Here is a 55,655-nt window from a genome sequence, read left to right as displayed (position 1 = left end):
TAGTATCGTTTGTTCCACGAGAGCGTGTAGGCGAAATCCATTGTGAGACGAGCCCCCCGGTAGTGGGCGTCGAACTCGGTCCCGTAGAAGCGTCCCCGACCGTCCATCACATGTCGGTCCCACTCTTCGGCCGGTGGTTCGATGCCCGTCCAACTGCTGTATTGCAGCAAATGCCGCGACTCCTTGTAGTAACCTTCCAGCGAGAACGTCCAGCGGCGGACCGGTTGCGCATAGATGCCGGCAGCCAACTGCCACGAGCGCATGGGCCTGAGCCGCTCCGTGGTGGGCACCCAGTAGTCGGTGGGCAAGTCGAGTATCGAATTGCTTATCTTGTGTACGTTTTGCGTCATCATCGTGAACGACCCTTTCACCGACCATTGCCGCCCGACCTGATACTTCACAGCCATGCGCGGATCTGCACTCCGGAAGGCCTTGCGCCCGATGCCGAAGAGATTGGCGTTGACCCCGATGTTCACCGACAGGCGGTCGGTCGCGGTCATTTCGTCTTCCACGTAGAGGTTGATTTCGTGCGAGGTGTGGCGGTTGCTGCCTTTCGAGGAGAGGGTGTCGAGCGACGAGCCCACCCCGAAGGAGTTGAACATGCTCGAAGTCTGTGGGCGAAAGCGGTGCAGCGTATAGTCGTGTCCGAAGCTGATATGGTGGCGGGGGGTGGGACGGAAGTCGAAAGTGGCCCGATAGCCCACATCGCTGATGGTCGACCGGTAGCTGTGTTGCAGATGGTGGGAGTAGCCTTTGTTGCCGTCGTTGTGGTGGTAAGCCGACTCTTCCTGTGACTCATAGCGGGCGCGGTTGTGGGTGTAGACAGCTGTAAAGTTGGCAAACAACCGTGGCGAAAAGAGGTAGTTCCAGTTGAGGGCGGCATTGAAGTTGCCCCATTTGAAGCGTGTGAGATCGTTGTCCTCGGTGGAGATGCCGGCAGTCTCGTTGCTCCACTTGAAGTTCTCGGTCACCTTCAGCTTGTCTTCTCCCGAATAGAGACTCAGGTAGATGCGCGAACGGTCATTGAAAATGTGCGTCACCTTGGCGTTGAGGTCGTGGAAGAAGTAGTTCAGCGTGTATCGCTCGTCATCCTTGCCGTGGTTGACGAGCGCAAAGATAGGGCGGGTGAGCAGGTCTATCCACGACCGCCGCAGTCCGATGTTGTAGCTGGTGGTGCCCCGCTTGATGGGGCCTTCGAGATGCAGGCTGCCGTCGAGCAGCCCGATGCGGTAGCTGCCATGCGAGCGTTGCATGTCACCGTCGTTGGTTCGCACGTCCACCACACTCGACAGCCGGCCGCTGTAGCGGGCGGGAAAACCGCTCTTGTAGAAGTCGATGTTCTTCACCATGTCGGTGTTGAACGCCGAGAACAGTCCCATCGTGTGGTTGATCTGATAGAGCGGACTGCCGTCCATGAGAAAGAGGTTTTCATCGTTGTCGCCTCCGTGTACATACATGCCGCTCATCAGTTCCATGCCCTCGCATACGCCCGATGTGCGTTGCAGCGTCTTCACCACGTCGGGCGACGAGAGCAGGGCATAGCCCGTGTTAAGCTCCCGGGCCGTGAGCGAGTGCTTGCCCGTCTGTGTGGTGAGCAGGGGCGAGTTGAGGTCGCCCGTCACCACCACCTCCGCCAGCCGGGCGTTGGGCGTGAGTCTCACGTCGCGGTGGATGTTGCCCTCCAGCGTGAGTTCCTCCTCGTGGTCTTCAAAACCGATGTAGGAGAAGCGCAGACGGTGGGGACCTTCAGGCAGGGTGAGCGAGAAGAAGCCATATTCGTTGGTCGTGGTGCCTGCGCCGTCGGTGCGGTCGTAGACAGTGGCGTTGATGAGCGTTTCGCCTGCGCTGTCTCTCACGTAGCCGCTCACCGTGTGTCGCCGTCTTGTGACGGCTTTCGGTTCGGGAGGGGCGGCTTTCTCTTTCAGCATCACGTAGTTTCCCTCGCGCCTGTATTCGATGCCGGTGCCGTCAAAAAGGGTCTGCAAGGCCTGCTCCACCGTCATCCGGTCGATGCGTGGCCCACGGTAGGGGCGGTTCACGTTGAGCCGGGCATCGTAGACGAAGTTCAGCCCCCGTTCCCGGTGCAGCCACTCCATTTGCTGCTTCACCGTGGGGGCCGACTTGCCCGTTGCCGCCGTGGCCCACAGTGCCGGGAGCAGCATGAGGAGCGCAAGGAGGATATATCGCAGTGCGGCTTTCATGTCTCGATGCGATTAGAAGGCCCAACCGAAGCTGACATAGGGAGCCACCCACCAGTTGACTTTCTTGCTGTCGTTGTTTTTCCACGACGGGGCGGCAGCGTCTACATAGTACCTTTGCGTGATGTTGAAGCCGGGCGTGAGGCCTGCTCTGAACATGAATCCTCGTTTGGAGATGTGACGGTAGCCGATGTTGGCAAACACGAAGTTGCCCACTTTGTTGATGGTCTTCTGCCCCAGATAGTCTATGGTGTATCCGTTGAGGTTGTACCCGCTCTCGGTGGATAGTTCGGTGTAGTGGAAGGCATACTGCGGTTCGTGCATGTTGACCCAAAAGATGTTCACGCCCAAGCCCAGTTCCAGTTTGGAGCGGTTGCGCCCCACGAGATATTTGGCTTCGAGCGGGATGCCGTAAAAGCGTGTCGACGAACCGGAGTAGATGTCCGATGCCCGCTGATAGCCGAAACCGAGTCCGGCACGGAAGGCGATGGGCAGGTCTTTCAGCTTCAGGTCGTAGCTCATGCCCACACCGTTCGAGGCCCCTCCTATTTCGAGGTAGACACTGTTTCGGCGTTCCTGTCCGCCCGTCTGTTCCTGTGCTTGTAGACTCTGAAAAGCCGGCAGTCCTGCCAGCAAAAGCCATAGAAGATGTTTTCTCATTGTTTACTCTTTTTATTTTGGTATTTATCTCTATGACGGGAAAAAGCAAAATCCCCCTATTCCGATGCAGATGTTTTTTCATTGGCAATCAAAATAGGGGCGAAAACTCCATAGCCATGCCCCTATATAATTAAGGTGAAAGAGCCTCCCACCGTGTGCTCTTTCACGCAGAGGCGTAGAGGTGGGGAGGTTTACAGATACTCTCCAAATCAGCGTGACCAAAGACGCGGAGGGCATATACTCACAAGCAAGCATAAAGCGCTGCCCCTACAAGCAGAACAAGTGCGCCCATGCCACGACAGGCAATCCATTAACACCTAACACCTATCACCTAACACCCATTCCCCCGCCCCTCCTCAAAAAGTCAACACTTTTCACATCCCATTTGCATTTCCCCCTTTTCCGTAGTATCTTTGCACCAGCAAAGGGAACGCCATCGCGTTCCCTTTTTTTGATTACCAGTCCACCAATGGCTTTTCACCCTTGCTATGGCGAGGTCATTCGGCCCAAATGGCTTTGCAAAAGAGCCCGAACGAGCTTCCAACTGTGCTTCTTTTGCATCGTCGTTTGGGCTTAGTGAGAATATTGATGGGTCGAAAGAGGCAAATAAGACAAGTGAAATCGGCCGACATGATAGGCGCGAGAAAGATCCATGTAAGCCTTTTTCTAAAGTTTTAATAGTTCGTGCTATAGTCTTTTTCTGACCCTTCTACAGGATGGTGGTAGCCAAAGAGGCAAAAACAAAAAGTAGTCATGAACATCTCTATAAATGGTGTAGTCGAATTTTTAAAAACAAGTATTCCTGTCTTAAAAAAGATAGGGGATAATCTTTGCCGTCTTATATATTTTAACTATCTTTGCATTGTTTTTCTTGAGGAACACAAAACTGTATGGAGAACAGAAGAAGCGTTATGTTTATTTGTGTGTTTGAGAACCCGAGAAGCTTTTAAAATAGCACAAAGATCGATTGGATAGCTCACGCATAGAGAGCCATTGCAGTATTGGTGCTAAATAGTTTTTTGATCCTTTAATTCAGAAGTGGACATAGTCAGTTCCACGCTTCCGTATAATAAACTTTTTTAAAGCCGAGAGGAATTGGATAGGCAAATGGATAAAATTATGAAGATAAGAGAATTTAAGACATTTATGTTTGCTGGCTTGGTAGCTGCAATGCTTTCTTCTTGCTACAGTGCGACAACTTGTGTGGGGACAATGAGAGCTGATGCTCCTGCTGTAAAGGTGAATTCGGTAAAGAATCATCATTTTATTTATGGCCTTGTCAATGCTGGAAATACAAAGATTGAAGACACCAAGTACATTGGAGAACACAAAAATTATAAGGTGAAGAAAAGTACGACTTTTGTGGATGGACTTCTTGAAGCCATAACTTTCGGTATCTATTCTCCTACCACAACTACGTATTATTTACCTGTGGACGAGATTTCCAGATAGGCCAAAGTGACAATGTTATAATGGGCGAATGCTGTAAAGCTTATTCTTGCAGCATTCGTTTATTCCCTTCACGCCATCCACGACAGGCAGTAGAAGATGTCTTTTTCCTTTCCCCGAAGGGTTTTCAAAGCCTTTGAGATATGATGTTCCACGGTCTTTTCGGAAATGCCGAGGCCCTGAGCTATCTCCTGATACTTCATGTTGTCGCGCTTGCTCATGAGAAAGACTTGCCGGCATTTGTCGGGCAGGCTGTCGATGGCAGCCCAGAGCTTGGCCTCGTGGAACGAACGGTCGGCGGCCTCCTCGTCGCTGATGTGCCCTTCAAGGTCGGTGGGAGAGAGGTCGGTAATGAAAGGATTCTCCTTGCGCAGGCGGTCCAGACAGGCGTTACGCACCATGGTGTAAAGATAGGATTTCGGGTTGTCGAGTTGCTTTCCGGCCTTCGTGTGTTCCAACAGACCGACAAAACAGTCGCCCACGATGTCTTCAGCCGCGTCGATGTCTTGCAGATAGTGGACGGCATAGAGGCACAAGGGACGGTAAAAACCTTTGAAAAGCAAATCGATGTTGAGCATCGTTTGAGGATTGAAAGAAAAAGGGGGCAGGCGAGAAAAGCCTGCCCCCAAATGTTATTTGGGTAATCAGTGGATTACAAGTTGGGATTCATTTCCTTCCACTGGTTCACGGGAGGAACAATGCCGAGACCGACAATCTCGTCGCGCATTTTGCAGAGGTGCTCGTAGGAGGCCTTCAGGGAAGCGAGTTCGTCGGCTGTGCCCTTCGGTTCAACGAAATGAACACCGGTGGCATCAATGGTGGTAGGCATGGCCATCATCACGTTCTTGAAGCCGAGTTTGTCATCGTTGACATAGCAGCCTGCGGGAAGGGTGAACTTCTCACCGCCCATAGCGGCCTCGATCATCTTCACGGCATTGTAGGCAGGGCTCTGGAAAGAGCTGCGGCCACGGAGCTTGATGATGTTGGAGCCGCCCTGCACGGTGTGGTGCTTGATTTCTTCCCAACGCTCGTTGGAGAGCCCCATCTCGGAGAGGGGCTTGCCGTCGACTTTCACCTGAGAAGCGAATACGGCCATCTGCTCACCATGTCCACCGTAGGTGTGGGCACCGGTCACCTTGTCTTGCTGCACGCCGAACTCGAGTGCGAGTGCCTGCTGCAGGCGGGTGGAGTCGAGAGCGGCAAGAGAAGTCAGCTGATTGGGCTTCAGGCCGGAGTGGATGAGGGCTGTGAGGGCCGTCACATCGGCGGGATTGAAGATCACCACCACATGCTCCACTTCGGGGCAGTACTTCTTGATGTTGTCACCAAACTCGGCGGCAATCTTACAGTTGCCTTTCAGCAGGTCTTCACGGGTCATGCCTTCCTTGCGGGGAGCGCCACCGGAAGAAATGATATACTTGGCACCGGTGAAAGCCTCTTTGGCATCAACGGTGTAGGTGACATTGGCACCGGGGAAGGCGCACTGCTGAATCTCGTCGAAGACACCGTGTACTCCCGGCTCGAAAATGTCGTAAAGGCAAATGTTGGGAGTGAGACCGAGCATGAGGGCGCTCTGCACCATGTTGGAACCAATCATACCGCCGGCACCGACGATGACCAGTTTTTCATTAGTTAAAAATTCCATAACTACAATATCTGTTTAAATGTTCTAAAAAGTCCCTTTACTTATTGGTTATGAGGAAGAAACTATTGTCTTTCCATTTCGGGGTGAGCGGGGGGAGACTTCCTTCCCCTCGCGCTTGCAAATTTAATAAAAAAGCATGTAAGTCTTGCATTTTATTCGTTTTTAATTTGTGATTAAATCTTAAAACAATTATCTTTGTAATGTCGATTTTACAAAACGGTTTATGAAAGAGGATATTGAAAAAAGATTGACTTCGTTGCGCGACGTGATGCGCCGTGAACGGCTGGCCGCTTTTATCTTTCCGAGCACGGATGCGCACCAAAGCGAATATGTGCCCGACCATTGGAAAGGGCGCGAGTGGATATCGGGTTTCAACGGCTCGGCCGGTACGGCTGTGGTGACGATGGAGGCTGCCGCACTGTGGACGGATTCGCGCTACTTTCTGGCTGCCGAAAAGCAGTTGGAAGGGACAGAGTTCCAACTGATGAAGTTGCGCGTGGCCGGGACACCGACCATTGCACAGTGGTTGGGCGGACAGCTGGCCGACTCCGACTCAAAGGAAGTGGGCATCGATGGCAAAGTGGTCTCGGTGGCTTATGCGCGACAGCTTGTTGATGAATTGCGGGGAGAGGGGGGACTTACGCTCCGTACCAATTTCGATCCGTTGGCTGCGGTGTGGACGGACCGGCCGTCACTTCCCTATAATAATAAGGTGGAGATACAGCCCGTAGAATTGGCCGGTGAGTCTGCCGAAAAGAAACTCGCGCTCATCCGCAAGGCTTTGCGCGGTCTCCATACCGACGGTATGCTCATGTCGGCACTTGATGATGTCGCATGGACACTCAACCTGCGTGGAAGGGATGTGCATTGCAATCCCGTTTTTCTGAGTTATCTGCTCATAGCTCCCGAACGGGCTACGCTTTTCATAGACCGACGTAAACTTACCCCGGAAGTAGAGCGTTATCTCTCGTCGGTGGGAGTTGGAGTGGAAGAATATGCCGCTGTGGGCAAGGGGTTGAAAGATTATTTCTCCTATAATATCCTCATGGATCCCAAGGAGACGGGAGAGGTGATGCCCGGATATGTTGACAAGCACGTGAAAGTGGTTTATGCCGACTCGCCCGTTCCGGCCATGAAGGCTGTCAAAACCGATGCAGAGATAAAAGGTTTCAAGGCTGCCATGTTGCGCGACGGAGTGGCTATGGTGAAATTTCTGCGTTGGTTGCAGCCTGCCGTTGAGGCCGGCGGACAAACGGAGATGAGCGTGGACCGCAAGTTGACGGAATTGCGGGCTGAACAGAAACGTTTTCGCGACATTTCCTTTGATACTATAGCCGGCTATGGGCCGCATGGGGCCATCGTCCACTATGAGGCTTCGCCCGAGACCGATGTGGAGCTCCGGCCGGAAGGCTTTTTGTTGCTTGACTCGGGAGCGCAGTACCAAGATGGCACGACCGACATCACACGCACCATCCCGCTTGGTCCGCTCACAGATGAACAGTGTCGTATCTACACCCTCGTACTGAAAGGGCATATCAGACTGGCTATGGCTAAGTTCCCCGACGGGGCTTGTGGTACACAGCTCGACGCACTGGCTCGCGAGCCGATGTGGCGTGAGGGGCTGAACTATCTTCACGGTACAGGACACGGTGTAGGCTCTTATCTCAATGTGCATGAAGGCCCCCATCAAATACGTATGGAGTATATGCCCGCCCCGCTCAGAGCCGGTATGACAGTCACCGACGAACCGGGTCTCTATCTGCAAGGAAAGTTTGGTGTGCGCATAGAAAATACCATGCTTGTCACACACTACACGAAAGGCGAATTTGGAGATTTCTTGCAGTTGGCCCCCCTTACACTTTGTCCCATTGCCACGACACCGATCGTGCTTTCCATGATGACGCAGGAGGAGTTGGACTGGCTGAATGACTATCATCGCATGGTGTACGACCGTCTGTCCCCCCTTCTTGATGAGAACGAGCGGCAATGGCTGGCAGATGCGACGGCAGCGGTGTGAAGGAAGTGGAAGTTTGTTGGGCGGAAATCATCCTAAAATCATCCTGAAAGGCTCTGGCGGAATAAAAAAGATGGTGGAAATCTTGGCCGTTTGCCAAATAAAATGTAACTTTGCAGCCGCAAATTGTGGTGTCATACCGCGAACGCTATGTGTAACATTTAATATTTAAAATCAAAAAGCATGATTATTGTACCAGTTAAGGACGGTGAGAACATCGAGAGAGCTCTCAAAAAGTTCAAGAGAAAATTCGAAAAGACAGGTGTTGTTAAGGAGCTTCGTGCCCGTCAGCAGTATGACAAGCCTTCTGTTTTGAAAAGACTCAAGATGGAACACGCCGTTTACGTACAGAAACTCCGTGCAAGCGAGGAGTAAAAAAGTCTTTGAAAATTTGGTAGTTTGAATTAAATTCCGTATATTCGTTGCCGATAAGATACACAATTGTTGGCAGTGTTTATGATGATAGAGAAGTTTTTGAACTACTTGAAGTTTGAGCTCAATCGCTCTGAACGGACAGTAAAAAGCTATGGAGAAGACTTGAGAGCCTTCGAAGAGTTTTTCAAAAATTTGGACGGTCATCCCTCTTGGGAGTCGGTAGACTCTGATATTATCCGTGACTGGATGGAGAGTATGATGGATAAAGGAAACAATGCTACATCAATCAATAGGAGATTGAGCGCGTTGCGTTCCTTTTATCGTTTTGCCCTTGCCAGAGAACTGGTCGTGAAGGATCCGGCCCATGATGTGGTCGGCCCGAAGAAAAAGAAGCCGTTGCCGCAATTCTTGAAGGAAAATGAAATCAATGCGCTTCTTGATTCCGATATGTGGGAAGACACCTATGATGATATGCGTGCGCGTACCATTGTAATGACTTTCTATGAGACGGGAATGCGGTTATCGGAATTGACCGGCCTGCGAGACGCAGATGTCGATTTCGTGAATCACGAACTGAAGGTTACGGGAAAGAGAAACAAACAGCGGATTATTCCTTTTGGTGCAGAATTGGCACAGACTCTCGCCGACTATAAGAGTCTTCGTGACGCTACGGAGAGGGGAAACTGCGGGAAGTTTTTTCTGACAGATAAAGGCTTGGCCATGCAAAATGCACAGGTAAGGGAAATCGTGAAGAAACATCTGTCAAGGGTTTGCACGCTCAAAAAGCGTACGCCGCATGTACTGAGACATACCTTTGCCACAGCAATGCTCAACCATGAGGCTGGATTGGAAAGTTTGAAACGGCTGTTGGGGCATGCGCGGCTCTCTACAACGGAGATTTACACGCACACCACTTTCGAACAGCTGAAGCGAGTATATACCAATGCCCATCCAAGGGCTTAACCCTTAAAAACAGGAGGTTACTATGGAAGTTAAAATTCAGTCGATTCATTTCGACGCTACCGAAAAGTTGTTGGCATTCATCGAAAAGAAGGTTGCCAAGTTGGAGAAGTCTTACGAAGATATTCAGAAAGTAGAGGTGCAATTAAAGGTTGTCAAGCCTGCCACCGCATTAAATAAAGAGACCAGTATCACGGTTACAGCCCCGGGGAATACCCTGTTCGTGGAGAAGACTTGCGACACGTTTGAAGAAGGGGTTGACCAGTGTGTGGACTCGATGAAGGTGCAGCTGACCAAGTTCAAGGAAAAAATAAGAAACCGCTAAAAAAAACTAAGGAAAAGTTTTGGCGATTCGGAAAATAGTCGTATCTTTGCAGCCGTTTTACAACACGTCCGGAATGCGATGCCTAACGGCTGCAAGGATTTGCCTCTTTAGCTCAGTTGGCCAGAGCACGTGATTTGTAATCTCGGGGTCGTTGGTTCGAATCCGACAAGAGGCTCAAGGATTTTTTTAGACCTTGGGACTTTCTACAAAGTAAGGATGATGTTGGTTCAGGGGTGGTTTCCAGAGCGGCCAAATGGGGCAGACTGTAAATCTGCTGTCTTTCGACTTCGGTGGTTCGAATCCATCACCACCCACCTCTAATAGTTCAACGCGGAAATAGCTCAGTTGATAGAGCACTAGCCTTCCAAGCTGGGGGTCGCGGGTTTGAGCCCCGTTTTCCGCTCTAAGTTTTGCTGTAATAGCTCAGTGGTAGAGCACTTCCTTGGTAAGGAAGAGGTCCTGAGTTCAACTCTCAGTTACAGCTCTGCCGTCGTCCGGTTTTGTTAAGATGGACTGATAGGAAAAACAAGATTTAATTAGAAATTCATTTATATAAATAAACAAAGTAAAGCTATGGCTAAAGAGACATTCCAGCGTACCAAGCCGCATGTTAACATTGGTACTATTGGTCACGTAGACCACGGTAAGACAACTTTGACTGCTGCCATTTCTAAGGTTCTCTCTGAGAAGGGTTATGGTAATCAGGAAATCAAGTCTTTCGATCAGATCGACAACGCTCCTGAGGAGAAAGAGCGTGGTATTACCATCAACTCCGCTCACATTGAATATGAAACTGCCAACCGTCACTACGCTCACGTAGACTGCCCGGGACACGCTGACTATGTGAAGAACATGGTTACCGGTGCTGCTCAGATGGACGGTGCTATTCTCGTTGTAGCTGCTACCGATGGTCCGATGCCTCAGACACGTGAGCACGTTTTGCTCGCTCGTCAGGTGAATGTTCCTCGCTTGGTGGTGTTCTTGAACAAGTGCGATATGGTTGAGGATGAAGAAATGCTCGAACTCGTTGAAATGGAAGTTCGTGAAATCCTCGAACAGTACGACTTTGAAGAAGATACTCCTATCATCCGTGGTTCTGCCCTTGGTGCTTTGAATGGCGTTGATAAGTGGGTGGAGAAAGTTGTTGAGCTGATGGATACGGTTGACAACTGGATTCAGGAGCCTGAGCGTGAAATCGACAAGCCTTTCTTGATGCCTGTTGAGGATGTGTTCTCTATCACTGGTCGTGGTACTGTTGCTACCGGTCGTATTGAGACTGGTCGTGTTAAGGTAGGCGATGAAGTTGAACTCCTCGGTCTTGGTGAAGACAAGAAGTCGGTTGTTACCGGTGTTGAGATGTTCCGTAAGATTCTTGACGAAGGTGAGGCTGGCGATAACGTAGGTCTGCTCCTCCGTGGTATTGACAAGAATGAGATTAAGCGTGGTATGGTGCTCTGCCATCCGGGCCAGGTTAAGCCTCACAAGAAGTTCAAGGCTTCTATCTATGTACTGAAGAAAGAGGAGGGCGGTCGTCATACTCCGTTCGGTAACAAGTATCGTCCTCAGTTCTATCTCCGCACTATGGACTGCACCGGTGAAATCACTCTTCCCGAAGGTGTTGAGATGGTGATGCCTGGTGATAACGTAGAGATCACTGTAGATTTGATCTACGCTGTAGCTCTGAACGTTGGTCTGCGTTTCGCTATCCGCGAAGGTGGCCGTACGGTGGGTTCTGGTCAGATCACTGAGATTCTTGACGATTAATTCAAAGGTGTCGGTTATCCGATAAACCTTAAGAAAATACATAGAAGTTCCCGCTACTGCGGTTGCGGGAACTTTCCTACGGGTTTAGCTCAGTCGGTAGAGCACTGGTCTCCAAAACCAGGTGTCGGGGGTTCGAGCCCTCCAACCCGTGCAAAATAAAGATAGTATGAATAAGATAGTAAATTATTGCAAGGCTTGTTATGACGAGCTTGCTCATAAGACTACTTGGCCGACACTACCCGAACTTACTCACAGTGCAGTGGTTGTATTATCTGCTTCCCTGATCATTGCCGTTGTGGTGTTCTTGATGGATTCTGTGTTTGGCTGGATAATGGGTAATGTTTATCCAGGTTAATTCGTAATACGGAAATGGCAGAAACTACAAATCAATGGTATGTGCTGAAGGCCGTTAGCGGAAAAGAAGCTAAGGTGAAAGAATACATCGAGGCTGAGATGAAGCACAATGAATTACTTGCATCACATGTTTCCCAGATATTGATTCCTATGGAGAAGCATGCGTCTTTGCGTAATGGTAAGCGTGTTATCAAGGAGAAAGTTTCCCTTCCTGGCTATCTTTTTGTGGAAGCAAATCTTAAGGGAGGTGATATTGCCTCTATGCTGAGATTCGTACCCAATGTGTTGGGGTTTCTTGGCGGTTTGGACAATCCGTCGCCCGTCCCCCAGTCGGAAATCAACCGTATGCTTGGGACAGCCGAAGATACGGAGCTTGAGGAAAATCTGGATATTCCATTTGTTGTGGATGAGACAGTAAAAGTGACCGATGGTCCGTTTAGTGGCTTCAGTGGCGTGATTGAAGAGGTCAATGCAGAAAAGCATAAATTGAAAGTGATGGTCAAGATATTCGGGCGTAAGACGCCTTTGGAACTTGGCTATATGCAAGTGGAAAAAGAAGGATAAGTTCATATTGTTACGGTGGGCTTATCCGATGGCTTTGGAGAAGCTTCCATTCTTCAAGCTGATATATTAAATCAATAAATTATTAACAAAGAAATGGCTAAAGAAGTTGCTGGATTAATCAAATTACAGATTAAAGGTGGCGCTGCGAATCCTTCTCCTCCAGTAGGACCTGCACTTGGTTCTAAGGGTATCAATATCATGGGATTCTGCAAGGAATTCAATGCCCGCACCCAGGATAAGGCAGGTAAAGTTTTACCGGTCGTTATCACATACTACACCGACAAGTCATTCGATTTCGTTATCAAGACTCCTCCTGCAGCAGTACAGTTGAAAGAGGCAGCCAAGGTAAAGAGTGGTTCAGGTCAGCCTAATCGTCAGAAAGTGGGTAGCGTAACTTGGGAACAGGTTCGCGCCATAGCTGAAGACAAGATGAACGACCTCAACTGCTTTACTGTGGAATCAGCCATGAGACTTGTTGCCGGTACAGCTCGAAGCATGGGTATCACTGTAAAGGGGGACTTCCCTGATAAATAAACAATAAACTTCAATTTAAAAAATGAGTAAACTGACAAAAAATCAAAAATCAGTAGCTGAGAAGGTTGAAGCAGGGAAGGCCTATACATTGAAAGAAGCCGCAGAGCTGGTAAAGGAGATTACGACTACTAAGTTCGATGCTTCGGTAGATATCGATGTACGTCTCGGTGTTGACCCGCGTAAAGCTAATCAGATGGTGCGTGGTGTTGTATCACTTCCTAACGGAACCGGTAAGGTGACACGCGTGCTCGCTCTCTGTACACCCGATCAGGAAGAAGCTGCCAAGGCAGCCGGTGCTGATTATGTTGGTCTTGATGAGTATATTGAGAAGATCAAGGGTGGATGGACTGATATTGATGTTATCATCACCATGCCTTCTTGTATGGGTAAGGTGGGCCCCCTCGGCCGTGTTCTCGGCCCCCGTGGCTTGATGCCTAACCCCAAGAGTGGTACGGTTACCATGGACGTTGCTAAGGCTGTTCAGGAGGTAAAGCAGGGTAAGATTGACTTTAAGGTTGACAAGGCAGGTATTATCCATACATCAATCGGTAAGATCAATATGTCTGCCGATCAAATTTATGGTAATGCAAAGGAATTCATTGCAACTGTCATTAAGCTGAAGCCTGCTGCTGCTAAAGGTACATATCTGAAGAGTATCTTTATTTCAAGCACTATGAGTAAGGGTATCAAGATTGATCCGAAATCAGTTGAATAACTCTAAAAGTTTTGTAAAATGAAAAAAGAAGTAAAAGATACGATCATTTCAGAACTTGGCCGGAAGATATCCGAATATCCTCATTTCTATCTGGTTGACATTACCGGATTGAATGCGGAGGCTACGAGTAATCTTCGTCGCAAGTGCTTCAAGAAGGAAATCAAGATGGTTGTTGTGAAGAATACGCTTCTTCACAAGGCTTTCGAGGCTTCTGACGTAGATTTCGAACCTTTGTACGATTGTCTGGTGGGGAGTACGGCAGTGATGTTTTCCAACATTGCCAACGACCCTGCAAAGTTGCTGAATGAATACAAAAAGGAAGGTATTCCTTCACTCAAGGCTGCATACGCTGAGGAAAGCTTCTATGTGGGAGCCGACAAACTCGATGAGCTTGCAGCACTCAAGAGCAAGAACGAAGTTATTGCAGAGATTGTTGCTTTGCTGCAGTCTCCGACCAAGAACGTTGTTTCTGCTCTCCAGTCAGGCGCGAACACTATCCATGGTGTGCTGAAGACATTAGGCGAGCGTGCTGAATAAACCTATAATGTCACATCAAACAAAAGTATAAATAAAATTAAATTTAGAATAAAAATGGCAGACGTAAAAGCTATTGCAGAAGAATTAGTAAATCTTACTGTTAAGGAAGTTAATGAGTTGGCAACAGTCCTGAAGGACGAGTATGGTATTGAGCCTGCTGCTGCAGCTGTTGCTGTAGCTGCCGGTCCTGCTGCTGGCGGTGCAGCCGCTGCTGAGGAGAAGTCTTCTTTCGACGTTGTTCTCGCTGAGGTTGGTGCAACAAAGCTTCAGGTTGTGAAGGCTGTTAAGGAAGCTTGCGGTCTCGGCTTGAAGGAAGCTAAGGATCTCGTAGACGGTGCTCCTTCTACCATTAAGGAAGGCGTTGCCAAGGACGAGGCTGAAAACCTGAAGAAGGTGATCGAAGAAGCCGGTGCCAAGGTAGAGCTGAAGTAAGCTGATTCATTAGTGAAAAAGATTGGTGAGCGGGTGAACTATTCACTCTTCAGCGATCTTTTTCGCTGCTCTTGAAGAATATGGTTAGGATTTGCCCAGTCGGTGAGTCCTAACCTTTTTGTGTCTTTCATATCAATTAGAACAACAACACCGTTTAATTTCTTCTAATGTCAAAAGTTGTAGATAACAGAGTAAATTTTGCCAGCGTGCATAATCCGTATCCGTATCCGGATTTTCTCGATGTGCAGTTAAAGTCCTTTAAAGACTTCTTGCAGTTGGATACTCCACCTGAAGAACGCAAGAATGACGGATTGTATAAGGTGTTCGCAGAGAACTTCCCTATCACCGATACGCGTAATAATTTCGTTCTTGAGTTCCTGGATTACTATATCGATCCACCGCGTTATACCATTGATGAGTGTCTTGAGCGCGGGCTGACGTATAGCGTACCCTTGAAGGCTAAGATGAAGCTGTATTGTACGGATCCGGATCATGAGGATTTTGGCACATTCATTCAAGATGTGTTCTTGGGCACGATACCTTACATGACTTCGAACGGCACATTCGTTATCAATGGAGCCGAGCGCGTTGTCGTAGCCCAGTTGCACCGTTCGCCGGGTGTATTCTTCGGTCAGGGTGTCCATGCCAACGGTACTGTTCTCTATTCTGCACGCATCATCCCGTTTAAGGGAAGTTGGATAGAGTTTGCTACTGACATCAACAACGTGATGTACGCCTACATCGATCGTAAGAAGAAATTGCCCGTGACCACATTGCTTCGTGCCATCGGGTATGAGAACGATAAGGACATTCTTCAAATTTTTGACCTTGCGGAGGAAGTGAAGGTCAACAAAAAGAACATGAAAGCTGCCATCGGGCGCAAGTTGGCAGCCCGTGTGTTGAAGAGCTGGAATGAGGATTTTGTGGATGAAGATACCGGCGAGGTTGTTTCCATTGAGCGTAACGAGGTGATTATGGAGCGTGAGACCGAGCTCACGGAGGATAATATCGAAGAAATCCTTGAGAGCGGAACGTCCACAGTTCTTATTCATAAGGATGAGGAGGGAGCCAACCGCTTCTCCATCATTTTCAATACATTGGCAAAAGATCCCAGTAACTCCGAAAAGGAAGCTGTGAACTATATTTATCGCCAGTTGCGTAATGCTGATCCTGCTGATGATGCCAGTGCACGCGAGGTGTTCCAAAATCTGTTTTTCTCGGACAAGCGTTATGACTTGGGAGAAGTGGGACGCTATCGCATCAACAAGAAATTGGGACTCGATACCGATATGGATGTTCGTGTCTTGACCAAAGATGACATTATTGAGATTATCAAATATCTGATTCAGCTGATTAACTCCAATGCTACTGTAGATGATATCGACCATTTGAGTAATCGTCGTGTCCGCACGGTAGGCGAACAGCTGGCCAATCAGTTCTCCATCGGTCTGGCCCGTATGAGTCGTACTATTCGTGAACGTATGAACGTTCGTGACAACGAGGTGTTTACACCAACTGATCTGATCAATGCCAAGACCATTTCGAGTGTAATCAATTCGTTCTTTGGTACCAACCCGTTGAGCCAGTTCATGGATCAGACCAATCCGCTTGCAGAGGTCACCCACAAGCGTCGCCTCTCAGCTCTTGGCCCCGGTGGTCTTTCACGTGAGCGTGCCGGTTTTGAGGTGCGTGACGTACATTACACCCACTATGGTCGTTTGTGTCCTATCGAGAGTCCGGAAGGCCCTAACATCGGTCTGATTTCCTCGCTTTGCGTGTATGCGACCATTAACGAACTTGGCTTCATTGAGACTCCTTACCGCAAGGTCGTGGACGGCAAGGTGGATCTTGACAACGATCATGTTGTTTATATTACAGCCGAGGAAGAAGAAAATCACATTATCGGTCAGGGTAATGCTCCTTTGAACGAAGACGGCTCGTTTATCCGTGATGTCGTTAAGTGTCGTCAAGATGCTGATTTCCCAGTGGTTCCGCCTGCCGAAGTGGACATGATGGATGTTGCCCCCCAGCAGATTGCTTCAGTCTCTGCCGGTCTGATTCCTTTCTTGGAGCATGACGATGGTCACCGCGCACTGATGGGATGTAACATGATGCGCCAGGCCGTTCCTTTGCTTCACAACGACGCCCCCATCGTAGGCACCGGTTTGGAGAAGCAGGTATGTGAGGACTCTCGTACGATGATTACGGCTGAAGGCGATGGCGTTATCGAGTATGTTGATGCCACTACTATCCGCATTCTTTATGACCGTTCTGAAGATGAGGAGTTTGTTAGTTTTGAACCGGCATTGAAAGAATATCGTATTCCGAAGTTCCGGCGCACCAACCAAAATATGACCATCGACCTCCGACCTATCTGTAGCAAGGGAGAACGGGTGAAGGCTGGTGATATCCTTACCGAAGGTTATGCCACGGAGAATGGAGAGATTGCTTTGGGTCGGAATCTTCTGGTTGCTTATATTCCTTGGAAAGGATATAACTATGAGGATGCCGTTGTCATTTCTGAACGCATCGTACGCGATGATGTGTTGACTTCTGTCCATGTAGACGAATATTCTCTTGATGTCCGTGAGACAAAACGCGGTGTGGAAGAATTCACAAGCGACATTCCTAATGTCAGCGAGGAAGCTACAAAGGATTTGGACGACAATGGTATTATCCGTGTCGGTGCCCGTGTCGAGCCCGGAGACATTATGATCGGTAAGATTTCGCCGAAGGGTGAGAGCGATCCTTCTCCGGAAGAAAAACTGCTTCGTGCCATCTTCGGTGACAAGGCCGGTGATGTGAAGGATTCTTCACTGAAAGCCAACCCGTCGTTGAGCGGTGTCGTAATAGACAAGAAGCTTTTCTCCCGCGCCATCAAAAACCGGGAGTCCAAAAAACAGGATAAGATTATCCTTGCCAAGATTGATGAGGAGTATGAGGCCAAGAACAACGACCTGAAGGATATTCTCGTTGACAAGCTGTTGACCCTGACAGAGGGGATGGTTTCTGAAGGTGTGAAAGACTATACCGGTGCAGAAATCATCACTAAGGGTTCCAAGTTTACGACTGCTGCGTTGAAGAATCTTGAATATGATGGCATTCAGTCTAATGATTGGACGAAGGATGCTCATGCCAATGGCCTGATTCAGAAGCTCATCATGAATTATATCCGCAAGTACAAGCAGCTTGATGCTGAAATGAAGCGTCGCAAGTTCGCCATTACCATTGGCGACGAGCTGCCTTCCGGTATTCTTCAGATGGCTAAGGTCTATATAGCCAAAAAGCGTAAGATTCAGGTGGGTGATAAACTTGCCGGTCGTCACGGTAACAAGGGTATCGTGTCGAAGGTGGTGCGCATGGAAGACATGCCGTTCCTTGAGGACGGTCGTCCCGTTGACTTGGTGTTGAACCCGATGGGTGTGCCTTCTCGTATGAACCTTGGTCAGATATTTGAGGCTATTCTTGGTGCTGCCGGAAAGAAATTGGGAGTGAAGTTTGCCACACCAATTTTCGACGGTGCCAAACTTGCCGACCTTCAGGAGTGGACAGACAAGGCCGGACTTCCCCGCCTGTGCTCCACCCATCTTTATGATGGTGAGACCGGTGAGCAGTTCGACCAGCCTGCAACGGTGGGTATCACTTACTTCTTGAAGCTTGGCCACATGGTGGAAGACAAGATGCACGCCCGTTCCATTGGCCCGTACAGCTTGATCACTCAACAGCCCCTCGGTGGTAAAGCCCAGTTTGGTGGTCAGCGTTTCGGTGAGATGGAGGTTTGGGCTCTTGAGGCCTTTGGCGCCAGCCATGTACTTCAGGAAATCCTTACCATCAAGAGTGACGATGTGGTCGGCCGCAGCAAGGCTTACGAAGCTATCGTCAAGGGCGACACCATGCCTACTCCGGGCATTCCTGAGTCTCTCAATGTGTTGCTTCACGAACTTCGCGGTCTCGGCTTGAGCATCAAACTCGATTAATTCAGAACTCCCTAAAACAAAAAAGTAAAAATGGCTTTTAAGAAAGATACAAAGGTTAAGAATAATTTCACGAAGATTACCATCGGTCTTGCTTCTCCCGAAGAGATTCTGGAAAATTCGTTTGGTGAGGTAACCAAGCCTGAAACCATCAATTATCGTACATATAAGCCTGAGCGCGACGGTCTGTTCTGCGAGCGCATCTTTGGTCCCACCAAAGACTACGAATGTGCTTGCGGCAAATATAAGCGCATCCGTTATAAGGGCATTGTCTGCGATCGTTGTGGTGTGGAAGTAACCGAGAAGAAGGTGCGTCGTGAGCGTTCCGGCCATATTGAACTGGTCGTTCCCGTTGCACATATTTGGTATTTCCGTTCGTTGCCCAATAAGATTGGTTATCTTTTGGGCATGCCCACCAAAAAGCTCGATGCAGTTGTCTACTATGAAAGATATGTAGTCATCAAGCCTGGTGCAATGGCCGACCGTAAGGATGCTGAAGGAATGGAGATGAACGGTTCTCACAAGTTTGACCTTCTCTCTGAAGACGAATATTTCAACATCATCGACAATTTGGTTGATCCCAACAACGACCGTCTCGACGATTCGGACCCCAACAAGTTTGTTGCCAAGATGGGTGCCGAGGCAATCTATGATTTATTGATGGATCTTGACCTCGATTCACTCTCTTACGAACTGCGAGACCGTGCCAGCAATGATTCTGCACAGCAGCGCAAGACCGAGGCTCTGAAGCGTCTGCAAGTGGTAGAGGCCTTCCGTGCCAGCAAGGAAGTGAACCGTCCGGAATGGATGATTATGAAAATCATTCCGGTCATTCCCCCCGAGTTGCGCCCGTTGGTGCCGTTGGATGGTGGTCGTTTTGCAACCTCCGACCTCAACGATCTCTATCGTCGGGTGATTATCCGTAACAACCGTTTGAAGCGTCTGGTTGAAATCAAGGCTCCTGAAGTGATTCTCCGCAACGAGAAGCGTATGTTACAGGAAGCAGTCGACAGCCTGTTCGATAACTCCCGTAAGTCTTCTGCCGTGAAGAGTGAGAGCAACCGCCCGTTGAAGTCGCTTTCCGATTCTTTGAAAGGAAAGGCCGGTCGTTTCCGCCAGAACCTCTTGGGTAAGCGTGTCGACTATTCCGCCCGTTCGGTTATCGTTGTAGGTCCGGAGTTGAAGATGGGCGAATGCGGACTGCCGAAACTGATGGCAGCCGAACTCTACAAGCCGTTCATTATCCGCAAACTCATTGAGCGCGGAATCGTGAAGACCGTCAAGAGTGCCAAGAAGATTGTTGATCGTCGCGAGCCGGTCATCTGGGATATTCTTGAGAATGTGATGAAAGGTCATCCCGTTCTCTTGAACCGTGCCCCCACACTTCACCGTTTGGGTATTCAGGCATTCCAACCCAAGCTGATCGAGGGTAAGGCTATTCAGTTGCACCCACTTGCTTGTACGGCGTTCAATGCCGACTTCGACGGTGACCAGATGGCTGTCCATCTCCCCTTGAGCAATGAAGCTGTGCTTGAAGCCCAGATATTGATGCTCCAGAGCCACAACATCCTTAATCCGGCCAATGGCGCGCCTATCACCGTTCCTTCACAGGACATGGTGCTTGGTCTCTATTATATCACTAAAATCCGTCCGGGAGCTAAAGGTGAAGGCCTCTCTTTCTATGGCCCTGAGGAAGCTATCATCGCTTACAACGAAGGGCGTTGCGACCTTCATGCACTGGTGAAAGTCGTTGTCGATGACCTTGTCGACGGCCGGCTCCAGAAGCGTATGGTTGAAACCTCTGTCGGCCGTGTCATTGTCAACGGCATCATTCCCGAAGAAGTGGGGTTCTTCAATGACATCATTTCCAAGAAGACCCTGCGTGGTATCATTGCCGATGTGATCAAGGCTGTGGGAATGGCCCGTGCCTGCGAGTTCCTCGACGGCATCAAGAACCTTGGTTACCGTATGTCCTATGTGGCTGGTCTTTCCTTCAACCTCGACGATATCATCGTTCCGCCCGAGAAAGAGGCCATCGTCGCCAAGGGTAACAAAGAGGTAGAAGAAATCACCAATAACTATAATATGGGTTTCATCACCGATAACGAACGTTACAACCAGGTTATCGATACATGGACTCATGTCAACAATGAGCTTGGCGACATCCTGATGAAGGAAATGACCGAAGCCGACCAAGGATTCAATGCCGTTTACATGATGCTTGATTCCGGTGCCCGTGGTTCTAAGGATCAGATCAAGCAGCTTTCCGGTATGCGTGGTCTGATGGCTAAACCACAGAAGGCCGGTGCCGAAGGCCGTGTGACGATTGAGAACCCGATTCTCTCCAACTTTAAGGAAGGCATGTCGGTGCTTGAATACTTCATCTCTTCCCACGGTGCCCGTAAGGGTCTTGCCGATACGGCCATGAAGACTGCCGATGCCGGTTATCTGACGCGTCGTTTGGTCGATGTGTCTCACGATGTGATCATTACCGAAGAGGATTGCGGTACGCTTCGCGGTCTTGAGTGCCGTGCATTGAAGAATGGCGATGAGGTGATTTCCACCCTTTATGAGCGTATTCTCGGTCGTGTTTCCGTACACGACATTATTCATCCTACTACCGGTGAACTGATTGTTTCTGCAGGTGAGGAGATCACCGAGGACAAGGCACGCATCATTGAGGATTCACCTCTTGAAATGGTCGAGATTCGTTCTGTGCTCACGTGTGAAAGTAAGAAAGGCGTTTGCATGAAGTGCTACGGCCGTAACCTTGCTACAGCCCGCATGGTGCAGCTCGGCGAAGCTGTCGGTGTCATTGCGGCGCAAGCTATCGGTGAACCGGGCACACAGCTCACCCTGCGTACTTTCCACGCCGGTGGTGTCGCCGGTAATGCCGCAGCCAATGCCAGCATCGTGGCCAAGAACAACTCCAAGATTGAGTTTGATGAGCTCCGCACAGTGCCTTTCATTGAGGAAGGTGAAAATGGCGATGTCAACTGCCAGATGGTGGTGAGTCGTTTGGCCGAGATTCGTTTCGTTGATCCTAACACCAACATCGTGCTCAGTACACTCAATGTGCCATACGGTTCTACACTCTACAAGACTCAGAATGATGTGGTCAAGAAAGGTGATTTGATTGCCCGTTGGGACCCGTTCAATGCCGTTATCGTCTCAGAGTATGCAGGTAAGCTGAAGTTCAACGATGTCATTCGTGACAAGACCTACCATGCCGAGACTGACGAAACGACCGGTTTGACCGAGAAAATCATCACCGACTCCAAAGACCGTTCGCTCGTGCCTACCTGCAATGTCATTGATGCCGATGGTGAAGTTGTGGGTACTTACAACTTCCCCGTGGGCGGTCACGTGGTTGTGGAAGACGGCCAGACTATCAAGTCTGGTGAGACGCTGGTCAAGATTCCTCGTGCCGTGGGTGGTGCCGGTGATATCACCGGTGGTCTGCCTCGTGTGACGGAACTCTTCGAGGCTCGCAATCCTTCCAACCCCGCTGTTGTTTCCGAAATCGACGGTGAAGTGACAATGGGTAAGGTGAAGCGCGGCAACCGTGAGATTATCGTTACTTCCAAAACCGGTGACCAGAAAAAGTATCTTGTGTCTCTGTCCAAGCAGATTCTTGTGCAGGAACACGATGCTGTGCGTGCCGGCACACCGTTGTCCGACGGTGTCACCACTCCCGGTGACATCCTCGCCATCAAGGGCCCGACAGCCGTTCAGGAATATATCGTGAACGAGGTGCAGGATGTTTATCGTCTGCAAGGTGTGAAGATCAATGACAAGCACTTCGAAATCATTGTTCGTCAGATGATGCGCAAGGTGCAGATCAATGATCCGGGTGACACGACATTCCTTGAGCAGGAACTCGTTGACAAGCTCGACTTCTCGGAAGAGAACGACCGCATTTGGGGCAAGAAGGTGGTCACCGATGCCGGTGACTCCGATGTGCTCAAGGCCGGTCAGATTGTCACCGCCCGCAAGTTGCGTGATGAGAATTCCAGCCTGAAGCGGCGTGACCTCCGTCCCGTTCAGGTGCGCGACGCCGTTGCCGCCACCTCCACGCAGGTGTTGCAGGGTATCACCCGTGCCGCTCTCGGAACGAAGAGCTTCATGAGTGCTGCATCCTTCCAGGAAACCACCAAGGTGCTCAACGAGGCTGCCATCCGCGGCAAGTCCGACCGTCTCGAAGGTATGAAGGAGAACGTGATTTGCGGTCACCTGATTCCTGCCGGTACCGGTCTCCGCCAGTGGGAGAAGCTCATTGTAGGCTCCAAGGAAGAATACGAACGCATGGAAGCCAATAAGAAAAATGTTCTTGACTTCGCCGATGAAGTGGTAAACGAATAATCGTTTCCACTACATTGATAAGCAATATAAAAATGTCGCAAGCCGATGAAAAGGCCTGCGACATTTTTTGTTATACCTCGTGGAGCAATCGTTTGTCAGCGAGTCAAACTCTGTCTGAGCTGCCGCATGGCGGGCTTTGGAGTGTCGCTTGTGGGGTTAGATATTGCCGCTTGTAGGCTTTGGAGGGATTAGGGCAACAGGAAGATTTTGTAGTCTTTCACGCCTCCCGGAGCCCCTTGCTCGGCACGTGGCAGATAGTCAATGCCCGTTAAGGTTTGCTCCGAACCGAGGTCTATTACCAGCAGATGAGGGTAGGGGCTCCCTTTCATCGTGCTCCAATAGGTGCTCTCCTGCAAGTCAAAAGTCTTGTCAGCTGTCCGGTTTTCCTGTTCGGCATTTTCGCTGTCGGCATATTTGGCTGTCCACGGTTCGCGCGACAACCGTTGGCCCTTGTTGTCGAGTGCATACAATTCGGCTATCTGTGCGAATTCTTGGCCGTCTTGTGCGCTCAGAGCCTCAATGGCGAGGTATCTGCCCGTCGTGGGACGGGCGAATTTAACGGTCTGCCAGCCGTTTCCCGAATCCAATGTCCCTTGCGCCACGGGTGTCAGCGAGTTGAGATCAGGTCGGTCACCGGGATTGTTGTGCTTGTTGGTTCTTTCGAGATTCAGCTTGTCGAGTTCGGGTTTGTCCTGTCCGAAAGAAGTTGGTTCGCCTTTCGGCCCCACCACGTCGAGCACAATCACTTCGTTGCGCCCCTGTTTCAGCCAGCATCCCGGCAGATAGAGCGTCTGCTGTGGGCCGATGTTCCAAAACCGCCCAATGGCATGGCCGTTGACATAAACCTGTCCTTTGCCGAATGCTTCCATGTTGAGGAACGTGTCACCCGGCTTGCGGAGCATGAAATGGCCCCGATAGTAGCCTGCCTTTGTTAACAATTTGGCGTGTTGGCGTGTGCGTTTGCTCGTCTCTGTTCCTACGGACAGAGCTTTGACAGCCGTCTCATAGTTGTCAGGAATGGGGACTATAGTCCAGTTTTTCAAGTTCCACGACGCCTCGTGCCCGTCCATTTCTGCCGAGATGGTCACCTCTTTAGTGATGCCCTTGTAGTCCTTGATGGCGCGCCCGAAGTTGATGCGCCCCATTGCCTCGATGCGGATGCACAGTTCGGTTCCCTTCTCCACGGGTGGTAGCATGAGCGTTTTCTCATTCTTCACGCGGTCTATTTTCCCGATATATTTCCCGTCGACGAACACCTGTGCGAAGTCGTGAGGCTCGTTGAGGGTGAGCATACTTCCCACGGGTATCTTGGGTAGCGCGGTGGAATAGTCGGCTATACCCCATCCCATGTCCATGTCTTCAAAACTGCGAATGTCCCGGCTTTGCACACTGCTGCCCATTCCATTCCCCAAGGGGGCATATTCCGTGAGCACAAACTTGGGAATGGTGATGACCGGCATGGGAGCTTTCGGGGGAGCAGGCAGTTTGCCGCCATCGTTATATTTCTCCATCGTGTGGCGCAGTTCCCAGTATTTAGGCGTGGCTTGGCCGTATTCATTGATGGGGGCGTCGTAGTCATACGAGGTCACATCGGGTGCGAACCCCGGGCTGTTGGCCCCCGCCCAATGGCCGAACGATGTGCCTCCGTGGGTCATATAGAGTGAGAAGCTGATGCCTTTAGACAGCATCTCGTCGATGCCCTCGACCATAGCCTTGGCCGGTCGTGTCTCGTGGCGTGCCCCCCATTTGTCAAACCATCCGCTCCAAAACTCCGAGCACATTTGGGGTGCATTGGGGCGGAGTTCACCCAACCGCCGGAACTGCTGGTCAATGTCGGCTCCGGTGCCGAAGTTCATCGTCCACACAAGGTCGTCCAGTCCGTTTTTCTCGAAGTTGCTCGCCCAGTCGCACTGAAAGAGCGTCACCTTGTCGAATCCCGATTGCCGCACGATGTCGCGGATGGCCGACACGTAGGCTTTGTTCTCACCGTATGAACCGTATTCGTTTTCCACTTGCACCATGATAATGGGTCCACCGTTTTGGATGGTCAGCGATGCCAGTTGTTCGCCCACTTTCCGTTCAAACAACTTCACCCGTTCCATGAAATACGGGTCGGGCTCGCGCAGCCGGATGTCTTTCTTCTTCAACAGCCACCACGGCAGTCCGCCCATTTCCCACTCGGCACACACGTATGGGCCCGGCCTCACGATGACATACAGCCCGTTGCGCTGCGCCAACCGGCAAAATTCGGCCACATCGTTGTTGCCCGTGAAGTCGAATCTGCCTTCCTGTTGTTCGTGGATATTCCAGAACACATAGAGGCAAACGGTGTTCATGCCCAGTGCCTTGCACATCTTGATGCGATGTTCCCAGTAGGGGCGGGGGATGCGCGGATAGTGGAGTTCGGCAGCTTTCACCACAAATGGTTTGCCGTTGAGTAGGAAAGTTTTGTCGCCCACGGTAAACGTACCACCCTTCCGAGCCGCTGATACGGGGGGAAGCATGGCCGTGACCAACAGGGCTACGGTAGCGATAAAGTGTTTGAATGTCATAGAAGTGTTCAAATTAGGTTTATATATAATTATTTTTCAGGCTTGTAGACGATGGCCGCCACTGAACGGGCCGGTAACACACCGGTCTCGAAATCGGACACTTGCCTTTTGTCGAGATATTGTTTGGCAAGTTCGGCAGGCCATTGCAAATTTAGGAAATCTTTTTAAAAAAGCTTTGTTGTGGGGTGGAAAATGCATACATTCCTTCAATTTTCTCACCAAAGGCTTTTTACTTTCGTTCCTTTTAATGTTTTCCAATGTGGCGGTATGGTGCATTTCGGGTACTTCAAGTGTTTATTTCTTTTCGTTCTGTAGAGAGGAATGCTCTATGTTTTAAAAGTCTTTCCAAAACTTGCATATTTCGTCGGTTTTTGTTAACTTTGCGAATCAGATAAACAACGTATTACCTTAATTGATAAATGAGATTATGACAGAACAACCGGACAACCAACAGGGACAGCAGTTGCAGATTGAACTGCGCCCGGAGATAGCCGCAGGCATCTATTCCAACTTTGCGCTTATCGCACATTCCAACACCGAGTTTGTCCTCGACTTTGCCAGTATGCTCCCCGGGCTTCCCAAGGTGCAGGTGGGCAGTCGGGTGATTATGGCCCCGGAACATGCCAAGAGGCTGTTGGCTGCCTTGCAGGAAAACATCGTGAACTATGAACGCGAGTTCGGAAAAATAGAGATTCCCAACCAGCAACCGCGCACCATCGCACCGTTCGGTGACGGGATGGGACAGGCCTGATGCGCTTTGCGCATGGGCACAGGCGGTTGACGGAAGGATAGGAGACCGGCTGCAGAGGCATGCGGTCGGGGAGGGTGGAATCGTCAAATTAATTGATTCCAAATCCTTCTTGTTTTGCGCTCTGTTTCAAATTTCTTTCCTTTCGGTCTACCATACGCGATTTTCGGAGGTGTCTGTAAATGGCTGTCAATCAGTGGTTTGATATTTCTTGACACTCGTTTCGGACACTGTTAGAAGCTCAAAGGGCCTCGGCGAGCGTGTGGAAGAGCTTCTTTTACACGCTCGCCGAGGCCCTTTGAGCTTCTAAGTATGGCCGTTTTGTAATATCATTCGACTTTGATGAGAAAATCGGTCGACTTATCAGGCCTTTTTAAGGCATCTTTCGGCTCCCGCTATCATCTGTTTGGCGAATTTTAAAAGTCCTTTCTTTTTACTTTTTGTCCTACTTTTTGGTTGTCTGGAAGGGAAATGAGATGTGGGTGGAATGGTCTCTCTGCATTTGTTTTTAGCGATGTCGGTGTGTCGGGGGTGAAGGGTGCACGCCGTAGCGGCATACTTGTTTTATGGAGAACAATACAAATAAGGAGGGTGAACTCCCGGACTTTTCAAGGTGCTTGGGTGCTATTCTCTTCAGAAATTCCCGCTTTTGCATTCTTAAACTGACCTAATAAGAGTTATATTTTGTTAATTTGCGGTAGGGGCGTGGAGATTGCAAATTATTTAATTAGGTAGTTTCGGGGAAAGTTTGTACCTTTGCAGCCCGAAATAGCTTCGTAAAAGCCGTTTCTCTACAACTTGATTATAATAATTAAATATATAAATTAAAAAAGTAAAATTATGCCTACGATTTCGCAATTAGTAAGAAAAGGCAGAAAGGAAGCTGTAAGCACCAGTAAATCACCGGCTTTGGACAACTGTCCTCAGCGTCGTGGCGTTTGCGTGCGTGTTTACACCACCACTCCTAAGAAGCCTAACTCGGCAATGCGTAAGGTTGCCCGTGTTCGTTTGACAAACCAGAAGGAGGTCAACTCCTACATCCCCGGAGAGGGCCACAACTTGCAGGAGCACTCCATTGTGCTGGTGCGTGGTGGTCGTGTGAAAGACCTTCCCGGTGTGCGTTATCACATCGTTCGCGGTACGCTCGATACAGCCGGTGTGGCCAATCGCACACAGCGTCGTTCCAAGTACGGTGCTAAGCGTCCTAAAGCAGCCAAAAAGTAATCAAGCTGAAACAATGCCGATGGCTCACGGTCGGAGAAGACTGAGAGCTTGAGGCTTTACATTATTTTATTATAATCGTTTTGCTGGAGAATTGTAATTAGGTTGAGTAAATGTCCGGGTGAGGGCGTTGAAGAACAAAAGAGCAGCCCCAAGCAGAATAAATTTTCATAACAAAATGAGAAAAGCAAAACCCAAGAAGCGCGTGATCCTTCCCGATCCCGTGTTCAACGACCAGAAGGTCTCAAAGTTCGTAAACCATTTGATGTATGATGGCAAGAAGTCCATTTCATACGAAATCTTCTACAACGCTCTCGACAACGTGAAGGCCAAGATGGCCAACGAGGAGAAGTCGGCCCTTGAAATTTGGAAGACTGCCCTTGACAACATCACTCCGCAAGTGGAGGTGAAGAGCCGCCGTATCGGTGGTGCCACATTCCAGGTGCCTACGGAGGTGCGTCCCGAGCGCAAGGAGAGCATTTCGATGAAGAATATGATAGCTTTCGCCCGCAAGCGTGGTGGCAAATCCATGGCCGATAAGCTGGCAGCCGAAATCATGGATGCCTACAACAATCAGGGTGGCGCATACAAGCGTAAGGAAGACATGCATCGCATGGCCGAGGCTAACCGTGCATTTGCTCATTTCAGATTCTAATCAATATTAAATAGGTAAAAAGACAATGGCAAATCGCGATTTACATTTGACACGTAATATCGGTATTATGGCCCACATCGATGCCGGTAAGACAACGACTTCCGAGCGCATCCTGTTTTATACGGGTAAGACTCACAAGATTGGTGAGGTGCATGATGGAGCAGCCACAATGGACTGGATGGCTCAAGAACAGGAGCGTGGTATCACCATCACTTCTGCTGCCACTACCTGCAACTGGAACTATAAGGATAAATCATATAAGATCAACTTGATCGACACTCCGGGACACGTTGACTTCACGGCCGAGGTGGAGCGTTCGCTCCGCGTGCTCGACGGTGCCGTAGCCACCTATTCGGCAGCTGACGGTGTGCAGCCGCAGTCTGAGACGGTGTGGCGTCAGGCCGACAAGTACAATGTTCCCCGCATCGGTTATGTCAACAAGATGGACCGTTCGGGTGCCGACTTCTTCGAGACCGTGCAGCAGATGAGGGATATTCTCGGTGCCAATCCCTGCCCCGTGCAGATTCCTATCGGTGCTGAAGAAAACTTCAAGGGCGTGGTAGACCTCGTGAAGATGAAGGCTATCCTCTGGCACGACGAGACGATGGGTGCCGAATATGATGTGGAAGAGATTCCCGCCGACCTCGTAGACGAGGCCAACGAGTGGCGCGACAAGCTGCTTGAGAACGCTGCCAACTTCGACGACGAACTCATGGAACTTTACCTTGAAGGCAAGGATGTGCCTGAAGAGAAGTTGCTCGCAGCCATCCGCAAGGGTACCATCGCCATGGAGCTGACTCCTATGACGCTTGGTTCCTCTTACAAGAACAAGGGTGTGCAGCCGCTGCTTGACTATGTTTGCGCTTTCCTGCCTTCACCGCTGGATACGGAAAACATTGTGGGTACCAACCCCGATACCGATGAAGAGGAAGACCGCAAGCCTTCCGAAGATGCTCCTACTTCGGCACTCGCTTTTAAGATTGCCACCGATCCGTTCATGGGTCGTCTGGTGTTCTTCCGCGTTTATTCGGGTAAGGTGGTTGCAGGCTCGTATGTTTACAATCCCCGTTCCCGCAAGCGTGAGCGCATCAGTCGTCTGTTCCAGATGAACTCCAAACAGGAAATTCCCATGGAGTCGATTGATGCCGGTGACATCGGTGCAGGTGTAGGTTTCAAGGATATCCGTACGGGTGACACCCTCTGCGATGAGAATGCTCCTATCGTGCTTGAGTCCATGACTTTCCCCGACACGGTGATTTCCATTGCCGTAGAGCCCAAGAGCCAGGCCGACATTGCCAAACTCGACAACGGACTTGCCAAACTCGCCGAAGAAGACCCGACTTTCACCGTTCGTACCGATGAGCAGAGTGGTCAGACCATCATCTCGGGTATGGGCGAGCTCCACCTTGATATCATCATCGACCGTCTGAAGCGTGAGTTCAAGGTGGAATGTAACCAAGGTAAGCCGCAGGTGAACTACAAGGAGGCTATCACCAAGGACGTTACACTGCGCGAGGTGTACAAGAAGCAGAGTGGTGGTCGCGGTAAGTTTGCCGACATCATTGTGACCGTTGGCCCGAAAGATGAAGACTATACCGAGGGTGATTTGCAGTTCATCAATGAGGTGAAGGGCGGTAATGTGCCCAAGGAGTTTATCCCTGCCGTGCAGAAAGGTTTTCAGGATTGCCTCAAGAGCGGTGTGCTCGGTGGCTTCCCGTTGACCGGTATGAAGGTGACACTCACCGATGGTAGCTTCCACCCCGTTGACTCCGACCAGTTGTCATTCGAACTTGCCGCTCACAATGCGTTCAAGAATGCTTGTCCGAAGGCAGGTCCCGTGCTCATGGAGCCTATCATGAAAGTGGAGGTTGTTACTCCCGAGGAGAACATGGGTGACGTGATCGGTGATTTGAACAAGCGTCGTGGTATGGTTCAGGGAATGGAAGAGGCTCGCAGCGGTGCCCGCATCGTGAAAGCTATGGTTCCGCTGGCTGAGATGTTCGGCTATGTGACCGCCCTGCGTACCATCACTTCAGGTCGTGCCACCAGCTCCATGGAGTACGACCATCATGCACCACTCTCCACTTCGATAGCCAAGGCTGTACTCGAAGAGGTGAAGGGCAATGCAAACCTCCTGTAACGCAGAATCAGAAAATAAAAGAATGGAGGCGCCGCTTAGCGAATGACTCTTAAGCGGCGTACCTCCTTTCTGAAGTTTAATAATTAAAACAACTTAATTGACAATGAGTCAGAAAATCAGAATTAAGCTGAAGTCTTACGACCACATGTTGGTTGACAAGTCAGCAGAGAAGATTGTGAAGGCTGTCAAGGCCACCGGCGCTATCGTCAGCGGTCCGATTCCATTGCCTACACGCAAGCGTATTTATACTGTAAACCGCAGTACATTCGTTAACAAGAAGGCTCGTGAGCAGTTCCAGCTCTCCGACTTCAAGCGTCTTATCGACATCTACAGCTCTACAGCCAAGACCGTTGATGCGCTCATGAAGCTCGAATTGCCTTCAGGCGTTGAAGTGGAGATCAAAGTCTAACCACAATCAAAATCAATCATTCAAAGTTAAATTTCTAATTTTATTGAAATGCCAGGATTAATTGGAAGAAAAATCGGAATGACATCCGTTTTCAGTGCCGACGGTAAGAATGTACCGTGCACTGTTATCGAAGCTGGTCCTTGTGTTGTAACCCAGGTTAAGACCGTAGAGAAAGATGGTTACAAGGCTGTTCAGTTGGGTTTCGGCGAGGCCAAGGAGAAGAGAACCTCCAAGCCGCAGCTGGGACACTTCAAGAAAGCAGGCACAACGCCTAAGAAGCACTTGGCCGAGTTCAAGTTTGACGAGGAATACAACCTTGGTGACACCATCAACGTGGAACTGTTCAACGACACAAAGTTCGTTGACGTGGTAGGCATATCGAAAGGTAAAGGTTTCCAAGGCGTAATGAAGCGTCACGGATTCGGTGGTGTAGGCCAGTCTACACACGGTCAGGACGACCGTGCCCGCAAGCCGGGTTCCATCGGTGCTTGCTCCTATCCCGCAAAGGTGTTCAAGGGAATGCGTATGGCAGGCCAAATGGGAGGTGACCGGGTGACTACCCAGAACCTTCAGGTGTTAAAGGTAATTCCAGAGCAGAATCTCCTTATCGTTAAGGGGTCGATTGCCGGATGCAAAGGTTCAACTGTTTTAATTGAGAAATGATGGAAGTTAGTGTATTAGATATCAAAGGTCAGGAGACCGGTCGCAAGGTGACTCTTAATGAGTCTATCTACGGACTTGAGCCTAACGAGCACGTACTCTATCTCGATGTCAAGCAGTATCTCGCTAACCAGCGTCAGGGTACCGCTAAGTCGAAGGAGAGAAGCGAAATCAACGGTTCTACTCGCAAGCTGGGTCGCCAGAAAGGCGGTGGCGGAGCCCGTCGTGGTGACATCAAGTCGCCTGTACTTGTTGGCGGTGGCCGGGTGTTCGGTCCCAAGCCCCGTGACTATAGTTTCAAGCTGAATAAAAAAGTAAAGGTTCTTGCTCGTAAATTGGCTTTGTCTGACAAGGCACAGGAGAACGCCATTGTTGTCGTAGAAGATTTCGACATCGAGACTCCGAAGACTAAAGATTTTATAAATATCGCTAAAAATCTTAAAGTCGATGGTCGGAAGACTCTTCTTCTTTTGCCAACAGCAAATAAAAACGTATATTTGTCCGCTCGTAACTTGCAGCGTACAGAGGTGATGCCCGCAGCAATGCTCAATTCGTATAAAGTTTTGAATGCTGATGTGCTGGTGATTGCCGAGAGTGCCCTGAAGGTGATCGATGAAATCTTAATAAAGTAAAAAGGAGACATTTAGATTATGGCATTTATCATCAAACCTTTGGTCACTGAGAAGATGACCAAGATTACAGACAAGTCTTCTGAAGACAAAAAGCTCAGAGCTTCTAACAAGAAAGCTGCCGAGGCTAAAGGCGCAACAGAGGAGAAGGTGAGCTACGCTGTCTATAAAAAGAAGCAAGGCAAGGTGGAGAAGGTTGCCGATAAGGAGAAGACCATTTACACCTACACCAAGCCCGCTCGCGCCAAGTATGGTTTCATCGTTAAGCCCGAGGCTAACAAACTCGAAATCAAGAAAGAGGTTGAGAGTCTGTATAATGTTACAGTAGAAGCCGTTAATACCGCTCGCTATGCCGGTAAGCGTTCTGCACGCTACACCAAGGCCGGTCTCGTGAAGGGACAGAAGAGCGCATTCAAGAAGGCAATCGTTACTCTGAAAGAGGGCGATAGAATTGATTTTTACAGCAATATTTAAATAAGAAATGGCAGTACGTAAATTAAAACCGGTAACTCCGGGACAAAGACACAAGGTTATTGGCACGTTCGAGGAAATTACTGCATCCGTGCCAGAAAAGTCTCTCGTTTACGGTAAGCGTGCAACCGGTGGTCGAAACAACACCGGTAAAATGACTGTTCGCTACAGAGGTGGCGGTCATAAGCGGAAGTATCGTATGATCGACTTCAAGCGGGAGAAAGATGGTGTTCCAGCTGTAGTAAAGACAATCGAGTATGATCCTAACAGATCTGCTCGAATTGCTCTGTTGTTCTACGCTGATGGTGAAAAACGTTACATTATTGCTCCTAATGGACTGCAGGTGGGTGCAAAACTGATGTCGGGTGCAGAGGCTGCACCTGAGGTGGGTAATGCACTTCCGCTGGCTAACATTCCTGTCGGTACAGTGATTCACAACATTGAATTGCGTCCCGGGCAGGGAGCCTTGCTTGTCCGTTCGGCTGGTAATTTTGCTCAGTTGACTTCTCGTGAGGGTAGTTATTGTGTGATTAAGCTCCCTTCTGGTGAAACTCGCCAGATTTTGAGTGCTTGTAAAGCTACTGTTGGTAGTGTAGGCAACTCCGACCACGCTCTTGAGTGTTCCGGTAAGGCCGGTCGTTCTCGTTGGTTGGGCCGTCGTCCTCACAACCGTGGCGTTGTCATGAACCCTGTTGATCACCCGATGGGTGGTGGTGAAGGCCGTCAGTCCGGTGGTCACCCACGTTCCCGTAAGGGCTTGTATGCTAAGGGTCTCAAGACACGCGCACCGAAGAAGCTTTCCAACAAGTATATTATCGAAAGAGCTAACAAAAAATAAAGAGTAAATTATGAGTCGTTCACTTAAAAAAGGTCCATATATCAACGTATCGCTCGAGAAGAAGATTCTTGCAATGAATGAGAGTGGTAAGAAGACTGTCGTTAAGACATGGGCCAGAGCTTCAATGATATCTCCCGACTTTGTGGGACATACTGTTGCAGTTCATAACGGAAACAAATTTATCCCTGTTTACATCACAGAGAATATGGTTGGCCACAAGCTCGGAGAGTTTTCGCCAACGCGTCGTTTCGGCGGCCACTCTGGCAATAATAAACGGTAAGCGGGTTTAAACCATTTTAAAATTTAAGAATAATAATGGGAGCAAGAAAACATAATGCGGCAGAAAAACTCAAGGAAGCCCGCAAACATTTATACTTCGCAAAGCTCAAGGGAGTTCCTTCCTCTCCGCGGAAAATGCGCTACGTGGTAGACATGGTTCGTGGTATGGAGGTTGACCGTGCGTTCGGAGTACTTCGTTTCTCTAATAAGAAAGCTGCTGCCGACGTGGAGAAACTGTTGCGCTCAGCTGTAGCCAACTGGGAACAGAAAAACAACCGCAAGGCTGAAGATGGCGAACTCTATATCAGTAGGATCTTCGTTGATGAAGGTGTTACAATGAAGCGTATGAGACCGGCACCGCAGGGGCGTGGATACAGAATCCGTAAGCGTTCTAACCATGTGACCCTCTTTGTAGATTCCAAAACTAACGACGAAAAATAATTATCAAAATGGGACAGAAAGTTAATCCGATAAGCAACCGTCTTGGTATTATCCGTGGTTGGGATTCTAATTGGTTCGGTGGTAAGAACTTCGGTGACAATATCGTAGAAGATCAGAAAATTCGCAAATATCTGAACGAGCGTCTTGCCAAGGCAAGCGTTTCGAGAATTGTCATTGAGCGCACTTTGAAGCTCGTTACCATCACTATTTGCACGGCCCGTCCGGGTATCGTCATTGGTAAAGGTGGTCAGGATGTTGACAAACTGAAGGAAGAGTTGAAGAACATTTTCGACAAGGAGATTCAGATCAACATCTTTGAAGTGAAGAAACCTGAACTTGATGCTACCATCGTAGCTAACAATATCGCTCGTCAGGTAGAAGGTAAGATCGCTTACCGTCGCGCCATCAAAATGGCCATTGCCAACACGATGCGTGCAGGTGCCGAAGGTATTAAAGTTCAAATTAGTGGCCGTCTGAACGGTGCCGAAATAGCCCGTAAGGAAATGTTGAAGGAAGGGCGTACCCCTCTGCACACTTTCCGCGCAGACATCGATTACTGTCAAGCTGAAGCCCTTACCAAGGTTGGCTTGCTGGGTATCAAGGTATGGATTTGCCGTGGTGAGGTTTACGGAAAGCGTGACCTGACACCTAACTTTACTCAGGACAACAAGGGTGGCAATAGCCGCAACAACGGTCGCGGTGGTCGTGGTAATCGCAAGAGAAACAATAACCGTTAAAAGTAAGAAGCTATCATGTTACAGCCAAAAAGAGTAAAATATAGAAGACCGCAGGATGGACGTGGCAATAAGGGCAACGCTCACCGTGGTACACAGCTGGCTTTCGGTTCATTCGGCATCAAGACCCTTGAAGCCAAGTGGATTGACAGCCGTCAGATTGAGGCCGCTCGTGTAGCAGTAAACCGCTACATGAACCGTGAGGGGCAGGTCTGGATCCGTATATTCCCTGACAAACCCATCACACGCAAGCCTGCCGATGTCCGCATGGGTAAAGGTAAAGGTGATCCCGCAGGATGGGTTGCACCGGTGACTCCCGGACGCATTCTCTTCGAAGTAGAGGGCGTAAGTTTCGATATCGCCAAAGAGGCTCTCCGTCTCGCTGCGCAGAAGCTGCCTGTTAAGACTAAGTTTGTTGTAAGACGTGATTTCGATAAAAACGCTTAATTATGAAAATCAAAGAATTGAAGGAACTCGAAACCAAAGATTTGGTAGAGAAATTGGAGGCTGCTGTTGCCGCTTATAATGTCAAGAAGCTCAACCACCAGATTACTCCTCTTGAGAATCCATCAGAAATTAAGGCTGCTCGTCGTGACATCGCGCGTATGAAGACCGAACTTCGCATGAGGGAACTTAACAAATAATAATGGTCCAGATGGAAACAAGAAAATTAAGAAAGACAAGACAGGGTGTCGTTATCAGCAACAAGATGGATAAAACCATTGTTATTGCAGCTAAGTTCAAGGAGAAGCACCCTATTTATGGTAAGTTTGTCCAGAAGACAAAGAAGTACCATGTGCATGATGAGAAGAATGAGGCCAATGTAGGTGATACAGTGCTCATTATGGAGACTCGCCCTTTGTCTCGCACGAAGCGGTGGAGATTAGTACAAATTGTAGAAAAAGCTAAGTAATTATGATACAAGCAGAATCAAGACTTACAGTATGTGATAACAGCGGCGCACGTGAGGCTCTTTGCATCCGTGTTCTCGGGGGAACCCGCCGGCGTTATGCAAGTGTTGGTGACGTGATTGTCGTTGCTGTCAAGAACGTTATCCCATCAAGTGATTTGAAGAAAGGTGCAGTATCTAAGGCTTTGATCGTTCGCACGAAGAAGGAAATTCGCCGTCAAGATGGTTCTTACATCCGTTTCGACGATAATGCTTGCGTGTTGCTCAATAATGCGGGGGAACTCCGTGGTAGCCGTATCTTCGGCCCCGTTGCCCGTGAACTTCGTGCGGTCAACATGAAGGTTGTCTCTTTGGCACCTGAGGTTCTTTAATTTAATAAAAAGAAAAGGTAATGAGTAAGTTACATATTAGAAAAGGTGATACCGTAGTTGTTCTTACAGGTGATGTCAAGGACAAAGGTAAAACCGGAAAGGTTCTTAAAGTCTTGGTTGACAAGAACCGTGCTATCGTTGAAGGCCGTCGTATGGTCTCAAGAAGCACCAAGCCTTCGGCAAAGAATCCTCAGGGAGGCATCATCAAGAAGGAGGCTCCTATTCATATCTCCAATTTGAGTCTGATTGATCCGGAGAGCGGTAAACCCACACGTGTTTCTATCAAGCACGAGGGAAAGAACGTGATTCGTATTTCTAAAAAGTCAGGAAAGGAAATCAAGTAATGAATACAGCACAGTTAAAGAAACAGTATAAGGAGCAGATTGCTCCCGAACTGCAGAAGCAGTTCAACTATTCTTCAGCAATGCAGATTCCTGTACTGAAGAAGATCGTTATCAATCAGGGTTTGGGCGATGCAACGCAGGATAAGAAAATTATTGATGTTGCCATCAATGAGATCTCTGCCATCACCGGTCAGAAGGCAGTTGCAACATATTCCAAGAAGGATATTGCCAATTTCAAACTTCGTAAGAAGATGCCTATCGGTGTGATGGTTACTCTCCGTCGGGAGCGGATGTATGAGTTCCTTGAGAAGCTCGTACGTGTTGCTTTGCCTCGTATCCGTGACTTCAAAGGTATTGAGAGTAAGTTTGATGGTCGTGGTAACTATACTTTGGGTATTCAGGAGCAGATTATCTTCCCTGAAATCAATATTGACTCTATCGATCGCATCCAGGGTATGAACATCACTTTCGTTACTTCTGCTCAGACTGATGAGGAGGGTTTCGCACTGCTCAAGGCTTTTGGCCTCCCATTCAAGAACGCTAAAAACGATTAAGAGATTATGGCAAAAGAATCAATGAAAGCTCGCGAGGTGAAGCGTGCAAAGCTTGTTGCTCGTTACGCTGAGAAGCGCGCAGCTCTGAAAAAGATCATCGCTACTTCTGAGAATCCCGCAGAGGCATACGAGGCAGCTCGTAAGCTTCAGGCTATTCCCAAGAACGCCAACCCTATCCGTCTTCACAATCGCTGCAAGATTACAGGCCGTCCCAAAGGATATATCCGTCAGTTCGGCTTGTCTCGTATCCAGTTCCGTGAGATGGCTTCGGCAGGTTTGATTCCCGGAGTGAAGAAAGCTAGCTGGTAAATCCGGCAGGCAAGCGATGGGGCACAAAAGAGCCCGGTGTGTCCGGGCTTTTCTTTGTGGCTCCGCGTATGTTCATCAGGACATTTTTAATATTGTCGGGGTAGTCCCGATTAATTAAACATTTATATTTTATGACAGATCCAATAGCAGATTATCTGACACGACTCAGAAACGCAATCATGGCTCATCACCGTGTTGTTGAGGTTCCTGCGTCTAACTTGAAGAAAGAGATTACTAAGATCCTCTTCGAGAAGGGTTACATTCTGAACTACAAGTTCATTGAAGATGGGCCTCAGGGTTCCATTAAAGTTGCTTTGAAGTATAACCCTGTTACAAAGCAAAACGCTATCAAGAGTTTGAAGCGTGTGTCCAAGCCCGGTTTGCGTAAGTACACCGGTTATAAGGATATGCCGAGAGTTATCAACGGACTGGGTATTGCTATCTTATCCACGTCTCAAGGTGTAATGACTAACAAGGAGGCTGCCAATCTCAAGATTGGTGGTGAAGTTCTTTGTTACATTTATTAATTGGAGGATTGAATATGTCAAGAATAGGAAAATTGCCAATTAGTATTCCTTCCGGTGTGACAGTCAATTTCGACGCAAAGTCGGGTGTTGTCAACGTTAAGGGTCCCAAGGGTGAACTCTCTCAAAAGATTGATGCTTCTATCAAGTTTAAGAATGAGGACGGTCAGATTACTTTCGAGATTGACGAGAACAGCCCTGTAAACTATAAGCAGAAGCAGGCTTTCCACGGTTTGTATCGTTCGCTGGTCAACAATATGGTTGTTGGCGTGAGCGAGGGTTACACAAAAATCATGGAATTGGTAGGTGTCGGTTATCGCGTTTCCAATCAGGGCAACTTGATTGAGTTCTCGCTTGGTTATACTCACCCCATCTTCCTCCAGCTTCCGAAGGAGGTTAAGGTAGAGACCAAGTCTGAAAGAAACCAGAATCCGGTTCTCACCTTAGAGTCTTGCGACAAGCAGTTGTTGGGCCTTATCTGTGCAAAAATTCGTTCTTTCCGTATGCCTGAACCTTACAAGGGTAAGGGTATCCTGTTCAAGGGTGAAGTTATTCGCAGGAAGTCTGGTAAGACTGCCGCAGCTAAGTAATTTTAATTGAATTTACGATTATGACAACAAAGAAAGTAGAAAGACGAATTAAGATAAAGTTCCGTATTCGCAAGCATGTAAACGGGACTGCCGAGCGCCCGCGTCTTAGCGTGTTCCGCTCTAACAAGCAGATTTACGCTCAGGTGATAAACGATTTGACAGGTAGGACTCTTGCTTCAGCTTCTTCTCTCGGTCTCGAAAAGATGGCTAAGATTGAGCAGGCTAAGAAAGTGGGAGCACTTGTTGCGGAGAAAGCCAAGGCTGCCGGTATTGAGGCTGTGGTTTTCGACCGTAACGGTTATCTTTATCATGGTCGCGTCCAGGCTTTGGCCGATGCAGCCCGTGAAGGTGGTCTTAAATTTTAAACGATTATGGCAATGAATAAAGTAAAAGTAAATAGTGACGTTGAACTGAAAGACCATCTGGTTGCTATCAACCGCGTGACCAAGGTTACAAAGGGTGGTCGTACTTTCACATTTGCTGCTATCGTCGTTGTTGGTGACGGTAATGGCGTTATTGGATACGGTCTTGGAAAGGCCGGTGAGGTGACAGCAGCCATCACCAAGGGTACTGAGGCCGCCAAGAAGAATCTCGTGAAGGTTCCCGTACTGAAAGGTACTATCCCCCACGAGGTTGAGGTGAGTTTCGGTGGTGCCCAGGTTCTCCTGAAGCCGGCTGCTGCCGGTACTGGTCTGAAGGCCGGTGGTGCTATGCGTGCCGTTTTGGAGAGTGTGGGTGTCAAAGACGTGATTGCAAAATCCAAGGGCTCTTCCAATGCTCACAACTTGGTAAAGGCGACTATCGCAGCTTTGGCTGAGATGCGTGATGCCTACACTGTTGCCGGCGAGCGCGGTATCAGCATGGATAAAGTATTTAACGGTTAATTAAGGAGAAAACAGCAATGGCAACAATTAAAGTCAAGCAGATTAAGAGTAAGATTGGTGCTCCCATTGATCAGAAGCGCACGCTTCAGTCATTGGGTCTCCACAAGATCTCTCAGGTTGTTGAAGTTGAAGATACTCCAAGCAACCGTGGTATGATCCGTAAGGTTCATCATCTGGTAAAGGTAGTTGAATAATTAATTAGTAAATTAGTCGCAATTATGAAATTAAGTAATTTGAAACCAGCTGCGGGCTCAACACATTCACGTCGTCGTATCGGCCGTGGTCCGGGTTCCGGACTCGGTGGTACCTCTACCCGTGGACACAAAGGTGCCAAGGCTCGTTCTGGTTATAAGAGAAAGATTGGTTTCGAAGGTGGTCAGATGCCGCTCCAGCGTCGTGTTCCGAAGTTCGGTTTCAAGAATATCAACCACAAGGAATATTTCGTAGTAAACCTTTCCACTCTTCAGAAACTTGCCGAGCAGCAGAATCTCACAAAGATTGGCATAGCAGAACTCAAAGAAGCCGGATTGACTAACGGCAAGGAACTTGTGAAGATTCTCGGTATGGGACAACTGAAGGTAAAACTTGAAGTTGAAGCTAACGCTTTCTCTAAGACTGCCGAAGAAGCAATCAAGGCAGTAGGTGGTAACGCAACAATAATCTAAGAAATGAAAAAGTTTTTTGAGACACTGAAGAACTGTTGGAAGGTTGAGGATTTGCGTCAGCGACTCCTCATCACCATCCTCTTTACGGCTATTTACCGTTTTGGCTCGTTTATAGTACTTCCGGGTATTAATCCGAGCATGTTGGAAAAGTTGCAGTCGCAAACCTCAGGCGGCCTCATGTCGCTTTTGGACATGTTCTCCGGTGGAGCATTTTCCAATGCGTCTATATTCGCATTGGGAATCATGCCTTACATCTCAGCTTCTATCGTTATGCAGCTTCTTGCCATTGCTGTGCCTTATTTTCAAAAGATGCAGCGTGACGGTGAGAGTGGACGTAAGAAGATCAACTGGTACACCCGTTGGCTCACGGTAGCTATCTTGTTGTTCCAGGCTCCTTCTTATTTGCTGAATCTTAAGATGCAGGCCAGTAATGCCCTTGCTTCGGGCATATCTTGGTCGCAGTTTATGATTCCCGCCACAATCATTCTTGCCGCAGGAAGTATGTTCATCCTTTGGTTAGGTGAGCGCATTACTGATAAGGGGGTGGGTAATGGTATCTCTTTGATCATTATGATTGGTATCATCGCACGTCTGCCACAGGCTTTCATTCAAGAAGCCACATCGCGTTTGCAGGCTATTTCCGGTGGTGGTATGATCATGTTCATTGTAGAACTCCTTATCCTCTACTTGGTTGTATGTGCATCAATTTTGTTGGTGCAAGGTACTCGCAAGGTTCCCGTTCAGTATGCAAAGCGTCTGGTTGGCAACAAGCAGTATGGTGGTGCTCGCCAGTATATCCCCTTGAAGCTCTTCGCAGCCAATGTGATGCCTATCATTTTCGCCCAGGCCTTGATGTTCATCCCTTTGGCTATCGTAAGGTATAATCCGGAGCATGCTTCTTGGTGGGTGCAGGATCTGATGGATAACCGCAGTTTGTTGTACAATTCGATTTATGTGCTCTTGGTGATAGCCTTCACATATTTCTATACGGCAATCACGCTCAATCCCACTCAGATGGCTGAAGATATGAAGCGTAACAACGGTTTCATTCCGGGCGTTAAGCCGGGAAAGGATACAGCTGAGTATATTGACACCGTGATGTCTCGTATAACTTTTCCAGGTTCTCTGTTTATTGCGTTTATCGCCATTATGCCTGCACTCGCAGGTTTGCTCAATGTACAGCAGGCTTTCTCCCAGTTCTTCGGAGGCACCTCGCTTCTGATCCTTGTAGGTGTCGTCATTGATACGCTACAACAGATAGAAAGCCATTTGCTGATGCGTCACTATGACGGTCTGCTCAATTCAGGTCATACTCGTCAAGGTGGTGTTTCTGCATATTAATCTTTGGAATGAAGATATTTCTCAAAACTGAAGATGAAATAGAACTAATGCGCAAGGCGAACCAACTCGTTGGTTCGACCCTTGCGGAATTAGGCAAGCATATCAGACCTGGGGTTACGACTTTGCAGTTGGATAAGATTGCAGAAGAGTTCATTCTTGACCACGGAGCAATCCCGACGTTCAAGAATTTCCCCAATCCATACGGAGAGCCTTTTCCCGCCTCTATCTGCACATCGGTCAATGACGTGGTGGTTCATGGAGTTCCTAGTGATGAAGTTGTACTGAAAGATGGTGATATTATATCCATTGACTGCGGTACACTTCTTGACGGATTCAATGGTGACAGTGCCTATACGTTTTGTGTGGGCGAGGTCAGTCCGGAAGTGAAGCAACTGCTCAAGACGACCAAAGAGTCTCTTTATATCGGTATTGAGCAGGCTGTTGCAGGAAAACATATTGGTGATATTGGGGCTGTAGTACAACAGCATTGTGAGACGCAAGGTTACGGAATCGTACGCGAACTGACCGGTCATGGTATAGGACGTGAGATGCACGAACCACCCCAGATTCCCAATTACGGGCGTCGTGGAAACGGTGTAATGTTGAAAGCCGGTATGTGTATCGCCATTGAGCCAATGGTCACATTGGGCGATCGGCAGATATGGATGCTTCCCGATAAATGGAGTATTGTTACGAGAGATCGTAAACCTGCTGCCCATTTCGAGCATACCATTGCTATCCGTAGAGGAGAGGCTGAGATTTTATCGACATTTGAAGAAATAGAACATTTAGAAGGACAAATATATTAATTATGGCAAAACAATCCGCTATCGAGCAAGACGGTACGATCGTAGAATCACTCTCTAACGCCATGTTCCGGGTGGAACTTGAAAACGGTGTGCAGATCATCGCCCACATTTCCGGTAAGATGAGAATGCACTATATCAAGATACTTCCCGGTGACAAAGTGAAGGTAGAGATGAGTCCATACGACTTGACCAAGGGCAGAATAGTTTTCAGATACAAGTAAAACGTATTTGCGTAGAGCATTTTTCAAATCCATATAAAGAAAATGAAGACAAGAGCATCATTAAAGAAACGTACACCCGACTGCCAGATCGTTCGTCGTAAAGGCCGCTTGTTCGTTATCAACAAGAAAAACCCTAAATTCAAACTGCGTCAGGGTTAATGTTAAAGATATGTAAATCAGCGGATAGCTCAAAGATTATTCGTAATTTTGCACGTTCTTTAACGAGAAAGTAACTTAATTTATTTAATTCAATCAACAAATGGCAATAAGAATTGTTGGAGTAGATTTGCCCCAAAACAAGCGTGGCGAAATCGCATTGACCTATATCTATGGTATCGGTCGAAGTAGTTCAGCAAAGATATTGGATAAGGCCGGCGTGAGCCGCGACTTGAAGGTCAGCGAATGGACTGACGATCAGGCTGCCAAAATCCGTGAAATTATCGGCGCTGAGTTCAAAGTGGAAGGTGATCTTCGTTCTGAGATCCAAATGAACATCAAGCGACTGATGGATATTGGTTGCTATCGTGGAGTTAGACATCGTAATGGTCTTCCTGTTCGTGGTCAGAGTACTAAGAATAATGCTCGTACCCGTAAGGGTAGGAAGAAGACTGTTGCTAATAAGAAGAAGGCTACTAAGTAATTTTGAAGGAGGAAATTAATTATGGCAAAGACAAAAGCAACATCTAAGAAGAGAAATGTGCGTGTAGAGGCTCTTGGTCAGCTCCATGTTCACAGTTCTTTCAATAATATTATCGTTTCTCTTGCTAATAACGAAGGTCAGGTTATTTCCTGGTCATCTGCCGGCAAGATGGGATTCCGTGGTTCCAAGAAGAATACTCCCTATGCAGCTCAGATGGCCGCAGAGGATTGTGCTAAAGTAGCTTTCGATCTCGGTCTCCGCAAGGTTAAAGCATACGTTAAGGGGCCGGGTAATGGTCGTGAGTCTGCCATTCGTGCCGTGCATACAGCAGGTATTGAAGTGACGGAAATCATTGATGTTACTCCGCTTCCACACAATGGTTGTCGTCCCCCCAAGCGTCGTAGAGTTTAATTTATAGAATCTTATAAAGTTCATATAGGATTTTATAGGTTGAATCAAAAACAAAGAACATTTTTTATATTATGGCTAAGTATATAGGTCCGAAATCTAAAATTGCACGCCGTTTTGGTGAACCCATCTTCGGCGCAGACAAAGTTTTGTCCAAGAGAAACTTCCCTCCTGGACAGCATGGCAATAACCGTCGCAGAAAGGTGTCTGAGTACGGTGTCATGTTGGCAGAGAAGCAAAAGGCCAAGTACACCTACGGTGTGCTTGAGCGCCAGTTCCGTAATATGTTTGATAAAGCCGCCAAGGCCGATGGCATCACCGGTGAGGTTCTGCTTCAGAATCTTGAGTGCCGTCTTGACAACGTAGTGTTCCGTCTTGGCATTGCTCCGACACGTGCAGCTGCCCGTCAGTTGGTGGGTCACAAGCACATTGTCGTTGACGGTAAGGTTGTGAGCATTCCTTCCTATTCCGTTAAGGCTGGTCAGGTTGTTGGTGTTCGTGAGAAGGCCAAGTCTCTTGAAGTTATTGAGGCTGCACTGGCTGGTTTCAACCACAGCAAGTATCCTTGGCTCGAATGGGATCAGAATACCAAGAGCGGTAAATTCTTGCACAAGCCCGAGCGCGCCGACATCCCCGAAAACATCAAGGAGCAGTTAATCGTTGAGTTGTACTCTAAATAATCATTAAATTAATGGCGATATTAGCATTTCAAAAACCTGATAAGGTAGTAATGTTGGAGGCAAATGACAAGTTCGGTAAGTTCGAATTTCGTCCTTTGGAGCCCGGCTTCGGTGTTACCATCGGTAACGCTCTCCGCCGCATTCTCCTTTCATCGCTGGAAGGTTATGCCATCAACACCATCAAGATTGCCGGTGTTGAGCATGAATTCTCTTCCGTACCCGGCGTGAAAGAAGATGTGACCAACATTATCTTGAATCTCAAGCAAGTTCGATTCAAGCAAGTAGTAGAAGAATTCGAGAATGAGAAAGTTAGTATCACCGTAGAGAATTCCACCGAATTCAAAGCAGGTGATATAGGTAAGTATCTGACTGGATTTGAAGTGTTAAACCCTGATTTGGTGATTTGTCATTTAGATACGAAGGCTTCTATGCAGATTGATCTGAATATCAACAAAGGGCGCGGCTATGTGCCTGCTGAAGAGAATCGTGAGTTCTGCACAGATGTTAATGTACTCCCAATCGATTCCATCTACACCCCTATCCGTAACGTGAAATATGCCGTAGAACCCTACCGCGTAGAGCAGAAGACCGACTATGACAAGTTGGTCATCGAAGTAACGACGGATGGTTCCATTCACCCGAAGGATGCACTGAAAGAGGCAGCCAAAACTCTCATTTATCACTTCATGTTGTTCTCCGACGAGAAGATCACCCTTGAGAATCCCGATCAGGACAACAATCAGGAATTTGATGAAGAGGTGTTGCACATGCGCCAACTGCTTAAGACCCGTCTCGTTGACATGAATCTTAGTGTTCGCGCCCTCAACTGCTTGAAGGCAGCTGATGTAGAGACACTTGGAGACTTGGTGCAGTATAACAAGACTGATCTCTTGAAGTTCCGCAACTTTGGTAAGAAATCGCTCTCAGAGCTTGATGATTTGCTTGAGGGTCTGAATCTTTCGTTTGGAACCGATATATCAAAGTATAAACTGGACAGAGAATAATATCTGTAGACTCGTCCACAAAAGTAAAAAACAATAATGAGACATAATAAGAAATTCAACCATCTGAGCCGTACTGCATCTCATCGTGATGCCATGCTTGCCAACATGGCTATCAGCTTGATCATGCACAAAAGAATCACTACGACTCTCGCAAAGGCCAAGGCCTTGAAAAAGTATGTAGAACCGCTGATTACTCGTTCCAAGAGTGATACCACCACCTCTCGTCGTGTGGTTTTCCGTTATCTTCAGAACAAGTATGCTGTTACAGAGCTGTTCAAGGTTGTTGCCGAGAAGGTGGCTGATCGTCCAGGTGGTTACACACGTGTGATCAAACTTGGCATCCGTAAAGGTGACGCTGCTCCCATTGCTTTTATCGAGCTTGTAGACTTCGATGAGAACATGGCCAAGACCAAGACCGCAGCTAAGAAGACACGTCGTAGCCGCAAGGCCGCTCCTAAAGCAGATGCTGTTGAAGCAGCAGAAGCTCCTGTAGCAGAGGCTCCCGCAACGGAGGCACCTGCTGCTGAAGAAGCAAAGGCCGAATAATCGAGAGATTATTTTTATTCCTACATAGGCGCTTTCATCCGCAAGGATGGAGGCGCTTTTTTGTTCGGGCTCCTTTAAGGCTTTCTCGGTGGCGTGCTGTTTTGGGTGCTTCTGTCAAATCTTTGCCGACCGTACAATGATGTCAAATGTATTCCCCTTTCGGGATGTCAGAAATTCCCCTAACGGATAGAATCGTTTTCTGCGCATCCGTGGTAGTGGGGATGACAAATACATACAAAATTCAGTTTGCTGTTTTTCCTGTCATGCTATCATTGGTTTGTATTAGTTTGTTATTCAGAAGTTTATGCAGCTTCCGAAAATGACAGCATGACAGGAAACTTGTTGTCTCCTGTTGAAGGGTCCATCAAGGAACCTACTTCGTTTCCACCTTTATGCTTTCTCCGATAACCTCTATTGCCTGTTCATTGCTGATGGGCACTAACTCCAAATCGGTGTATTTTCGTATAATATTTTTCGTTTCCCTTTCAAATGGGAAACTATTGTAGTGTACAACCGGGTAAAAGTTGATAAGCCCCAAAGCTGTAAAGTCACAGAAACCGGGAGTTAAACTCAAGTGGTTATCCATCTCTTTGGCATACTTTATATCCGGTGCCATAATCATGGTGCCTGCCGATTCTCCGATATATGTTTTTCCTTTTTCAATCTCTCGGATTATGAGCTGGTCTGCTTTTTTCTTTCGGAGTTCCTGAAGGAGAAAAAATGTGTTTCCTCCGGAAACGTAGATATAGTCGCATGCTTCCAACGCATGGGCAATCTCCTTTTCAGGCATTTGGCTTATCTCTAAATCCACTATTTTCAGACCGTATCCGCTCAGTGTTCTCCGCCCGTCTTCCACGTATTGCCTGTATTCTTCGTGAATGCTTGCTGTGGGGATAAATGCCACAGATTTTCCTTTCATATCTTCCCCGGCGAAAGTGGGAAAGAGTGTGGCTACATCGGCAAACGATGAGCATAGAAATAGTTTTCTGTCCATTGTCCGTTTGATTGTTTTATACGTATTTCCCCTTGTGGGATTTCGGTAAGAGAAAAGGCCGGTAAGGATGGCGATTGCTGCAATCGCTGTGCCCACTACTGCAATCTTATGTTTTTGAATGTGCATTGTCCGGTGTTCCTTATCGTTTTAGAGTGTCAGGCAACATGCCGACATCCTATGCAAAGTTAGGCAAATTTAGGGAAATCCCTATCTCTATTTAGGGAAAAGATGCAGGAGGAGTGCCCGGAAATAGTTATTTTTGCTCTGTGAAGTATTGGGACAAGTAAGACGAACACGATATGAAAAAGGTTGTGATAGTGACAGTTTGTGCAGCTATGATGCTGAGCGGTTGCGGAACATACGCAGGGACAGGAGCGTGGGCCGGCGGTTCGCTCGGATCTGTGCTTGGATCGGCCATCGGTGGCATTGCCGGTGGGCCACGAGGGTCTGATGTCGGAACGATTGTCGGCATGGCCGGAGGAGCCGTCATTGGCGGTGCCATCGGCACTGCAGCCGATCAGAAGCGTCAAGAGGATTTGGAGCAATACAGGCGCGACAGGGCGGAGCGTGAACGCCAGCGGCAAGAACGCCGGCAGTCTTCTGCTGTGGAAGGTGATCAATATGAAAGTTACGGCTATGGGCAAAGTGCCAACTCCGGTAGCAGTTACGATACCACCGACAGCGGTTTTGACGCCACCAATAGCGGCGATGACCGTATTTACGACTTCAACGGATCCGACTATACGGGCAATTACAGTGCCGGGCAGCCTGTCACCACCTATCCCGATGCGTCGAATGCAGAGAAAATAACGGGCGGCTATACTTACACGCCTACCATAGAAATCATCAACGCCCGTTTTGTTGATGACAACCAGAACGGCGAACTCAATCGCAATGAGGTTTGCAAACTGATATTCGAGATTATGAATCGGGGCGACAAGACGGTCTATGATGTCGTGCCCACAGTGATTGAGGCCACGGGTAACCGCCATATCTATATCTCCCCAAGCATTCATGTGGAGAAGATTGAGCCCGGTAAAGGCATTCGTTACACGGCCCTTATCAAGTCTGACGGCAAATTGAAAGACGGAAGTGCCAAATTCTGTGCTTCCGTCATATTGGGCAATAAGGCCATCTCCAAAGTCAGCGAGTTTAATATCCCAACCCGCAGGTAAGCTGCTTGTGGCAAATCAATCTGTGCGACTGAACGTGTTAGACGACTTGGTTGTTGCCATATATTTTTCGGCGAATTGAACGAATTGTGCGAATGAGATGGTAAGGATAAATTCGTATAATCCGACAATTCGCCGAAAAGAAGCAAACACGTGTCGGTGAATGCGAGTGTTTACCAGTCTTTTAATTTGTCGAATATATCACTCCACGAGTTGCCTTTCTTCTCTTTGACGGCCGGCTCCTTTTTCTTGGTATTCACCGACTGTGGAGACTTGGCATTTGTTGATTGTGAAGGCTTAGTGTTTGCAGGCTGAGGTGGTTTGGCAGCTGTTCCGGCCGGCCTTTTGGCAGCCGTTTCCCTGTTGGGCTGTTGCTCCGGCTTGTGCGCCTTGGCCGTCCCATTCGGGTGTGGTGCCCGAGTCTCCGGAATTTTAGCCGGTTCCACATCCTTTTTTTTCCATGCGTCGATGAAGCTATAACCGACATCGGCCACCTCAAAGTTTATCTCCGGAAAATCAAACTCCTCTTTTGGTTTGAATGGAACTCCCCCTTCTCCCACCACTTCCACTTTCACCGATGCGATCCCCTGCGCAAGCATTCCTATTTCCTGTGCGGCCGCCCACGAGAGGTCGATGACTCGTCCCCGGCCGAAAGGCCCCCGGTCGGTGACCCTTACCACCACCGACTTGTCGTTGAGCAGGTTGGTTACTTTGAGCATTGTACCGAACGGGTAGGAACGATGAGCACAGGTCAGGCTGTCGTGGTGCAGCCGTTCACCGCTCGCCGTGCGTGAGCCTGTGGCCCGTTTGGAATAATACGAAGCTCTACCGCTCTGCTGCTGGGCATGCAGAACGGTAAAGTTCAAAAGGGTTATGATCGCTAAAATGCTGTTTCTTATATTCACTATCCGTTAATATTGGTTTATTCAGTTACGACTCCGCTTTCTCTCCCGTCCCGGAGAGGAAAGCGGAGTGGGGGCGAGGGCGTGTGTTACACGATGCCCTGTGCCATCATGGCATTGGCCACTTTCATGAATCCTGCCACGTTGGCCCCCTTTACATAGTCTATGTAGCCGTCGGCCTCGGTGCCATATTTCACGCACTGTTCATGGATGGAGTGCATGATTTTATGCAGATTTTCGTCCACCTCCTTTTCGCTCCACGACAGTCGGATGGAGTTTTGCGTCATTTCCAGTCCCGATGTAGCCACTCCTCCGGCATTCACTGCCTTGCCCGGAGCAAAGAGCGTCTTTGAGGCGACAAACTTCTCCACCGCTTCGGCCGTGCATCCCATGTTGCTCACCTCAGCCACACAGCAAGGTTGATGGGCCAATATCTTGTCGGCATCTTCTCCGTTGAGTTCGTTTTGAGTGGCGCAGGTGAGATAGATGTCAGCTTTCTGTTCCCACGGTTTGCGGTTGGCAAAGAATTTCGAGCCACCGAATTCCTCTTCGTAGGGTTGGCAAATGTCGTTGCCACTGGCGCGCAACTCCAGCATGTAGGCTATCTTCTCGTCGTCGAGTCCGGCCGGGTCGTAGATATATCCGTCGGGGCCCGAAATTGTGATCACCTTGCCGCCCAGTTCCGTCGCCTTCTTGGCAGCTCCCCAAGCCACATTTCCGAATCCGCTGATGGCGATGGTCTTGCCCTTGATGGCGATGTCACGTGTCTGCAACATCTGGTTGACGAAGTAGAGTGCCCCATAGCCTGTGGCCTCCGGACGGATGCGTGAGCCTCCATACTCCATGCCCTTGCCCGTAAGCACTCCCTCGAAACGGTGGGTGAGTTTCTTGTACATGCCAAACAAGTAGCCTATTTCCCGGCCACCCACGCCGATATCGCCGGCCGGCACATCCTCGTCGGGGCCGATGTGGCGATAGAGTTCGGTCATGAATGCCTGACAGAAGCGCATCACCTCTGCATCCGACCGTCCGCGTATAGAGAAGTCGCTTCCTCCCTTGCCGCCACCCATAGGCAGTGTGGTGAGTGCGTTTTTGAAAGTTTGTTCGAAGCCCAAGAATTTCAAGATGCTCAGGTTCACCGAGGGATGGAAGCGCAGTCCGCCCTTGTAAGGGCCAATGGCACTGTTGAACTGCACCCGGTAGCCGATGTTTACATGCACCTCTCCCTTGTCGTCTGTCCACGGCACGCGAAATGTGATCACCCGTTCCGGTTCCACAAGACGCTCAATGAGTTTGGCTTTCTCAAATTCGGGATGTCGGTTGTATATGTCTTGAACTGAAATCAGTACTTCCTTGACGGCCTGTAGATACTCTGATTCTCCCGGATGCTTGCGCTCCAAATCCTGCATGATTCTTGAAACTTCCATAGTAGTAATATTTTTATGTTTAGGTAAAGTGTGTCAAAATGTATATTTTGATAGCGCAAATATATTCTTTTTAGATGAAAGTTCCAAGTAATAACTGTTAAAAATCCATTCCCTGCTTTCCTTTTGCATTTTTTTCGTATGCCGCAGATGGGGTGGCTGCTATTGCAACTGCGATGTCGGTGGGGCTTTGAAAACCGTGCTCGGCAGGAATTTAGGGCGGCTGAAGCCGTCCGGAAAGTGTATAGTGAAAAACCAAGCAAGAAAATGAAAATATTTGAAACGTCGAATGGACGGGAATGGGTGGGAATGTGCGACTGCTGTCGTGAAATGCTTGAAAAAACGGAAATGTTTGCCCACTACAGCCCTTTGAAGTTGCGAAAGAGCCACCGTGAAAAGCCGAAAGGGCCGTAGTCAGAAGTTCAAAGAGCCTCTTTTGGAGCATTGAAGGGCCGTAGTTAGAGGCCTTTCGAGCGATGGAATAAAAAAAGGAAGGGTGTGCGCCCTTCCTTTGCCGGTGCAAAGATAATAAAAATGTGGCCCAAATGCAAATGGGGTGTGAAAAGTGTTGACTTTTTGAAATAGGTGGTAGGTGATAGATGTTTGGTGGTAATGAATTGTCTGTTATTGATAATTGCCCCTACACCTCTCTTTGTGAGATTCATATACGGGGCCTTGCATTCGGAAAATAAAAATGAATGGGGTTCATTTTGTATTTTCACTCATTTGTACTATCTTTTCATAAGATAAGGCTGCATTCGGAAAATAAAAATGAATGGGGTTCATTTTGTATTTTCACTCATTTGCACTATCTTTGCGAAGAATACTGCACGCTCTCCCACGCGCGCAGGCTCAATGACAAATGAAATTACAGCCCATGGAAACGAAAATACCACAGGAGTGGAACAAGTTTTATCTGAAAGACGTGACATTCATCAACTTGATGAGACGCCGCATCTACAATGTGCTCATCGTGGCCAATCCCTACGACGCTTTCATGCTCGAAGACGACGGACGCGTGGAGGAAAAAATATACAACGAATACACCGAACTCGGCCTGCGCTATCCTCCCACGTTCACCCAAGTGTCGACAACCGAGGAGGCGGCCAAGGTGCTTGAAACCACCAATGTGGACTTGGTGATCTGTATGCCCGGCAATGCCGACAACGATGCGTTCTCCGTGGCCCGCTCCATTAAGGCCGACTTCCCCGACATTCACTGCGTGGTGCTCACGCCGTTTTCCCACGGCATCACCCGCCGTATGCAAGATGAAGACCTCTCCATCTTCGACTACGTGTTCTGTTGGTTGGGCAATACCAACCTCATTCTCTCCATCATCAAGCTCATCGAAGACAAGATGAATCTTGAGCACGACATCAGGGAGGGTGGGGTGCAGATGATTCTGCTTGTGGAAGACTCCATACGCTTCTACAGTTCCATTCTGCCCAACCTCTACAACTTCCTGCTCGTGCAGAGCAAAAGTTTCTCCAAGGAAGCCCTCAACCGCCATTCGGCAACTATGCGTATGCGCGGACGGCCCAAGGTGGTGCTGGCTCGTACCTATGAGGAAGCCATCACCTTATATAATAGGTATAAGGACAACACGCTGGGCGTGATCAGCGATGCTCGCTTCCCGTTGACTCCCGTCGCCACTCCCTCGCCTAAGGCCGAAGACAAAGACCCTGAGGCCGGTCTCAAGCTGCTGCGCACCATCCGCGCACAAGACGAGTATGTGCCGCTCATCCTCGAAAGTGCCGAGACGGAAAACCGTACCAAAGCCGAGGCAGAGGGATTCCGCTACGTGGACAAGAACTCAAAGACGATGAACCGCGACCTGCGCCGTCTCATGGAAGAACACATGGGATTCGGCGACTTTATCTTCCGCGACCCCAAGACCCACGAGGAAGTGGCGAGGGTGGGCACGCTCAAAGAGTTGCAGGACAACATCTTCAAGATACCCAACGACTCGATGCTCTACCACGTGAGCCGCAATCACATGAGCCGTTGGCTCTGTGCGCGGGCCATTTTCCCCGTGTCGGCTTTCTTGAAAAACGTGACATGGCACAAGTTGCAGGATGTCGATGCCCACAGGCAGATCATCTTCGACGCTATCGTGCAATACCGACACATGAAAAACATCGGTGTGGTGGCCGTGTTCGACCGCATGAAGTTCGACCGCTACGCCCATTTTGCCCGCATCGGCGAAGGCTCGTTGGGCGGCAAGGGGCGCGGACTGGCCTTTCTCGACAATGTGATCAAGCTGCACCCCGAGTTCAACCGCTATGAAAACGTGAAAGTGCAGATCCCCAAGACACTCGTGCTCTGTACCGACCTCTTCGATGAGTTCATGGAGAAGAACAACCTCTATTCCATCGCCCTGAGCGATGCGAGCGACGACGAGATATTGCGCCACTTTCTCCGGGCGCAGTTGCCCGACTCACTCATTGCCGACTTCTTCACGTTTTTCGAAGCCACGCGCAGTCCGATAGCCATCCGGTCGAGTTCGTTGCTCGAAGACAGTCACTATCAGCCGTTTGCCGGCATCTACAGCACCTACATGATACCCTACCTCAACGACCGCTACGCCATGTTGCGCATGTTGGCCAGTGCCATCAAGGGTGTCTATGCCTCGGTCTACTATCGTGACTCCAAGGCTTACATGACGGCCACGAGCAATGTCATCGACCAGGAAAAGATGGCTGTGATATTGCAAGAGGTGGTGGGCAAGGAGTATGGCGACCACTACTATCCCAACATGAGCGGTGTGCTGCGCTCGCTCAACTACTATCCCATCGGTGACGAGACGGCCGAGGAAGGCATTGCCTCGCTGGCCCTCGGACTCGGTAAGTACATCGTCGACGGCGGGCAGACGCTCCGCGTTTCGCCCTATCATCCCGACCAGGTGTTGCAGATGAGTGAGATGGAGATAGCCCTGCGCGAGACCCAGACGCAGTTTTATGCCCTCGACCTGAAGCATGTGGACGAGGACTTCTCGGTGGACGACGGTTTCAACATCCTCAAGCTCAAGGTGAAGGAGGCCGACAAAGACGGGTCGCTGCGGTACATCGCTTCCACGTTTGATCCCTACGATCAGGTGATTCGCGACGGCCTCTACGACGGCGGGCGCAAGATTATCTCCTTTGCAGGAGTGCTTCAGCAGGGCATCATTCCCCTGCCCGAGGTGCTGCGCATGTCGATGAAACTGGGGGCCGAGGCCATGCGCCGCCCGGTGGAGATAGAACTGGCGTGCAACATCCATGACGACAGGACGGCCGAACTGTATCTGTTGCAGATCCGTCCCATTGTCGACTCCAAGCAGATGCTCGACGAAGATGTGGCTTCCGTGCCCGACGAGCATTGTCTGTTGCGCTCCCACACCTCGTTGGGGCACGGCATCAGCGAGGAGGTTTGCGATGTGTTGTATGTGAAATACGACGACAGTTTCTCGGCCATGAACAATTTTTATGTGGCCGACGACATCGAGCGCATCAACCGCAAGTTCCTTGCCGAGGGCCGCAGCTACGTGCTTGTGGGGCCCGGCCGGTGGGGCTCCAGTGACCACTATCTCGGTGTGCCTGTGAAGTGGCCCCACATCAGTGCAGCCAGAGTGATAGTCGAAGTGGCGTTGAAAAACTATCGGGTGGATCCGAGTCAAGGCACGCACTTCTTCCAAAACCTCACCTCGTTTGGCGTGGGCTATTTCACGATAGATACCAATGCGCCCGATGGCGGGCTCATTCGCAAGGATTTGCTCGACAGTATGCCCGCCGTGGAAGAGACCGAATATGTGCGGCATGTGCGCTTCGACCATCCGCTGAAAATCATGATGGACGGCAAGAAACAGGAGGGCGTGGTGATGCTTTGATGCAAATCGCCTTTTGTCTCTTGGCGTCTCGGCACATTACTATAACCCATTCATTGGTCATGAATTGCAAACTCATTCTTTTGCTTGCCTTCGCAACGCTGATAGCGCCCGTGGCAGGCCGTTCGCAAGAACCGCAAATGCTGCGCAATCCCGTCATCCCCGGCTATCATCCCGACCCCAGTGTGTGCAGGGTGGGGGACACGTTCTATCTTGTCAACTCCTCATTCTGCTCTTTCCCCGGCGTGCCTTTGTTCGAGAGCCGGGACCTCGTCCATTGGCGGCAGACCGGCAACGTGTTGACGCGCCCCTCTCAGTTGCCGCTCAAGGGGGGCAACTCGTGGACTGGCATCTACGCACCTACCATCCGCTATCATCAAGGTAGGTTCTATATGATCACGACCAATGTCGGAAACGGTGGCAACTTTTTAGTCACGTCGACCGATGCCCGCACATGGAGCGAGCCCGTGTGGCTGAAGCAACAAGGCATCGACCCTTCGTTGTTCTTCGAGGATGACAAGTGCTACATGTGTTCCAACCCGGGAGATGCCATTTGGTTGTGTGAGATAGATCCTGCCACGGGTCGCCAGCTCTCCGAGAGTCGGCGGCTGTGGCAGGGCGATGGGGGGCGTTATCCCGAAGGCCCCCACATCTATAAAAAAGACGGCTACTACTATCTGCTCATCTCGGAGGGTGGTACTGAATTGGCCCACCGCCTTACCATTGCCCGCAGCTGCAACATCTATGGACCCTACGAGAGCAATCCGGCCAACCCCATTCTCACCAACTGTTCACGCCGGGGACAGAACATGCAGGTGCAGGGTACGGGACATGGCGACTTCGTGCAGGCCGCAGACGGTAGTTGGTGGCTGGTGTTTCTGGCCTATCGCAACTTTGGAGGGGCTTACCATCATTTAGGGCGGGAGACTTTCTTGGCACCGGTGGAATGGGAAGTGGGCGAATGGCCCGTTGTGAACGGCGGACAGCCTATCGACACGCTTATGTCGGTGCCGGCTCTGTTGCGCCCGGGCGAGGTGGAAGTTGCATCGCCGAGGGAAGAAAAACGGATGTCGGGGGTGGAATGGGTGCATATCCAAAACCCGATAGCCGGGAACTATTTGTACGGAAAAGACGGTTCGTTGACCATGAAGGCGCATGGCACACTCACGGGAAACAACCAACCGTCGTTTGTCGGGCGAAGGCAGGAACATGCTGTGGTGGAGGCCGAAGCTGTGGTGCGGACTCGCGGAGCTGAGGCCGGACTGACGGTCTATCAGATCAACGACGGCCATTACGATTTGTACATCTCCCCCAATCCTGTGTCCGGTTATCGGGTGGAGTTGCGGTGTAAACTGAAGGCGATCGACTATGTGGTGCAAGAAGCCACGGTCACTTCCGACAAAGTGTGGCTGAAGGTGACTTCCGATGGACTGATGTACAGATTCTTTTATAGTGAAGACGGCGTGAACTACGATGCTTTAGGTGAACTTAATTGTAGTCTGCTAAGCTCGGAAGTGGCCGGCGGATTCACCGGTGTACTGTTGGGCTTGTATGCCTCCGGCAGCGGAAGTGCTCTCTTTGAAGATTTCAAATATCTTGGAAAATGACCTTCTGGAGAGCCTTTCGATGTTTTTTCTTTGTCAATTTAAAATAAATTATCAGTCTTTACGTTATCTTCTATGAGAGCTTCTTTGATGGAACAAACAGGTTGACACACATATTTAAAACAATAAGAAAGTTATGAAAAAGTATTTAGCAGAAATGATCGGCACGATGGTGCTGGTGTTAATGGGCTGCGGCGTGGCCGTGAGCCTGGGTTGCAACAATGGTGATCCCGAGACGGTGATAGGTACAGCCATGGC

At 49.2% G+C, this 55,655-nt stretch carries 60 protein-coding genes and 5 tRNA genes (2 of these 65 cut by a window edge); 57 read left to right on the top strand and 8 right to left on the bottom strand.

Annotated features, from left to right (window positions below; all coding sequences use genetic code 11):
- Positions 1–2,201, bottom strand: partial view of a TonB-dependent receptor gene (locus HMPREF6485_RS01330; RefSeq protein ID WP_004344148.1) — the 5' portion only. 442 nt of this gene lie to the left of the window's left edge; the window shows 2,201 of its 2,643 coding nt (coding positions 1–2,201); it begins with the start codon at positions 2,199–2,201; its stop codon lies off the left edge, out of view.
- A gap of 12 nt (positions 2,202–2,213) precedes the next feature.
- Entirely contained in the window at positions 2,214–2,858 is a 645-nt protein-coding gene (locus tag HMPREF6485_RS01325; RefSeq protein WP_004344147.1) for a hypothetical protein, read from the bottom strand.
- 1,119 nt (positions 2,859–3,977) lie between these two features.
- Between HMPREF6485_RS01325 and HMPREF6485_RS01320 the strand changes: the two genes are divergently transcribed.
- Positions 3,978–4,310 (top strand): Bor family protein, encoded by a 333-nt coding sequence (locus HMPREF6485_RS01320; RefSeq protein ID WP_248622183.1) that lies wholly within the window; start codon positions 3,978–3,980, stop codon positions 4,308–4,310.
- Positions 4,311–4,378: 68 nt separating this feature from the next.
- Here HMPREF6485_RS01320 and HMPREF6485_RS01315 read toward each other — a convergent pair whose 3' ends face one another.
- A complete protein-coding gene (locus tag HMPREF6485_RS01315; RefSeq protein ID WP_004344143.1) occupies positions 4,379–4,885 on the bottom strand; it encodes an RNA polymerase sigma-70 factor in 507 nt (168 codons plus the stop codon).
- A gap of 74 nt (positions 4,886–4,959) precedes the next feature.
- Positions 4,960–5,952: a malate dehydrogenase gene (locus HMPREF6485_RS01310; RefSeq protein ID WP_004342460.1), complete on the bottom strand. Its 993-nt coding sequence runs from the start codon at positions 5,950–5,952 to the stop codon at positions 4,960–4,962.
- Between the two features lie 223 nt (positions 5,953–6,175).
- Between HMPREF6485_RS01310 and HMPREF6485_RS01305 the strand changes: the two genes are divergently transcribed.
- From HMPREF6485_RS01305 to rpoC, 18 genes are all read left to right on the top strand, one after another.
- Positions 6,176–7,969 carry an aminopeptidase P family protein gene (locus HMPREF6485_RS01305; protein WP_004344142.1) on the top strand — a complete coding sequence of 598 codons (1,794 nt, stop codon included), beginning with the start codon at positions 6,176–6,178 and terminating at the stop codon, positions 7,967–7,969.
- A 180-nt stretch (positions 7,970–8,149) separates the two neighbouring features.
- The gene (gene rpsU / locus HMPREF6485_RS01300; RefSeq protein WP_004342457.1) at positions 8,150–8,341 is read left to right on the top strand and encodes a 30S ribosomal protein S21; all 192 of its coding nucleotides are present in this window, start codon (positions 8,150–8,152) and stop codon (positions 8,339–8,341) included.
- Positions 8,342–8,422: 81 nt separating this feature from the next.
- Complete coding sequence (locus HMPREF6485_RS01295; RefSeq protein ID WP_004344140.1) at positions 8,423–9,304, top strand: tyrosine-type recombinase/integrase; 882 nt, start codon at positions 8,423–8,425, stop codon at positions 9,302–9,304.
- A gap of 22 nt (positions 9,305–9,326) precedes the next feature.
- Complete coding sequence (gene hpf / locus HMPREF6485_RS01290; RefSeq protein ID WP_004344139.1) at positions 9,327–9,626, top strand: ribosome hibernation-promoting factor, HPF/YfiA family; 300 nt, start codon at positions 9,327–9,329, stop codon at positions 9,624–9,626.
- Between the two features lie 101 nt (positions 9,627–9,727).
- Positions 9,728–9,801 (top strand) — tRNA-Thr (locus HMPREF6485_RS01285).
- A gap of 56 nt (positions 9,802–9,857) precedes the next feature.
- Positions 9,858–9,940, top strand: a tRNA-Tyr gene (locus tag HMPREF6485_RS01280).
- 16 nt (positions 9,941–9,956) lie between these two features.
- Positions 9,957–10,029, top strand: a tRNA-Gly gene (locus tag HMPREF6485_RS01275).
- A gap of 9 nt (positions 10,030–10,038) precedes the next feature.
- Positions 10,039–10,110, top strand: a tRNA-Thr gene (locus HMPREF6485_RS01270).
- 89 nt (positions 10,111–10,199) lie between these two features.
- Positions 10,200–11,390, top strand: coding sequence for an elongation factor Tu (gene tuf / locus HMPREF6485_RS01265; protein ID WP_004342455.1), 1,191 nt, complete (start codon positions 10,200–10,202; stop codon positions 11,388–11,390).
- 78 nt (positions 11,391–11,468) lie between these two features.
- Positions 11,469–11,541, top strand: a tRNA-Trp gene (locus HMPREF6485_RS01260).
- Between the two features lie 15 nt (positions 11,542–11,556).
- Positions 11,557–11,745: a preprotein translocase subunit SecE gene (gene secE, locus HMPREF6485_RS13250; protein ID WP_004342454.1), complete on the top strand. Its 189-nt coding sequence runs from the start codon at positions 11,557–11,559 to the stop codon at positions 11,743–11,745.
- A 14-nt stretch (positions 11,746–11,759) separates the two neighbouring features.
- Positions 11,760–12,308, top strand: a complete 549-nt coding sequence (gene nusG / locus HMPREF6485_RS01255) for a transcription termination/antitermination protein NusG (RefSeq protein ID WP_004342453.1) — start codon at positions 11,760–11,762, stop codon at positions 12,306–12,308.
- A 93-nt stretch (positions 12,309–12,401) separates the two neighbouring features.
- Positions 12,402–12,842: a 50S ribosomal protein L11 gene (gene rplK, locus HMPREF6485_RS01250; protein ID WP_004342452.1), complete on the top strand. Its 441-nt coding sequence runs from the start codon at positions 12,402–12,404 to the stop codon at positions 12,840–12,842.
- Positions 12,843–12,864: 22 nt separating this feature from the next.
- Positions 12,865–13,557: a 50S ribosomal protein L1 gene (gene rplA, locus HMPREF6485_RS01245; protein WP_004342451.1), complete on the top strand. Its 693-nt coding sequence runs from the start codon at positions 12,865–12,867 to the stop codon at positions 13,555–13,557.
- Between the two features lie 18 nt (positions 13,558–13,575).
- Positions 13,576–14,094, top strand: a complete 519-nt coding sequence (gene rplJ / locus HMPREF6485_RS01240) for a 50S ribosomal protein L10 (RefSeq protein WP_004342450.1) — start codon at positions 13,576–13,578, stop codon at positions 14,092–14,094.
- Positions 14,095–14,148: 54 nt separating this feature from the next.
- Entirely contained in the window at positions 14,149–14,526 is a 378-nt protein-coding gene (rplL, locus tag HMPREF6485_RS01235) for a 50S ribosomal protein L7/L12 (RefSeq protein WP_004342449.1), read from the top strand.
- Positions 14,527–14,693: 167 nt separating this feature from the next.
- Positions 14,694–18,503 carry a DNA-directed RNA polymerase subunit beta gene (gene rpoB, locus HMPREF6485_RS01230; protein ID WP_004342448.1) on the top strand — a complete coding sequence of 1,270 codons (3,810 nt, stop codon included), beginning with the start codon at positions 14,694–14,696 and terminating at the stop codon, positions 18,501–18,503.
- A gap of 30 nt (positions 18,504–18,533) precedes the next feature.
- A complete protein-coding gene (gene rpoC, locus HMPREF6485_RS01225) occupies positions 18,534–22,862 on the top strand; it encodes a DNA-directed RNA polymerase subunit beta' (RefSeq protein WP_004342447.1) in 4,329 nt (1,442 codons plus the stop codon).
- 188 nt (positions 22,863–23,050) lie between these two features.
- Here rpoC and HMPREF6485_RS01220 read toward each other — a convergent pair whose 3' ends face one another.
- Positions 23,051–25,414, bottom strand: a complete 2,364-nt coding sequence (locus HMPREF6485_RS01220) for a beta-galactosidase (protein WP_004344138.1) — start codon at positions 25,412–25,414, stop codon at positions 23,051–23,053.
- A 427-nt stretch (positions 25,415–25,841) separates the two neighbouring features.
- On the opposite strand from HMPREF6485_RS01220, the gene HMPREF6485_RS01215 reads away from it, so the two are divergent.
- The 34 genes from HMPREF6485_RS01215 to rplQ all read left to right on the top strand — a co-directional run bounded on the left by HMPREF6485_RS01215 (position 25,842) and on the right by rplQ (position 45,439).
- The gene (locus tag HMPREF6485_RS01215) at positions 25,842–26,165 is read left to right on the top strand and encodes a DUF3467 domain-containing protein (protein WP_004341802.1); all 324 of its coding nucleotides are present in this window, start codon (positions 25,842–25,844) and stop codon (positions 26,163–26,165) included.
- 837 nt (positions 26,166–27,002) lie between these two features.
- Positions 27,003–27,386, top strand: a complete 384-nt coding sequence (rpsL, locus tag HMPREF6485_RS01210) for a 30S ribosomal protein S12 (protein ID WP_004341801.1) — start codon at positions 27,003–27,005, stop codon at positions 27,384–27,386.
- 175 nt (positions 27,387–27,561) lie between these two features.
- Entirely contained in the window at positions 27,562–28,038 is a 477-nt protein-coding gene (rpsG, locus tag HMPREF6485_RS01205) for a 30S ribosomal protein S7 (RefSeq protein ID WP_004341800.1), read from the top strand.
- Positions 28,039–28,063: 25 nt separating this feature from the next.
- Entirely contained in the window at positions 28,064–30,178 is a 2,115-nt protein-coding gene (gene fusA / locus HMPREF6485_RS01200) for an elongation factor G (RefSeq protein WP_004344134.1), read from the top strand.
- Between the two features lie 103 nt (positions 30,179–30,281).
- Complete coding sequence (rpsJ, locus tag HMPREF6485_RS01195) at positions 30,282–30,587, top strand: 30S ribosomal protein S10 (RefSeq protein ID WP_004341798.1); 306 nt, start codon at positions 30,282–30,284, stop codon at positions 30,585–30,587.
- A 48-nt stretch (positions 30,588–30,635) separates the two neighbouring features.
- Positions 30,636–31,250: a 50S ribosomal protein L3 gene (rplC, locus tag HMPREF6485_RS01190; RefSeq protein WP_004341797.1), complete on the top strand. Its 615-nt coding sequence runs from the start codon at positions 30,636–30,638 to the stop codon at positions 31,248–31,250.
- A complete protein-coding gene (rplD, locus tag HMPREF6485_RS01185) occupies positions 31,250–31,879 on the top strand; it encodes a 50S ribosomal protein L4 (RefSeq protein ID WP_004341796.1) in 630 nt (209 codons plus the stop codon). Before rplC ends, rplD begins: the two co-directional genes overlap by 1 nt.
- Positions 31,880–31,897: 18 nt before the next feature.
- Positions 31,898–32,350: a 50S ribosomal protein L23 gene (rplW, locus tag HMPREF6485_RS01180; protein ID WP_004344132.1), complete on the top strand. Its 453-nt coding sequence runs from the start codon at positions 31,898–31,900 to the stop codon at positions 32,348–32,350.
- A gap of 7 nt (positions 32,351–32,357) precedes the next feature.
- Positions 32,358–33,185: a 50S ribosomal protein L2 gene (gene rplB, locus HMPREF6485_RS01175; RefSeq protein ID WP_004341794.1), complete on the top strand. Its 828-nt coding sequence runs from the start codon at positions 32,358–32,360 to the stop codon at positions 33,183–33,185.
- A 10-nt stretch (positions 33,186–33,195) separates the two neighbouring features.
- Positions 33,196–33,465 (top strand): 30S ribosomal protein S19, encoded by a 270-nt coding sequence (gene rpsS, locus HMPREF6485_RS01170; RefSeq protein WP_004341793.1) that lies wholly within the window; start codon positions 33,196–33,198, stop codon positions 33,463–33,465.
- 35 nt (positions 33,466–33,500) lie between these two features.
- Positions 33,501–33,905, top strand: a complete 405-nt coding sequence (gene rplV, locus HMPREF6485_RS01165) for a 50S ribosomal protein L22 (protein WP_004341792.1) — start codon at positions 33,501–33,503, stop codon at positions 33,903–33,905.
- A gap of 8 nt (positions 33,906–33,913) precedes the next feature.
- A complete protein-coding gene (gene rpsC, locus HMPREF6485_RS01160) occupies positions 33,914–34,642 on the top strand; it encodes a 30S ribosomal protein S3 (RefSeq protein WP_004341791.1) in 729 nt (242 codons plus the stop codon).
- Positions 34,643–34,657: 15 nt separating this feature from the next.
- Positions 34,658–35,086 (top strand): 50S ribosomal protein L16, encoded by a 429-nt coding sequence (rplP, locus tag HMPREF6485_RS01155; protein WP_004341790.1) that lies wholly within the window; start codon positions 34,658–34,660, stop codon positions 35,084–35,086.
- Positions 35,087–35,088: 2 nt separating this feature from the next.
- Positions 35,089–35,283, top strand: coding sequence for a 50S ribosomal protein L29 (rpmC, locus tag HMPREF6485_RS01150; RefSeq protein WP_004341789.1), 195 nt, complete (start codon positions 35,089–35,091; stop codon positions 35,281–35,283).
- A 2-nt stretch (positions 35,284–35,285) separates the two neighbouring features.
- Entirely contained in the window at positions 35,286–35,552 is a 267-nt protein-coding gene (gene rpsQ / locus HMPREF6485_RS01145) for a 30S ribosomal protein S17 (protein ID WP_004344131.1), read from the top strand.
- Between the two features lie 2 nt (positions 35,553–35,554).
- Positions 35,555–35,920, top strand: coding sequence for a 50S ribosomal protein L14 (rplN, locus tag HMPREF6485_RS01140; protein WP_004341787.1), 366 nt, complete (start codon positions 35,555–35,557; stop codon positions 35,918–35,920).
- A gap of 20 nt (positions 35,921–35,940) precedes the next feature.
- Positions 35,941–36,264 carry a 50S ribosomal protein L24 gene (rplX, locus tag HMPREF6485_RS01135; protein WP_004341786.1) on the top strand — a complete coding sequence of 108 codons (324 nt, stop codon included), beginning with the start codon at positions 35,941–35,943 and terminating at the stop codon, positions 36,262–36,264.
- Positions 36,264–36,818 carry a 50S ribosomal protein L5 gene (gene rplE / locus HMPREF6485_RS01130; protein WP_004341785.1) on the top strand — a complete coding sequence of 185 codons (555 nt, stop codon included), beginning with the start codon at positions 36,264–36,266 and terminating at the stop codon, positions 36,816–36,818. The genes rplX and rplE overlap by 1 nt, the downstream gene beginning before the upstream one ends.
- A gap of 6 nt (positions 36,819–36,824) precedes the next feature.
- A complete protein-coding gene (gene rpsN, locus HMPREF6485_RS01125; RefSeq protein WP_004341784.1) occupies positions 36,825–37,127 on the top strand; it encodes a 30S ribosomal protein S14 in 303 nt (100 codons plus the stop codon).
- Positions 37,128–37,258: 131 nt separating this feature from the next.
- Entirely contained in the window at positions 37,259–37,654 is a 396-nt protein-coding gene (gene rpsH / locus HMPREF6485_RS01120) for a 30S ribosomal protein S8 (protein WP_004341783.1), read from the top strand.
- A 14-nt stretch (positions 37,655–37,668) separates the two neighbouring features.
- Positions 37,669–38,241 (top strand): 50S ribosomal protein L6, encoded by a 573-nt coding sequence (gene rplF / locus HMPREF6485_RS01115; RefSeq protein ID WP_004341782.1) that lies wholly within the window; start codon positions 37,669–37,671, stop codon positions 38,239–38,241.
- 20 nt (positions 38,242–38,261) lie between these two features.
- Positions 38,262–38,606: a 50S ribosomal protein L18 gene (gene rplR, locus HMPREF6485_RS01110; protein WP_004344130.1), complete on the top strand. Its 345-nt coding sequence runs from the start codon at positions 38,262–38,264 to the stop codon at positions 38,604–38,606.
- A gap of 6 nt (positions 38,607–38,612) precedes the next feature.
- Positions 38,613–39,125, top strand: coding sequence for a 30S ribosomal protein S5 (gene rpsE, locus HMPREF6485_RS01105; protein WP_004341780.1), 513 nt, complete (start codon positions 38,613–38,615; stop codon positions 39,123–39,125).
- Positions 39,126–39,142: 17 nt separating this feature from the next.
- Complete coding sequence (rpmD, locus tag HMPREF6485_RS01100) at positions 39,143–39,319, top strand: 50S ribosomal protein L30 (RefSeq protein WP_004344129.1); 177 nt, start codon at positions 39,143–39,145, stop codon at positions 39,317–39,319.
- Between the two features lie 24 nt (positions 39,320–39,343).
- Positions 39,344–39,790 carry a 50S ribosomal protein L15 gene (gene rplO, locus HMPREF6485_RS01095; RefSeq protein WP_004341778.1) on the top strand — a complete coding sequence of 149 codons (447 nt, stop codon included), beginning with the start codon at positions 39,344–39,346 and terminating at the stop codon, positions 39,788–39,790.
- Between the two features lie 3 nt (positions 39,791–39,793).
- A complete protein-coding gene (gene secY, locus HMPREF6485_RS01090) occupies positions 39,794–41,131 on the top strand; it encodes a preprotein translocase subunit SecY (RefSeq protein WP_004341777.1) in 1,338 nt (445 codons plus the stop codon).
- Between the two features lie 8 nt (positions 41,132–41,139).
- Positions 41,140–41,940 carry a type I methionyl aminopeptidase gene (gene map / locus HMPREF6485_RS01085; RefSeq protein ID WP_004344127.1) on the top strand — a complete coding sequence of 267 codons (801 nt, stop codon included), beginning with the start codon at positions 41,140–41,142 and terminating at the stop codon, positions 41,938–41,940.
- 2 nt (positions 41,941–41,942) lie between these two features.
- A complete protein-coding gene (gene infA / locus HMPREF6485_RS01080; RefSeq protein ID WP_004341775.1) occupies positions 41,943–42,161 on the top strand; it encodes a translation initiation factor IF-1 in 219 nt (72 codons plus the stop codon).
- A gap of 42 nt (positions 42,162–42,203) precedes the next feature.
- Positions 42,204–42,320, top strand: a complete 117-nt coding sequence (gene ykgO / locus HMPREF6485_RS13245; RefSeq protein WP_004341774.1) for a type B 50S ribosomal protein L36 — start codon at positions 42,204–42,206, stop codon at positions 42,318–42,320.
- A gap of 100 nt (positions 42,321–42,420) precedes the next feature.
- Entirely contained in the window at positions 42,421–42,801 is a 381-nt protein-coding gene (gene rpsM, locus HMPREF6485_RS01075) for a 30S ribosomal protein S13 (protein ID WP_004341773.1), read from the top strand.
- A gap of 21 nt (positions 42,802–42,822) precedes the next feature.
- Complete coding sequence (gene rpsK, locus HMPREF6485_RS01070) at positions 42,823–43,212, top strand: 30S ribosomal protein S11 (protein WP_004341772.1); 390 nt, start codon at positions 42,823–42,825, stop codon at positions 43,210–43,212.
- 71 nt (positions 43,213–43,283) lie between these two features.
- Positions 43,284–43,889, top strand: coding sequence for a 30S ribosomal protein S4 (gene rpsD, locus HMPREF6485_RS01065; RefSeq protein WP_004341771.1), 606 nt, complete (start codon positions 43,284–43,286; stop codon positions 43,887–43,889).
- A gap of 11 nt (positions 43,890–43,900) precedes the next feature.
- Positions 43,901–44,893, top strand: coding sequence for a DNA-directed RNA polymerase subunit alpha (locus tag HMPREF6485_RS01060; RefSeq protein WP_004341770.1), 993 nt, complete (start codon positions 43,901–43,903; stop codon positions 44,891–44,893).
- A gap of 36 nt (positions 44,894–44,929) precedes the next feature.
- Positions 44,930–45,439, top strand: a complete 510-nt coding sequence (gene rplQ / locus HMPREF6485_RS01055) for a 50S ribosomal protein L17 (RefSeq protein ID WP_004344126.1) — start codon at positions 44,930–44,932, stop codon at positions 45,437–45,439.
- 373 nt (positions 45,440–45,812) lie between these two features.
- Here rplQ and HMPREF6485_RS01050 read toward each other — a convergent pair whose 3' ends face one another.
- The gene (locus HMPREF6485_RS01050; RefSeq protein ID WP_044126173.1) at positions 45,813–46,433 is read right to left on the bottom strand and encodes a Type 1 glutamine amidotransferase-like domain-containing protein; all 621 of its coding nucleotides are present in this window, start codon (positions 46,431–46,433) and stop codon (positions 45,813–45,815) included.
- Between the two features lie 299 nt (positions 46,434–46,732).
- Between HMPREF6485_RS01050 and HMPREF6485_RS01045 the strand changes: the two genes are divergently transcribed.
- Positions 46,733–47,608 carry a hypothetical protein gene (locus tag HMPREF6485_RS01045; protein ID WP_004344124.1) on the top strand — a complete coding sequence of 292 codons (876 nt, stop codon included), beginning with the start codon at positions 46,733–46,735 and terminating at the stop codon, positions 47,606–47,608.
- A gap of 170 nt (positions 47,609–47,778) precedes the next feature.
- Here the strand turns inward: HMPREF6485_RS01045 and HMPREF6485_RS01040 are convergent, their stop codons facing one another.
- Both HMPREF6485_RS01040 and gdhA read right to left on the bottom strand, forming a co-directional pair.
- Complete coding sequence (locus tag HMPREF6485_RS01040) at positions 47,779–48,471, bottom strand: septal ring lytic transglycosylase RlpA family protein (protein WP_309491533.1); 693 nt, start codon at positions 48,469–48,471, stop codon at positions 47,779–47,781.
- 125 nt (positions 48,472–48,596) lie between these two features.
- Positions 48,597–49,934, bottom strand: coding sequence for an NADP-specific glutamate dehydrogenase (gene gdhA, locus HMPREF6485_RS01035; RefSeq protein ID WP_004344122.1), 1,338 nt, complete (start codon positions 49,932–49,934; stop codon positions 48,597–48,599).
- A gap of 874 nt (positions 49,935–50,808) precedes the next feature.
- On the opposite strand from gdhA, the gene HMPREF6485_RS01025 reads away from it, so the two are divergent.
- The 3 genes from HMPREF6485_RS01025 to HMPREF6485_RS01015 form a co-directional block, all read left to right on the top strand.
- Positions 50,809–53,796, top strand: a complete 2,988-nt coding sequence (locus tag HMPREF6485_RS01025; RefSeq protein ID WP_044125685.1) for a PEP/pyruvate-binding domain-containing protein — start codon at positions 50,809–50,811, stop codon at positions 53,794–53,796.
- A 59-nt stretch (positions 53,797–53,855) separates the two neighbouring features.
- Positions 53,856–55,400: a glycoside hydrolase family 43 protein gene (locus HMPREF6485_RS01020; protein ID WP_044125683.1), complete on the top strand. Its 1,545-nt coding sequence runs from the start codon at positions 53,856–53,858 to the stop codon at positions 55,398–55,400.
- Positions 55,401–55,533: 133 nt separating this feature from the next.
- Positions 55,534–55,655, top strand: partial view of an MIP family channel protein gene (locus tag HMPREF6485_RS01015; RefSeq protein ID WP_004344116.1) — the 5' portion only. Its footprint extends 559 nt past the window's final position; 122 of the gene's 681 nt are visible here — the first part of the coding sequence; the start codon lies at positions 55,534–55,536; its stop codon lies beyond the right edge, outside the window.

Source organism: Segatella buccae ATCC 33574 (assembly GCF_000184945.1).
In the GTDB taxonomy this organism is placed as follows: Bacteria; Bacteroidota; Bacteroidia; order Bacteroidales; family Bacteroidaceae; genus Prevotella; species Prevotella buccae.
This window is presented reverse-complemented; position numbering and strand designations above follow the sequence as displayed.

What these genes read in the sequence shown, in the direction of transcription:
- HMPREF6485_RS01325 (WP_004344147.1), bottom strand. Translation starts at nt 2,858, where the DNA reads ATGAGAAAACATCTTCTATGGCTTTTGCTGGCAGGACTGCCGGCTTTT.
- HMPREF6485_RS01320 (WP_248622183.1), top strand. Translation starts at nt 3,978, where the DNA reads ATGAAGATAAGAGAATTTAAGACATTTATGTTTGCTGGCTTGGTAGCT.
- HMPREF6485_RS01315 (WP_004344143.1), bottom strand. Translation starts at nt 4,885, where the DNA reads ATGCTCAACATCGATTTGCTTTTCAAAGGTTTTTACCGTCCCTTGTGC.
- HMPREF6485_RS01310 (WP_004342460.1), bottom strand. Translation starts at nt 5,952, where the DNA reads ATGGAATTTTTAACTAATGAAAAACTGGTCATCGTCGGTGCCGGCGGT.
- HMPREF6485_RS01305 (WP_004344142.1), top strand. Translation starts at nt 6,176, where the DNA reads ATGAAAGAGGATATTGAAAAAAGATTGACTTCGTTGCGCGACGTGATG.
- rpsU (WP_004342457.1), top strand. Translation starts at nt 8,150, where the DNA reads ATGATTATTGTACCAGTTAAGGACGGTGAGAACATCGAGAGAGCTCTC.
- HMPREF6485_RS01295 (WP_004344140.1), top strand. Translation starts at nt 8,423, where the DNA reads ATGATGATAGAGAAGTTTTTGAACTACTTGAAGTTTGAGCTCAATCGC.
- hpf (WP_004344139.1), top strand. Translation starts at nt 9,327, where the DNA reads ATGGAAGTTAAAATTCAGTCGATTCATTTCGACGCTACCGAAAAGTTG.
- tuf (WP_004342455.1), top strand. Translation starts at nt 10,200, where the DNA reads ATGGCTAAAGAGACATTCCAGCGTACCAAGCCGCATGTTAACATTGGT.
- secE (WP_004342454.1), top strand. Translation starts at nt 11,557, where the DNA reads ATGAATAAGATAGTAAATTATTGCAAGGCTTGTTATGACGAGCTTGCT.
- nusG (WP_004342453.1), top strand. Translation starts at nt 11,760, where the DNA reads ATGGCAGAAACTACAAATCAATGGTATGTGCTGAAGGCCGTTAGCGGA.
- rplK (WP_004342452.1), top strand. Translation starts at nt 12,402, where the DNA reads ATGGCTAAAGAAGTTGCTGGATTAATCAAATTACAGATTAAAGGTGGC.
- rplA (WP_004342451.1), top strand. Translation starts at nt 12,865, where the DNA reads ATGAGTAAACTGACAAAAAATCAAAAATCAGTAGCTGAGAAGGTTGAA.
- rplJ (WP_004342450.1), top strand. Translation starts at nt 13,576, where the DNA reads ATGAAAAAAGAAGTAAAAGATACGATCATTTCAGAACTTGGCCGGAAG.
- rplL (WP_004342449.1), top strand. Translation starts at nt 14,149, where the DNA reads ATGGCAGACGTAAAAGCTATTGCAGAAGAATTAGTAAATCTTACTGTT.
- rpoB (WP_004342448.1), top strand. Translation starts at nt 14,694, where the DNA reads ATGTCAAAAGTTGTAGATAACAGAGTAAATTTTGCCAGCGTGCATAAT.
- rpoC (WP_004342447.1), top strand. Translation starts at nt 18,534, where the DNA reads ATGGCTTTTAAGAAAGATACAAAGGTTAAGAATAATTTCACGAAGATT.
- HMPREF6485_RS01220 (WP_004344138.1), bottom strand. Translation starts at nt 25,414, where the DNA reads ATGACATTCAAACACTTTATCGCTACCGTAGCCCTGTTGGTCACGGCC.
- HMPREF6485_RS01215 (WP_004341802.1), top strand. Translation starts at nt 25,842, where the DNA reads ATGACAGAACAACCGGACAACCAACAGGGACAGCAGTTGCAGATTGAA.
- rpsL (WP_004341801.1), top strand. Translation starts at nt 27,003, where the DNA reads ATGCCTACGATTTCGCAATTAGTAAGAAAAGGCAGAAAGGAAGCTGTA.
- rpsG (WP_004341800.1), top strand. Translation starts at nt 27,562, where the DNA reads ATGAGAAAAGCAAAACCCAAGAAGCGCGTGATCCTTCCCGATCCCGTG.
- fusA (WP_004344134.1), top strand. Translation starts at nt 28,064, where the DNA reads ATGGCAAATCGCGATTTACATTTGACACGTAATATCGGTATTATGGCC.
- rpsJ (WP_004341798.1), top strand. Translation starts at nt 30,282, where the DNA reads ATGAGTCAGAAAATCAGAATTAAGCTGAAGTCTTACGACCACATGTTG.
- rplC (WP_004341797.1), top strand. Translation starts at nt 30,636, where the DNA reads ATGCCAGGATTAATTGGAAGAAAAATCGGAATGACATCCGTTTTCAGT.
- rplD (WP_004341796.1), top strand. Translation starts at nt 31,250, where the DNA reads ATGGAAGTTAGTGTATTAGATATCAAAGGTCAGGAGACCGGTCGCAAG.
- rplW (WP_004344132.1), top strand. Translation starts at nt 31,898, where the DNA reads ATGGCATTTATCATCAAACCTTTGGTCACTGAGAAGATGACCAAGATT.
- rplB (WP_004341794.1), top strand. Translation starts at nt 32,358, where the DNA reads ATGGCAGTACGTAAATTAAAACCGGTAACTCCGGGACAAAGACACAAG.
- rpsS (WP_004341793.1), top strand. Translation starts at nt 33,196, where the DNA reads ATGAGTCGTTCACTTAAAAAAGGTCCATATATCAACGTATCGCTCGAG.
- rplV (WP_004341792.1), top strand. Translation starts at nt 33,501, where the DNA reads ATGGGAGCAAGAAAACATAATGCGGCAGAAAAACTCAAGGAAGCCCGC.
- rpsC (WP_004341791.1), top strand. Translation starts at nt 33,914, where the DNA reads ATGGGACAGAAAGTTAATCCGATAAGCAACCGTCTTGGTATTATCCGT.
- rplP (WP_004341790.1), top strand. Translation starts at nt 34,658, where the DNA reads ATGTTACAGCCAAAAAGAGTAAAATATAGAAGACCGCAGGATGGACGT.
- rpmC (WP_004341789.1), top strand. Translation starts at nt 35,089, where the DNA reads ATGAAAATCAAAGAATTGAAGGAACTCGAAACCAAAGATTTGGTAGAG.
- rpsQ (WP_004344131.1), top strand. Translation starts at nt 35,286, where the DNA reads ATGGTCCAGATGGAAACAAGAAAATTAAGAAAGACAAGACAGGGTGTC.
- rplN (WP_004341787.1), top strand. Translation starts at nt 35,555, where the DNA reads ATGATACAAGCAGAATCAAGACTTACAGTATGTGATAACAGCGGCGCA.
- rplX (WP_004341786.1), top strand. Translation starts at nt 35,941, where the DNA reads ATGAGTAAGTTACATATTAGAAAAGGTGATACCGTAGTTGTTCTTACA.
- rplE (WP_004341785.1), top strand. Translation starts at nt 36,264, where the DNA reads ATGAATACAGCACAGTTAAAGAAACAGTATAAGGAGCAGATTGCTCCC.
- rpsN (WP_004341784.1), top strand. Translation starts at nt 36,825, where the DNA reads ATGGCAAAAGAATCAATGAAAGCTCGCGAGGTGAAGCGTGCAAAGCTT.
- rpsH (WP_004341783.1), top strand. Translation starts at nt 37,259, where the DNA reads ATGACAGATCCAATAGCAGATTATCTGACACGACTCAGAAACGCAATC.
- rplF (WP_004341782.1), top strand. Translation starts at nt 37,669, where the DNA reads ATGTCAAGAATAGGAAAATTGCCAATTAGTATTCCTTCCGGTGTGACA.
- rplR (WP_004344130.1), top strand. Translation starts at nt 38,262, where the DNA reads ATGACAACAAAGAAAGTAGAAAGACGAATTAAGATAAAGTTCCGTATT.
- rpsE (WP_004341780.1), top strand. Translation starts at nt 38,613, where the DNA reads ATGGCAATGAATAAAGTAAAAGTAAATAGTGACGTTGAACTGAAAGAC.
- rpmD (WP_004344129.1), top strand. Translation starts at nt 39,143, where the DNA reads ATGGCAACAATTAAAGTCAAGCAGATTAAGAGTAAGATTGGTGCTCCC.
- rplO (WP_004341778.1), top strand. Translation starts at nt 39,344, where the DNA reads ATGAAATTAAGTAATTTGAAACCAGCTGCGGGCTCAACACATTCACGT.
- secY (WP_004341777.1), top strand. Translation starts at nt 39,794, where the DNA reads ATGAAAAAGTTTTTTGAGACACTGAAGAACTGTTGGAAGGTTGAGGAT.
- map (WP_004344127.1), top strand. Translation starts at nt 41,140, where the DNA reads ATGAAGATATTTCTCAAAACTGAAGATGAAATAGAACTAATGCGCAAG.
- infA (WP_004341775.1), top strand. Translation starts at nt 41,943, where the DNA reads ATGGCAAAACAATCCGCTATCGAGCAAGACGGTACGATCGTAGAATCA.
- ykgO (WP_004341774.1), top strand. Translation starts at nt 42,204, where the DNA reads ATGAAGACAAGAGCATCATTAAAGAAACGTACACCCGACTGCCAGATC.
- rpsM (WP_004341773.1), top strand. Translation starts at nt 42,421, where the DNA reads ATGGCAATAAGAATTGTTGGAGTAGATTTGCCCCAAAACAAGCGTGGC.
- rpsK (WP_004341772.1), top strand. Translation starts at nt 42,823, where the DNA reads ATGGCAAAGACAAAAGCAACATCTAAGAAGAGAAATGTGCGTGTAGAG.
- rpsD (WP_004341771.1), top strand. Translation starts at nt 43,284, where the DNA reads ATGGCTAAGTATATAGGTCCGAAATCTAAAATTGCACGCCGTTTTGGT.
- HMPREF6485_RS01060 (WP_004341770.1), top strand. Translation starts at nt 43,901, where the DNA reads ATGGCGATATTAGCATTTCAAAAACCTGATAAGGTAGTAATGTTGGAG.
- rplQ (WP_004344126.1), top strand. Translation starts at nt 44,930, where the DNA reads ATGAGACATAATAAGAAATTCAACCATCTGAGCCGTACTGCATCTCAT.
- HMPREF6485_RS01050 (WP_044126173.1), bottom strand. Translation starts at nt 46,433, where the DNA reads ATGGACAGAAAACTATTTCTATGCTCATCGTTTGCCGATGTAGCCACA.
- HMPREF6485_RS01045 (WP_004344124.1), top strand. Translation starts at nt 46,733, where the DNA reads ATGAAAAAGGTTGTGATAGTGACAGTTTGTGCAGCTATGATGCTGAGC.
- gdhA (WP_004344122.1), bottom strand. Translation starts at nt 49,934, where the DNA reads ATGGAAGTTTCAAGAATCATGCAGGATTTGGAGCGCAAGCATCCGGGA.
- HMPREF6485_RS01025 (WP_044125685.1), top strand. Translation starts at nt 50,809, where the DNA reads ATGGAAACGAAAATACCACAGGAGTGGAACAAGTTTTATCTGAAAGAC.
- HMPREF6485_RS01020 (WP_044125683.1), top strand. Translation starts at nt 53,856, where the DNA reads ATGAATTGCAAACTCATTCTTTTGCTTGCCTTCGCAACGCTGATAGCG.